Genomic DNA, 57,671 nt, shown 5'->3' on the forward strand with positions numbered 1-57,671 from the left:
GGGCGTCACTTCGCTAAATCCAGCATTGTGAAGCATTGTGCAGAGACCATCGGCATAGAGTGGATTGATTTCGAAATAAAGGTAACCTTGCGGTAGAAGTGCCGTTAAGGCATAGCGTGCAATGGCGCAATAGAATCGCAGCGGATCGCTATCTGGCACGAAAAGTGCTGTGTGTGGTTCGTAATCGAGTACGTTTTTCTCCATCGCTTCAGCCTCGTTTTGACAGATATATGGCGGATTGCTCACGATAATGTCATAGCGCTGATTATCATCTTCATGATTTTGTAGTGCATCGCGCAATATGAAATCAACATGTGCGTTCAGGTTTTGTGCATTTTCTGAAGCCAGCGAAAGGGCATCGGGGGATATATCCCATGCTGTAATCTGTGCTTTTGGCTGTGCTAATGCCATAGTGATGGCAATGCAACCACTGCCTGTTCCGATATCGAGCAAACTGCTGAATGGTGTGGAAAGCATCCATTGACAGAGTTCTCCGGTCTCAGGTCTGGGTATTAAAGCCCGTCGGTCGGTATGGAAAGTATGTCCGCAAAACTGCGTCTTGCCTAATACATACTGCACGGGCTCATGGTTTTTCAATCGTTCTGCCACTTGTTTGAGGTCGCTGTCATCGATGTCTGCATCGCGTCCGAGACAGATATCGGTGAGCGATAAACCATAGCGCACTTCATAAACCAAGCGTGCAATGGCTTTTGCCTCACCCTCGTCGTAGGTCAATGCCAGTTGTTTACAAAGCGTATTGTACGTCATTCCTACTGCAATAGAAGTGGGTTAGGGGTGTTGCAACAGCTGGATAGCCTTCATCACGATGTCGTTTTGCTCATTCATGATAGAGAAATACTCATCCATATTCCATAGGTCGCGTGCCACAAGTGCCTTCATTTGGAGACGAAGGGATGGGAGTGACTTTTGCAATTCGGCATCGTCTTTTGGTTTGACACCGTCTTTTGCAGCCTCTGCCAACATTTGGTCAATCACATCTTGCGGCACTTCATAGGTGTTTTTGAAAGTCTCAAACACAGGATACTGCTTTTGCAACTGCTTGCGATGTGTATCCACATAGCGCAGATTGGCATTGATGATATATGATTTGGCAGCAATCTCTCTGTAGAAGGGAGTATAGATTGTAGTGTCGAGTGGCACATAATGGTCGGGCATGATACCTCCTCCGCCATAAACCGTACGGTGTTGGCGCAGTGTATAGCATTTCAGTGAGTCGGCAAAATGTATGCTGTCTGCATGTTGCAGTTCGCCACTGGTCAGTCTGTTATATACATCCATGGCGTAATCTTCTGCTTTTCCTTTCACGTATGGTTTTTGGATACAGCGTCCAGATGGTGTGAAATAGTGGGCTATAGTCAGTCGAATCATTGATCCATCGGGCAGGTCAACAGGTCGTTGTACCAGACCTTTACCGTATGATCGACGTCCAACCACGATGCCGCGATCTTGGTCTTGTATGGCACCCGTCACGATTTCAGCGGCTGAAGCCGAGTAACTGTCAATCAACACAGCGAGCTGACCTTCCTCAAAGAGTCCTTTTCCGCGTGCTTTATAATCTTTGCGTGAGGCTTGTCGCCCTTCCATATATACAATAAGGTCGCCAGCGTGAAGCATCTCGTTGGCAATTTCCACTGCAGCGTGCATATATCCGCCACCGTTTCCTTGCAGGTCAAGTATGAGCGAGGTCATGCCTTGTGCCTTTAAAGCTTTGAGGCGTTCGCGAAATTCTTCGTGGGTTTGTGCCCCGAAGCTACCGATTCGGATATATCCTATCGTTGGTCTGATCATATATGAGGCATCGATAGTCTTCACAGGAATCTTGTCGCGGATGATATCGAAATGAAGCATGCCCTTGATACCGCGGCGTACAACGCCCAAGCGCACTAATGTTCCCTTTCGTCCGCGCAGTCTGCGCATGATTTCTTCGCGCGACATTTTTACGCCAGCAATCGCAGTATCATTGACGGTGACTATTCTGTCGCCCGCCATGATGCCTTTCTTTTCAGACGGACCGCCTACCACGGGTTGTATCACGAGTAGTGTATCTTCCGACATATTAAACTGCACACCGATGCCCTCGAAGTTGCCTTGCAGTGGTTCGTTGCTTGCTTCCACCTCTTTTGCGGTAAGGTAACTGCTGTGCGGATCGAGTTTTTCGAGCATACCTCGTATGCCGTCTTCCACCAATCGCTGTTCATCTACGGTGTCCACATACAGGTTGTTGATAGCCATCTCTGCTATTTGCAGTTTGCGCAAGGCTTCTCCTCGCATATTGATGCGCAACTGTGCTATGGCAGCCAACGGCAACAATAGCATGAGGTATAGTATATTTCTTTTTGAAATCATGTTTTCTTTGTTATTCGTAAACGTCTTCTGGTCGGTCTTCCTCTATCACGAGGTTGTCGATGATAAAGTTCTGTCGCTCCATAGTGTTCTTGCCCATGTAGTATTCCAATAGCTTTTGCACCTGGTCGTTCTTATGCAGCGTCACCTGTTCGAGTCTGATATCAGGTCCGATAAAGCCAGCAAACTCTTCTGGGCTTATTTCTCCGAGACCTTTGAATCGTGTGATTTCCGGGTCCGGTCCTAATTGTTGTATGGCATTGATGCGTTCCTCTTCGCTATAGCAATAGCGTGTGATGAAGTCAGTCTTCTTTCCTTCCGTCTTAGCGTCAGCTTCTGCCACCACCTTTTTGTTTTTTATTTTGGTTCTACGGTTGCGCACTCTGAACAAAGGAGTCTGTAGTACATATACGTGTCCCTTTTTGACAAGTTCTGGAAAGAACTGCAAGAAGAATGTAATAATCAGCAGTCGGATGTGCATTCCATCGACATCCGCATCGGTAGCCACTATCACTTTATTGTAGCGCAACGTGTCAAGGCTCTCTTCGATATCGAGTGCAGCCTGCAAAAGGTTGAACTCTTCGTTTTCATAGACCACCTTTTTGGTCAGTCCAAACGAGTTCAGAGGTTTACCGCGCAGTGAGAAAACCGCCTGTGTATTCACATCTCTGCTCTTTGTGATACTTCCGCTTGCCGAGTCGCCCTCAGTGATAAAGATGCAACTCTCCTCTTTTCTGTCGTTTTTAGCATCGCTGAAATGGATGCGACAATCGCGCAGTTTGCGGTTGTGCAAGTTAGCTTTCTTTGCCCGTTCACGTGCAATCTTGGTCACACCCGCCATTGCTTTGCGCTCGCGTTCGCTCTCTTTCACCTTCTGCTCTATGACTTCAGCCACGTCGGTGTGGATGTGCAGGTAGTTGTCCACCTCCTGTTTGACGAAGTCGCCCACATATTTATTAATAGAGACTCCATCGTTAGGAGACATAGTGAGTGATCCCAACTTGATTTTGGTCTGGCTTTCGAACATCGGTTCCTCTACGTTGATGGCAATAGCAGCAACGAGTCCGGTTCGAATATCCCCATATTCGTATTTCCCGAAAAATTCCTTAATTGTCTTGGCGATATGCTCTTTGAATGCACTTTGATGTGTACCGCCCTGAGTTGTATGTTGTCCGTTGACAAACGAATAATATTCTTCACCATACTGGTTGGCATGTGTGAATGCAATTTCTATATCTTCTCCCTTGAGGTGTATGATGGGATATAGGGGATCGTTGGTCATTCGGTCCTTCAACAAGTCCTCCAAACCATGTCGGCTGAGTATTCTTCTGCCGTTGTACATGATGGCGAGACCAGTATTGAGATAGGTATAGTTGCGGAGCATGTTTTCCACAAAGTCGTTGTGGAACTGGTAGTTGACAAACAAGGTATTGTCTGGCTCGAAGAAGATGTATGTTCCATTCTCGTCGTCGGTCTTTTCTGTCACGTCACTTTGCAGTTGTCCGCGCTCAAAAACCGCTCTTCTTACCTGTCCATCTCTATATGATGCCACTTCAAACCTACTGCTTAACGCATTGACTGCTTTGATACCGACGCCATTGAGTCCTACAGATTTTTTGAAAGCCTTAGAGTCATATTTACCGCCCGTATTCAGCATACTGACCGCTTCGATAAGTTTTCCTTGTGGAATGCCACGTCCATAGTCGCGCACCGACACCCGCAGTTGGTCGTCGATGTTGATTTCTATGCGGTCTCCGGCATTCATTTTAAACTCGTCGATAGAGTTGTCTATGACCTCTTTCAGCAATACATAGATGCCGTCTTCAGCCAGCGAACCGTCGCCCAGGCGTCCGATATACATGCCCGGTCTTGTTCGCACGTGTTCCATATCCGACAGATGTCGGATATTGTCATCTTCATATCTGATGGTTTGCTCGTTGGTGTTGATGTCTTCGCTCATATTGTCAGGTTAGATATTCTTTTTATAACAGCGGCGCCGCTTATGTTGTACGTGTTCAAGATACTGCCATTGGCTCTGCACTTTATCGTTGGTTTCCATCTCGACATTAGTCTCTCCCCATTCAAAGCCATATTTCTGATACCATGGGATGAGGTCGTAGAATAGCAAAGCGTTAGCGCCTTTGTTTTGATATTCAGGCAGAATGCCTACCAGCATAAGATCTACAATCTTTGTTTTGTGGAATTTCAGAGCCTTGAGTAAGTGCCACCAGCCGAATGGGAACATTCTTCCGTTGTGGCATTTCTGCAGTGCTTTAGTCAGCGACGGTATAGATATGCCCACTCCAATCAGTTTGTGGTCTGGCGTATTCCAGTCTTCTATGAGAGTGACGAGATTGAGGTCGAGTACAGGGAAATACATTTTGAGGTATTCGTCAATCTGCGCTTCGGTCATTTGCGAGTATCCGTAGAGGTTTCCGAATGTTTGGTTGACCACGTCGAACACTTTTCTTCCCACCTGTTCTTTGCCAAAAACCTCGCTACGTTTTATCTTTCTTACGTGAAGGTTGTATCGCTTCATCACCATTTGTGCGATTTTAGCGTATTTGTCGGGCATCGTTCCCTTTTTTGGCACAATAAGTTTGAACTCCACGTAGTCGTTGTCTTTCTCCCAACCGCCCATCTGTTCCATGTGTTTTGGATAGTAGGGATAGTTGTAAATAGTCGCCATCGTACCCAATTGGTCGAATCCTTCAATGAGCATACCCTCTGGATCCATGTCCGTATAGCCGAGTGGTCCTACCATTTCGGTCATACCTTTGGTGCGCCCCCATTGTTCAACTGCCTCAAGTAATGCTTTCGAAACCTCGATATCGTCAATGAAGTCGATCCATCCGAACCTCACGCTTTTTCTCTGCCAGCGTTCGTTGGCTCGGTTATTGATGATGGCAGCCACGCGTCCAACAATCTTTCCGTCTTTAAAGGCGAGGAAATATTCAGCTTCGCAAAATTCGAAAGCCGCGTTTTCCTTCTTGTTGTGCGTATGTTTCTCGTCGCTGTATAGGTTGGGCGCATCATATTTATTGCCTCTATACAGGTCATAATGGAATTGTATGAAGTCTTCCAGAAGTTTCTGGCTATCTACTCTCTTTATTTCTATTGATGACATCTCTTCTTCTTTTTATCTATAAATAACGTCCAGAATTGATGCAAAGGTAGTGAAAAACTGACAAAAAGCCAAACATTTAACCTATTTTACGGCATACGAACAATACGTGGTTGCCATCTGGAAGTGTGGTGCCGAAGATGTATGTATCTCCACCGTCTTTCAGCTTGAGTTTCTTGCGCAGTACTTCTGCCGATAGTGGAAAGTTGCGCACTGCCACATTGGCGCGGTCTATACCAGCAAGTGCTTGTCTCAGTTCGCGCTTGTTTAAGGAGCATTGTTGCTTGACGATGAAACTTCTACCAGGGAATGATTTCACTGCTGTGTTGCTTAGGAAGAGGTGTGAATTGGCAGCCACCTGTTGCATGGCGAAGGCACGTCCCACTTCAGTGAAGCATCCGCCTTTCATGATACTGGCATTGGGTTCATAGAGATAGGTGTTGTCCAAAGCGCTGTTGTCAGTTGCTGTGGGTTGGCAGGTTGGTGTTTCTGTTGTGTCGGAAGGGCAGAACCGTTGTTCATCGTTGATACAAATGAGTGTTGGATTTGCCGAAGCGCGATGGTCGATGACAAGCAATAGCTCCTTACATTCATTTTTCACGCTGACGATATGTACCTCGCTGGCACCTCCCAGGTCATCAACCGCCTTTCGCCAGTCGAGCATAGGCGATAGTTTCATGACTATATGTTCAGCCTTTTCGCGCAACACAGGCATCATGAGCGTGACATCTGGTGTGCAATCAGCCAGTCCGTAGGTGCGTGCGCCATGTTCGTCGCGCCTTGCCGGGTCTATGAATATGACCGTAGCACGCGCCATCTTGTTGACAAAGTCTTCTGCATCATCGTTGGCAACGGCGGCTTCCAACTGCAGTATGGGGAAGTTGTGGTGTGCCAGTTGACAGAGCATTTCATTGCGTTCCACGTAGGTTCGCCTGTCGAATGCCCTTGCCATGAACGAGAAATCGATACCCATGCCGCCTGTAAGATCCACATAGGAAGTGTCTTTGCCGCCCCATCTCTCCACGACGTTTGCTTTGTATTGAGCCGTTTGTTGGCTCGATGCCTGTTCCATGTTGAGGTGTGGTGGGTATAGAATGTTGTCGCATGCCGCCCAGTCGGACAGTTTTCGGCGTGCAGTCTGCCATCCGGCAATCTGTTGCAAAGCCAGTTTCAGATCGATGTCTGACGCAGGTTTCGTCAGCGCCAACTGGCGGATGTCATCGTTGCGATGTTGCTTGATGAAGGTAAGGGTGCTGTCGTTCATTGTTGGGAATGGGGGATGGAGGACTGAAGGAGATGCTTCGGTAACGGTTGCGGCCTTTCTTCGCTGGTGGTTGCGGCTCTTTTGGGGTGGCTGTGGGCTGTAAAAACGAGGAGGAGTCAGCGTTGTGCGGACCCCTCCCAGTGTTATTTTTTCACGCTGATGTTATTTCACATATTCCGCGAAATCGGTCAGTCGCATATCGCCCTTGCGTGCCAATGAGTCGTGCATAGCGAATGCAGCGGGCAGATTGTGGCGTGTGTGACCGCCTTTGGCAATCTTCATGTAGTCCCACAACAGTTGCTTGTAGTCTGGATGTACGCACTGCTCGATAATGAGTTTCGCTCTTTCTTCCGGACATTTACCGCGCAAGTCAGCCACACCTTGCTCTGTTACGATGATATTGACATCGTGTTCTGAGTGGTCCTGATGGCTTACGAAAGGCACGATGCTACTGATGAGGCCGCCTTTGGCTGTTGACGGACAGGTGAAGATAGAGAGGTAAGCGTTGCGCTCGAAGTCTCCCGAACCACCAATACCGTTCATCATCTTCACGCCACTGATATGTGTAGAGTTTGCATTGCCGTAGAGGTCACACTCAATAGCGGTGTTGATAGCGATAACACCCAGTCGGCGAATGATCTCAGGACTGTTTGAAATCTCGCTCTGGCGCAGTGTGAGGTGGTCTTTGAAGTAGTCCATGTTGTCATAAACCTGCATGAGGCAGTCGTTTGACACGGTCAGTGAGCATGCTGATGCATCTTTCACGCGACCTGTGAGCATCATGTCAATGACAGAGTTCTGTATCACTTCGGTGTAGATATTGAAGTCGGGCACCTGCTTGTCTTGTCCCAGCGCACCGAGGATAGCGTTAGCTGTAGATCCTACGCCACTCTGCAAGGGGAGGAATTCCTTAGGAATACGTCCCTTGGCGAGTTCTGAAACGAGGAATTCGGCAGTAAGGAAACCGATTTTTTCTGTTACGGGGTCAGAGTCTTTGAACGCTCTTGCCTCGTCGGGGATGTTACATTCTACAACGCCCACGAGCTTGTCTTTGGGTATAACTACATAGGGCACACCGATGCGATCGCCAACCTTTTCGATGGGGATAGCCTTGCGGTAAGGAGGATCGAGAGGTTCATAGACGTCGTGGATGAACTTTGCGTTGGGGTTGTGGAAGCTGTTCAGTTCGAGAATCACATGCTTGGCGAGGCGTGCAGCCGTTGGCGAGATGCCACCAGCAGCGGTCAGATAGACGTGATACTCGTTGCCACATTCCTCGATGTCGCATACTTCGAGTATAGCCCAGTCAATCTCACCATAGAAACCATAGCGCAGTTCCTGTGCCATGTGGCTCAGGTGCAGGTCGTTGTATGGGATTTCTCCCATGTTGACGCGCTTGCGGAAATCTGGATTGGTGGTATATGGAGCACGGTATTTAATGGCCTGTGCATTGGCCAGTACGCCATCTGTGGACTGTCCGGTCGAAGCACCGGTGAAGATACCAACTTTGAACTCGCGTCCAGCAGCGTGTTCTGCCTCTGCTTTCTTTGCCAGTTCTCTTGTGACAGCTTTGGCAACACCAGCAGGCGTGAAGCCACTCATGGCGATGTTGTCGTTGTTGTTGATCAGCGCTGCAGCTTCTGCAGCGGTCATGCGTGTATAAGCCATTTGTTTTATGTTTGGGTAGTTTATATTCCGTTAGTGGGTGCGAAATTACGAAATATTTGTTGAAAAGTCAAATTTTGAAGTCAAAAACTTTGTTTTTCGGTGTGTTATTAGTAATTTTGCAAAAGTAAAACTTAAAATAGAATGGAATCCAAACTCGTAATATACAATACGCTAACTCGTCAAAAAGAGCGTTTTGAACCATTGAATGCACCTCATGTAGGCATGTATGTGTGTGGTCCTACCGTCTATGGCGACCCCCATTTGGGCCATGCTCGCCCTGCCATTACCTTCGACTTGGTGTTTCGTTATCTTCGCCATTTAGGTTATAAGGTTCGCTATGTGCGCAACATTACCGATGTGGGCCACTTGGAGCACGATGCCGATGAAGGCGACGACAAGATAGAAAAGAAGGCTCGTTTGGAGCAATTGGAGCCGATGGAGATAGCCCAGTACTATACCAACCGCTACCATCAGGCTATGGAAGCCCTCAACGTGTTGCCTCCGAGCATCGAACCGCATGCCACTGGTCACATCATCGAACAGCAGCAATTGGTGCAGCAGATATTGGACAATGGTTTTGCCTACAAGTCGAACGGTTCTATCTACTTTGACATCGAGGCTTACAACAAGCAATATAAATATGGTGAACTCAGTGGACGATCGCTCGAAAACACGAAGGATGAGAGCCGCGAGTTGGCAGGTGTGGGTGAAAAGCGCCACCAAGCCGACTTTGCTTTGTGGAAGAAAGCATCGGCAGAGCACATCATGCGCTGGCCTTCGCCATGGAGTGACGGTTTCCCCGGATGGCACTGTGAGTGTACAGCCATGGGCCGTAAGTATCTTGGCGATACTTTCGACATCCACGGTGGTGGTATGGATTTGATTTTCCCACACCATGAATGTGAGATCGCGCAAGCCATTGCATCCCAGGGACACCCTATGGTTAAATACTGGATGCATAATAATATGTTGACCATCAACGGTCAGAAGATGGGCAAATCGCTGGGCAATTTCATTACGCTCAACGAGTTTTTCAGCGGCAATCACCCATTGTTGGAACAGGCCTACAGCGCCATGACCATCCGTTTCTTCATACTTTCTGCCCACTATCGCGGCACTGTTGATTTCTCCAACGAGGCATTGAAGGCATCGGAGAAGGGCTTACAGAAACTGTTGCAAGGCATTGCCGACCTGAAGCGCATCAATGTCAGCGCACATTGTGATAGTGAGACCGAACATATTGTGAAGTCGTTGCGCCAGAAATGCTACGATGCTATGAACGACGATTTGGCTACTCCGCAGGTCATCAGCCATCTGTTTGAGGCTTGCTCGGTAGTCAACAAGCTCGTTGACCATAAAGCTACCATCTGTGCCGACTGTCTGAAAGAGCTTAGCGACACCATGCGCCTGTTCACATTCGACATTCTTGGTCTGCGTGAAGAGGCGAGTGAAACAAGCCAGGAGCGCGAGCAAGCCTTCGGAAAGGTGGTCGATATGGTGCTTGAATTGCGTGCCAAGGCCAAGTCAGATAAGGACTGGGCCACATCAGATAAGATTCGTGATGAGTTGGCAGCAGCAGGTTTTGAGGTAAAAGACACTAAGGATGGTGTCACCTGGAAACTTAATAAATGAGAACAATTTGATGTATTTTTACATTGTTTAGTATAAAAGCCTTTTTTTATAAATCATCGTTTAAACAGGCCGATGTGATATCGCCCTGTTTTTTTATGATCATGTTTTTGGGGCAATGCACGAAGCATCAATCACGTGTGTATAGGTCCTCAGCACCATGTATAGCGTTGGAAGCCAGAAAAACCATGTTTTTCCGCCCACTCTTAAGAGTTGTGTAACATGATGGTATATAGTGTATTATAGTGCTATGCGAGTTGCGTTACTCAGCAATTTCAATGAATTTACTCAGCAATTTCAATGAATTTGGTCAGCAATTTCAATGAATTTACTTCGCAAATTCAATGAGTTTGCACATCAACGAATATTTCGTTCGTCTCTTATAAAAATCAGTTAGCAGAGCAAATCAATTTGAATTACTCTGCAAATCAATTTGAATTGCTCTGCAAATCAATTTGAATTACTCTGCAAATCAATTTGATTTGCAGAACCAAGTGACCTACATCAACAAGTAAAGTGCTATCGGTAGGCTATTTACCGAGATATGCTTCGCGCGTTAGGTATAGTGCAACGGTGCAGCAGCGCAGATACTCCTGCGACATATACACCATTCCGCCATAGGGATTGTCGGTTCCCCATGAGTTTTTCATCTTAAAGAACAGCCGCCCGTTGGGGTGGCGCGCCAGTCCTATTATCGTCATGCAATGGTCGTCATCGGGTCGTGACGAGGTGGTGTGGTCGGCTATGCCGCTACGAAAAGAAAATCCACTGTTGCTGATATCACCCTCCCAACAAACGGGATGGCGATGGTGCAGGGCACGCAAGACTATGGCAACCAACGAGTCTTGAGGCACGTTGAGAAAGGTTTCCCGCTCCCAGTTGTCGGGATAGTCTGCCACTATCCTCTTGCCATAAGGTTGGGTAGGGTCGGAAGTTACCGCCATGTATTCCTCTGGTCCACACACACTGTGGGCAAACTCCTGTGGCGTATAGCGTGCACCGAGCATGAACACCCACTGTGGCAACGGCAGTTGGTCGTGGGTAGAGTCGGGATAGGTGTCGAACGGCACAATACCTTTATTAGCCATCAAGCGGAGCAAGGAGTGCCCCATACCACGCTGTCGCTGTTTTCCCACCAGCCTCTTGATATAATAAGGTGATAGGTTTACCGAGTCACCTCGGCAGATATGTTCCGTCTCGATGGTGGCGAGCATGGCATAAGCCCAGCAGAGCGATTCGTTGCCTTGGTTTTTGACAGGAGTGAACGGCAGACTCACCACCTCTTGAAAAGCCACAGGCGGTTGGTTCCTGCATCCTCCCGTCAGCAGGATGATACCGATGAGTAATATAGCAGTAGCGTGTTTCATGCGTGCAAAAGTACATAAAGATGGGCGGAATGACAAAAGAAACGTCCACTTTCTTTTGTCATTCCCCCGATAAGCAGTAATTTTGCAGATGAAAAGAGAGTAAGACATGAATATAATACGCTTTCTGAAAGACTGGACGCTGCCTGTGGCAATAGCTCTTGGTGCAACAGTTTATCTGCTGTTCTACTATGTGCCGCAGCTCGACGGACTGGGCAATAGGCTAGGCCCCGTTATCGATGTGATATTTCCGGTGACGGTGTTTCTCACGCTGTTAGCCACCTTTTGCAAGGTCGATTTCCATCAGATGCGCCCCCATCGTTGGCATATTGGTGTGCTCGCAGCACAGGTATTGCTGGTAGTTGCTAATCTCGGCATCATCTTTCTGGTAGGTGACGACCTTGACCAACAGCTCATCTGGCAAGGAGTGCTTACTTGTACCATCGCCCCGTCGGCATCGGCAGCGCCCGTTGTGACGGGCAAGCTCGGTGGAAACATCAATACGATGACCACCTTTACCGTCATCTCAGCCCTTGCATCGGCATTGATGATACCCTTGGTGTTTCCTCCGCTGACCAGTACGGTGCATCTTACATTCTTCGAAACCTTCCTCATCATTCTGCAAAAAGTATCGATGGTGCTCCTGTTGCCGTTGGTCTTGGGCTGGCTGATGCAGCACTATGTGAAGGCGGTCTGCCGTCGCATTGCCTCCATGCCCAATCTGAGTTTCTATCTATGGGGCGTCTCGCTCACTATTGTAGCCGGTGTAACGGTGAAGAATATCCTGCACAGCAATGCACCATTGTGGTTGCTCACGGCTATTGCTGCATTGAGTTTCGTGGTCTGCTTCGTGCAGTTCGGCATTGGTCGCGCCATTGGCAGACACCTTGGCGAGGAAATCTGCAGCGGTCAAGCCCTGTTTCAGAAGAACACCTCGTTAGCCATTTGGGTGGCTTACCTCTATCTGCATCCTGTAGCATCGGTAGGCGCAGGCTGTTATGTGCTGTGGCAGAACATCATCAACTCAGCCGAACTGTGGCACTACCGCCACACCCATCCCACTCCATGACTTACTGAATAACATCGCAACATGACAATGACAAAGACCGATATCACGACCATCATTTTCGATGCCGACGATACCCTATGGGACTGTCAGACTTGGTTTGACCGTGCCGAAGAGCAACTTGCCGATATGCTCAAACCTTGGGTGAGCGACAGACAACGCGTGGCAGACAGCCTCTTTGCCATCGAGCGCGCTAATATGCCGCTTTTCGGCTATGGCACTAAGGCATTCACCCTGTCGCTGTTGGAGAATGCTATCAAACTGACCGATGGTCGTATCGGTGCCGATGTGCTACTCCAAATCATCGAAATGGGTAAGCGTCTGCTGCGTTTCCCTGCTACTCCGTTGCCTGAAGTGGAATCTACGCTGCGCCAACTCCACGAAGCGGGACGCTACCGGTTGGTGGTATTTACCAAAGGTGAACTGATGGGACAGGAGGATAAACTGTCGCGATCAGGACTGTTGCCCTATTTCTCGCATGTGGAAATCGTGTCCGACAAGACCGAAACCGCCTATCGCACACTCTGCGACACCCTTGGTGTGGATCCCCATGAAACACTCATGGTGGGCAACTCCTTCCGTAGCGACATTGCTCCGGCACTTGCTGTTGGCGCCTGGGCAGTACATATTCCCTTCCATGCAGTATGGGCATTGGAGAAATCGCAAGAGTTTCCACACGAAAGATTAACGAAGATAGAACATTTCAGTCAGCTGATGGACTGTCTTTAAATCATGGCGCTTGATGCATTGCCACTTATCGGATGATGGCAATGCGGCAAACGGTGCCCCGATGACCGTCGCTTGTAGCGGTCAAAACATGATAGACGCCAGAGGCCACGCGGCGCCCTTTGCTGTCGCAACCATCCCAGATATAGGTGCCACCCGTGCTGCGCCCACGTGCCACCAGCATGCCTGCCGTGTTTACAATGCGCACATCCGCATCGTAACTCAGTCCTTCAATGGTGATAGGTCCCGTATAGTCGGGGGCTACAGGGTTGGGATAGGCGCGCACCACACCTTTCTCCATCTTTTCAGCGGCATCGGTAGCATCGGAAACCACAGCGCATAGCCCCTCTTCCGTGCCGATATACACCCGCCCAGTCTGTCCGTCGATGGCGATACTCTCTATGCGGTCAGACAGCAAACCGCTGTCGGCTGAGGTGTAATGAGCCACTTCGGTGGTGTTGTCGCTACTGATTACATAGACACCGTTGCTTTCTGTGCCTATCCATTTGCGGTTGCCGCCATCAATAGCCATGGCAGTCACACTGATTCCCTCCAACAGATAGTCGCCATAACCGCTGCCATCATTGCGCGGAACGACAATCTGCGTATATCCGTAGTCGGGCGATTGTTGCTGTTGTGGAGTGAGCATCAGCGGTCCCTGATTGGTGCCTGCCCATATATTGCCATCTTTATCTTCTGCCACACAGTTGAAGCTATAGATGTCGCGCAAGGGTGTTTCGTCTTGATTGCGCAAGGCATCGAAACGGTCCACCTCGTCTGTTTCAGGGTCGATGCGCACCAGGCAAGGGTGATGGTGATGACTGTTGACAAGCCAAACCTTACCCGTATGGTCGGTCGTAGGGTTGCGCAAGATGGTTAGGGGCGTGCCGTTATAGAAGAGTGAGGGATGGTCGAGTGACTCCATCGTGCCTTCACTGTTCATGCGGATAAGTGGGTGCTGGGTCTCGCTGTTGGTCATCCAAAGGCGATGCTGACGGTCGTAGAAGAGTCCATCAACACGCACATAGTTGTTGTTGCCCGGAATGGCACTTGCCAACAGACTATTGCCTGCGGTGTATTGAGCCACCGATTGCCCGTTGCGAAACTCAAAGAGGCCGTTGCCACAGGTCGCTATATAAAGATGTGTGGCATCGGCAGGGTCGATAGCCATGCTCACCGCATCCTTTTTCATTGGAGCATCGATTTGCTGCCAATGTCCCTCGCGGTCCATTTGCTGCCATTGTGCGGTGCGATCCATCTGTCCTCCGTCGTACCAACCGCCACCTACTCCATACAAACATCCGTTGACGAACCACAGACTGTTGAACTCGTTGTAGTGTGGTCCACCGGCATTTATCTGGCTGACGATGGATATATAGGCATCGTAGTCACCCCGGTAAGCATCGTAAATGGATTCAGGGAAATGGCTTGTCGAGTGCCAGTTGGCAGGATTGATGAGGTTGTCGGACATCCGCCCAACCATCACGCCGCTCGCTGCGGTATTGGCATAGAGGTTGCCGTCAACCGCCATCACATTCCAAACATCGCTGCCTAAGGTGTAAGTTTCTACCACATGGGCATTCGCCACATCTATCTTCACAATGCTGGAACCCACACAGAGGTAGGCGATGCTACCGTCGGTAACAATGCGGTGAACCTTCTTGCTGCCTGCCATCGTTGCCATATAGAGGTCGGGCATATTGGTCACTTCACCCTCAGGATTGATGAGGTCGATATTGGCATTGGTATAAATGGCGATGAGGCGATGGGCTTCGCTACACCATTTGATATGGGATAGCTGACCGCCATTCAGGCCGTTGGACCGGTCGAAAGTAGTAACCGACTGGTCGTTGAGGTTGTAGTGATAGAGATTGCCACTCGCTTTGACGAAGAGTCCTTGCTCTGCTTTCTCTATTTGTTGCGGTTCGCCATAGGCTAAATAATACTGCCAGGTGCCGGGCTGTGCATGGACTGTCGTCATGGCAAACCAGCATAGCAGGGTACATACACAACGACAGACAGCACCAAAGCTAATGTCGTGGGACATGAGCCATGATGCTGTCTGACGTGGGGATAGTATCATTTTTCTTATAGTTTATTTTCCAAGAGTTGCACGCAGATAGTCGGCCAACTTCTGAGTGGCACGTGCACGGTGGCTGATGGTGTTTTTGACATCCACTCCGAGTTCTGCAAAGGTGTGGTCGTAACCTTCGGGTTGGAACACGGGGTCGTAGCCGAAGCCTTCACTGCCGTGCTTCTCGTGGGTGATGGTGCCGTTGACAATGCCTTCAAACTCGGTCACTTTCTTCACAGCAGTGCAACCGCAGGGGCACACATCGCGTCGCTCTATCAGCGCAATGACGGTGCGGAAGCGTGCTTGGCGATTGTCTTTTCCTGCCAGTTCGGCAAGCAGCTTCTGCATATTGGCCTCCGAGTCGTGGCCTTCGCCACCAGCATAGCGTGCGCTATAAACACCCGGTGCACCGTTGAGAGCCTCTACTTCAAGACCGGTATCGTCGGCAAAACAGCTCACATGATAGTGATCATACACATACTGAGCCTTCTGCAGGGCATTCTCTTCAAGGGTCTTGCCCGTTTCGGGAATATCCTCGTGGCAGCCGATGTCGGCTAACGACACCACCTCGAAACGGTTTCCAAGGATGCTGCGAATCTCTTCCAACTTATGTTGGTTATTGGTTGCAAATACAATTTTCATCGTTATAGTTTGTCGGCGGCATCATTCCTTAGGGATTTCTTCCACCGCCTTTTTAACTTTTTTAATCTTTACTTTCATCTCGTCAAAGCCTTCGCCATAGACACCGATAACGGCACTTTGGCTTACAAAGGCGTTGGGGTCGATCATCTTGATGAGGCGGAAGATGTTGACGCTCTCATTCTTTTTGGCCAAAATACACAATACGCGGAGTTCCTTACCAGTGTACCAGCCATGGCCATCGAGGATGGTTACACCATGGTTCATCTGTGTGCCGATGGCATTGGCAATCTCCTGCCACTTGCGAGAGAATATCATAAACTGCACAGACTCCCTTCGTGCATTCATCACATAGTCGAGCACAAAGTTCTCCATCGTCATCACACAGAAACCAAACACTACCTTGTGGGCGCGCTCGATATAGGTGCCAAACTGTGGGAAGAACATACACGAACCGATGATACAGAAGTCGGCGGCTATCAGTACAGTACCCAACGATACGTTGTGATACTTATTGATAGATGCTGCAATAATATCGGTACCACCCGTAGAACCGTTGTTGGAGAATACGGTGGCAAGGGCAATGCCGCCAAACATACATCCTATAACCATCGACATGAAGTCCTGCCCTTCGCCCAGCAACTTGATGGGCAGGCCGTTGGGCTGTTTGGGCAAAATGTCTTGGGCAAACTTCAGCATGAAATAGAGCGTAACGATGGCATAGATGGTCTTCATTAGAAACTTGAAGCCCAATACCTTCAATGCGACAAGCAGCAGAATGCCGTTGATAATGATGTAGGTGTTTTCCAGACGGAAACCGGTAGCATAGTAGATAATGGCCGACAAACCCGTCACTCCGCCACCTACAATCTCATAAGGCATGAGGAATACGGTGAACGAAATGGTATATAGCAGCAAGCCAACGGTGATGAAGAAATAGTCCTTCATCTCGTTCCACAGCATTTTGTGATTGATAGTCATATGCCGTATTTGATATTTATTTGCAAACGATGTTTACCATGCGTTTGGGCACTATGATGACTTTGACCACTTGCTTGCCGTCGATATACTTCGGTGAGCGAGAATCTGCCATCACGGCTTCTTCGATGGTTTTATTGTCAGCATTGGCAGCAAACTCCATGTCGAAACGTGTTTTGCCGTTGAAGGCAACACCAAGTTTTACGGTATCTTCTACCAAGAACTCTTCATTCCATGTGGGCCATGGGGCATCGCAAACGCTGCCGGTCTCGCCCAAAGCCTCCCAAAGTTCTTCGCTGATATGGGGTGCGAAGGGGGCCAATAGTGTAACGAGGGTGCGGAGAAGTTCGCGGTTGTGACACTTCAACTGTGCCATCTCGCCAACGCAAATCATAAAGGCAGAGATAGACGTGTTGTAAGAGAATTCCTCGATGTCTTGTGACACCTTCTTAATCAGTTTGTGGACACTCTTCAACTGGGCTTTTGTGGGCTCAGCATCGTCAACGAGCAGTTTGCCATCGGCGTTGTCGCGGCTGTTGCCATAGAACAAAGCCCAGAACTTCTTCAAGAAGCGGTGGCAACCGTCTATTCCGTTGGTGTCCCAAGGCTTAGACTGTTCTACCGGACCAAGGAACATTTCGTATAGACGTAAGGTGTCGGCACCGTAGCGCTCAACAATCATATCGGGGTTGACCACGTTGAACATCGACTTAGACATCTTTTCAATTGCCCAACCACAGATGTATTTTCCGTCTTCAAGGATAAATTCTGCATGCTCATACTCTGGTCGCCAAGCGCGGAAAGCATCTTGGTCGAGCACGTCGTTGCTGACGATATTCACGTCAACGTGTATGGGAGTTACATCCTTGTAACTGCCTTTGAGGTTCAGACTGACAAACTTGCCCTTGTCTGCGCCCTCGTCGTTGATGCGATATACAAAGTTGCTGCGACCCTGTATCATGCCTTGGTTTACCAGTTTCTTGAATGGTTCGTCCTCGCAACTGTAGCCTGAATCAAACAAGAACTTGTTCCAGAAGCGTGAATAGATGAGGTGACCGGTGGCATGCTCTGTACCGCCAACATAGAGATCTACGTTGCGCCAGTATTCATCAGCCTCTTTACTTACGAGGGCTTTCTCGTTCTTAGGATCCATATAGCGCAGATAGTAGGCAGAAGAACCTGCGAATCCGGGCATGGTGTTGAGTTCGAGAGGGAATACGCTCTTATGGTCTATCAGACTCTTATCTACTACTTGGTTGGTCTTGGTATCCCACGCCCACAACTTGGCACGGCCCAATGGGGGCTCGCCAGACTCTGTTGGCTTGTATTCGTCTATTTCAGGCAATTCCAAAGGCAGACATTCCTTCGGAATCATATAGGGCATATCGTCCTTGTAATATACGGGGAATGGCTCGCCCCAATAGCGCTGACGACTGAAGATGGCATCGCGCAGACGGTAATTCACCTTGACGCGGCCCAGTCCGTTGGCTTCCACATATTTCTTGGTGGCGGCAATGGCCTCCTTTACGGTCAATCCGTTGAGGCTGAACTTTGCTGAAGCAGAGTTGCAGACAATGCCTTCTTTGGCATCATAGCTCTCTTCAGAAACATCGGCGCCTTCTATCAGTGGGATGATGGGAAGGTTGAAATGCTTGGCAAAAGCATAGTCGCGCGAGTCGTGGGCAGGTACTGCCATGATGGCACCTGTGCCGTATCCGGCCAATACATACTCTGAAATCCAGATGGGAATCTTTTCGTCTGTGAACGGATTGATAGCGTATGAACCAGAGAAAACACCTGTCACTTTTTTGTCGGAAATACGGTCACGCTCAGTACGCTTCTTCACATAGGCGATATAGTCGCTTACTTCGGCTTTCTGAGCATCGGTGGTGAGTTCGGCAACGAGATCTGATTCAGGAGCAAGAACCATGAAGGTTACACCAAACATGGTATCGGCACGAGTGGTGAAGATGGTGAAGTGCTTGTCGGAATCGGCCACATTGAACTCTACTTCGGTACCTTCGGAGCGTCCAATCCAGTTGCGCTGAGTCTCTTTCAAAGAGTCGGTCCAGTCGATTGTGTCGAGACCGTCGAGCAAACGCTGGGCGTATGCAGATACGCGCAGACACCACTGGCGCATCTTCTTCTGCACTACAGGGTAGCCACCGCGTACGCTGACGCCATCCACTACCTCATCGTTGGCAAGTACCGTGCCGAGTTGAGGACACCAGTTGACCATGGTGTCGGCAAGATAGGCTATGCGGTAGTTCATCAACACTTCTTGCTTTTTCTTCTCAGAGTACGATGCCCAGTCGGAAGCAGTGAAGTCCAATTCCTCTGTTCCCAGTGCACCACAATCCTTAGAACCCATCAGTTCGAAGTGTTCTATCAGTTTGATGGTAGGCTGTGCTTTGTGTGAAGAAGTGCTGTAGTATGATTTGAACATGCGTTGGAACGCCCATTGTGTCCATTTATAGTAGATAGGATCGCAAGTGCGTACCTCGCGTTCCCAGTCGAAGGAGAATCCAATCTTGTCCAACTGCTGTCTGTAGCGCGCAATATTCTCTGTAGTAGTCTTCTCTGGATGCTGTCCGGTTTGTATGGCATACTGCTCTGCGGGGAGTCCATAGGCATCGTATCCCATCGGATTCAACACGTTGTAGCCCTGCTGGCGCTTATAGCGAGCGTAGATGTCGCTGGCAATATAGCCCAATGGGTGACCCACATGGAGTCCGGCTCCAGAGGGGTAGGGGAACATGTTGAGCACGTAGAATTTCTTTTTTGTAGGGTCTTCTGTCACGCGGTAGGTTTTCATCTCTACCCAGCGCTTCTGCCACTTCTGTTCGATGTCTCTAAAATTGTATTCCATATTTTCGTATTTTTTGTTTTCTCCTTATTTATATAATATTACTGCAAAGGTAGTGCAAACCGAGCGAAATACAAAGAAAAACCCCGTTTTTCTTTTATTTAAGAGGTGTAGCACTATCTTTATGATGACCTTGTAAAGCGACTCACGTAAGAGAAGAAATAAGAAAAAATGAAATTTCTTTTGCTTTTCGCTCACTTAATCGTACCTTTGATGCTTCTCATCTTAGGTACTCCCGTTCGGAAAAGCATAATAAAAATGGTTTTTTCTTTTGCTTTTCGCTCACTTAATCGTACCTTTGTGATTGCATCACCAAGGTACTCCCGTTCGGAAAAACATAATAAAAACGAGTTTTTCTTTTGCTTTTCGCTCACTTAATCGTACCTTTGCAACATCGTGAAGAAGGAATTGAATTACCTTTTCCGATAATCTATAGAATAGAAACAAATTTAAAACGAAACGACAGATGAACAAGATGCTGCTGATGATGGCTGCTTGCTTCTGTACCATCGGAATGATGGCACAAGGCAACCCACAGGTGAAAACAACTGATGGAACGCTCGAAGGAATGGAGCGTTCTGGTGTGAAAGTGTTTCTCGGAGTACCATTTGCTGCACCGCCAGTGGGCGATCTGCGATGGAAAGCACCACAGCCCGTTGTAGCATGGGAGGGTGTGCGTAGTGCTAAAGACTTTGGGCCTAACCCCATGCAAGAGAATATATTTGGCGACATGAACTTCGGTACGAAGGACAACAGCGAAGACTGTCTATATCTGAATATATGGACTCCTGCTCACACCATGAAGGAGAAACTACCTGTGCTCATCTATTTCAACGGTGGAGGACTCATGGCTGGAAGCGGTAGCGAACCCAGATATGCCGGAGAGAGCATGGCGCGAAAGGGCATAATCGCTATTACTGCCAATTATCGTGAAGGCATCTTCGGTTTCTTCTCTCATCCGCAACTGTCGAAAGAAACAGCCTATAAAGGTTCGGGAAACTATGGATTCATGGATCAAGTGGCTGCCATTCAATGGGTGAAAACACATATTGCAGACTTTGGTGGCGATCCCGAACGCATCACGATAGCAGGCGAATCGGCTGGATCAATGTCGGTAAGTGCCTTGATGGCATCGCCACTGTGTCAAGGACTGATAGCACAAGCCATCGGATCAAGCGGCTCTGTCATGGGATTCAACGCTGTTGCTACACTCAAAGAGGCTGAGACAGCTGGCGTAGAAATAGCAAAAGCGCTGGGTTGTAAGACTATTAAACAGTTGCGTGCCATGCCGGCAGAAGAACTCATGAAGCGTGCCAACGTGAGAAACGTACCGAAATACTGCATTGATGGCTATTTCTTCACAGAACAACCCACACAGACTTATGCCGACGGAAAGCAGTTGCACATTCCTTTGCTCATTGGTGGAAACAATCAAGAGATGTCGCCTCAAGCGATTCTGGCTGGTCAGCCAGCCTCTGTAGAGGTTTTGAAAGAAGCTGCACGTCAGAAGTTTGGCGATGCCACCGACCAACTGTTCCGTCTATATGGCATCTATACTGCTAACGATGTGACAGGACAGCCGGGCACTGACTTGGCTTCTGATTTATTCCTCGACTATTCCACATGGAAGTGGGGACACATGCACCAGTTGACCAGTGGACAACCAGTTTATCGCTATCGCTACTGCCATCCGCGTCCAGCAATGGCTGTCAAGGGGAAAGTGGCAGGACTGGCTGGTGGAATACTAGATGCAAAAGATGGTGAACCCGCAGTGTCACAAGACAAAGGAGCGGTACATTCTGCCGATATTGAGTATGCCATGGGTACGTTGCCCACAAACAGAGTCTATGACTGGCAGCCCGATGACTATATGATCTCTGATGTGTTCAGCAACTATTACGCTAATTTTGTGAAGACAGGAAACCCCAACGGACTCGGTTTGGTGAATTGGCCGGCAGTCAACGGCAAAACTGTTCCACCCGTATTGCAGATTGACGTGCATACTTTTGTTAAGACCGATGAGGCGATGCAACAGCGTTATTTGCTGATGGACAAGTTGTTTTGGAAATAAACCATCATGCTGCAATACCTTAAAACTGATACGCTTCGATGTCTGATGGTGTCGCTAATGGCCGTTATGACATTATCACTCTATGCGCAACAGACCGACCCTGCCAACGAGAGTAAAGCCGACGACAATCCGTTTGGCCCTACGTTCATGCCGATGGTCAAGGTTGGAAAGGTGCTGGAAGGCGGCGACAGCATCCAGTATATGGAGATGAACAATGTCTATGTTTATCCCCCCATCTCCTTCAGTAGCAAGAAACAGCAGATGGCGTTTAATAGATTGGTGCGCAATGTGAAGCGCGTACTGCCTATTGCCAAGGAGGCGCGCACCATTATGATGGAGACTGCGGAGTTTCTGGAAACATTGCCTGACAAGAAATCGAAGGAGGAACATATGAAACGCGTAGAGAAAAGCATATGGAAAGAGTATCAGCCGAAGATGAAAAAACTGACGTATTCACAGGGAAAACTCCTCATCAAACTCATCTATCGCGAGAGTCATTCATCTTCCTACAATATGATTCAAGCCTTTCTAGGACCTGTGCGTGCTGGATTCTATCAGGCTTTTGCATGGGCGTTCGGCGCCAGTTTGAAGAAAGAATACGATCCGGAAGGTGTGGATAGACTCACCGAACGAGTCGTGCTGATGGTGGAAGCTGGTCAACTCTGATGTGTTCCGTAAGTGTTTGACAGGTGTTTGATAACCTAAACTTATCATCATCGAACACCACTATAAAGTTATATCCGATAATGAATTACGTTATAGTGGTGTTCGGTGTTCGATAAAAAATGAAAAACTAAAATATATGTGTTGCCGCGTGATGCCTTCTTGGGCGTCGGCATTACTTGTTCTCAAGCAATCGCAATGGGGTTTGTTGGATGGAGCAATGGTTCATAGTCTGGCAATACAGTAAAGCCCATTGACCTACCTTGTGATTATTTGTCGTTGAAAACCACTTGTAGCAGGGTCTGGCCTACGGCTTTCAGCGTGTTCTTGTCGATATGTTGCATATCGTCACTGACGGTGTGCCACGTCGGTCCAAAGGAACTTTGTTGGCAATCGGGATAGTGGTTGATGATATCTACACAGGGGACATGGGCCACTTCATTCACTGGTATGTGGTCGTCGGTCACGTAGCCGCCTGCCTCCATAGGGAAGAAACTGCTATAGCCTGCGGCACTTGCAGCACTCCAGATGCGGTCAACGAGGCGTCCGGCATGTTGCAGTGAGAAGCCTTCGTGGTAGAAACGGGCACCCTGACCACCCACCATATCGAGCAAAATGGCATAGCGATACTTATTAGAACCGCTTGCGGCATAGTTCTTGGCCCAGTGTTGTGCGCCCAATGCCCATGAGTCGCCATCGTCTGCGGCTTCGCTCCACTGTGGTACGCCCCAGTCTTCGGCATCGAAGCAGACAAAGTCGATGCTTACAGGTAGTGAGTCGTTGTGTTGAAGCAGGCGTGCCAGTTCGAGCATGACAGCCACTCCCGATGCGCCATCGTTGGCTGCCATGACGGGTTTGTGCCAGTTGGCAGAGTCGGGATCATTATCTGCCCATGGGCGACTGTCCCAGTGTGCACATATCATGATGCGTGTTTCGTCGGTGCTGCGTTTGGGCATAGAGGCGATGATGTTGGTGCTTTTGAGTATTGTGCCGTCGAATCCCTTGAGGTCTGCACACTGAAGTTCAATGCTGCAACCGTATTTCTGAAACTGTGAAGCAATCCATTTGCCGCATTTCTCATGCGCCTCGCTATTCATTGTGCGAGGTCCATAGGTACATTGTGCTGCACAGAAAGCATAGGCAGAATCAGCATGAAATTCAATATTGACAGGTTTTTCCTCAGTTGCAGGTTGTTTGTTGGTAGTACCGCAAGCCATGATGGTGGCTATTGCAGCCCATAGCATGGCGATATTGATTATGTGGTGTTTCGTCATTTTTCTGTTTGTAGTCTGTAGTCTATATGATAATGATTTCTACGATTTGGCGCTTTGCACCTGTTTCATGATACGCAGGAAATTGCGTCCCCAAATCTTTTGGATGTCGCGTTCGGAATAGCGTTTGGCCATGAGATGTCGGGTGAAATTGATCATTTCCGATGAGCAGGAGAGTCCGCGAATGCCTCCATCGCCATCGAAATCAGAACCTAAACCGACATGGTCGATACCCATAATATTGATAGCGTGGTCGAGATGTGCCAGTGCATCAAGTACTGTAGCCTCGCCATCTTTGCAGAGGAAACCATTATAGAGTGTCACTTGCATCACACCACCCTTAGCAGCCAGCTGTCGCATCTGGTCGTCGGTGAGATTGCGAGGATGGTCGCAAAGGGCTCTACAGCTGGAGTGGCTACACACAATGGGCTGTTGGCTGATGTCGAGTGCATCGTAGAAACTGTGCTCACCAGCATGACTCATATCTACCATGATGCCCAGTTTGTTCATCTTCCTAATGACCTGTTGGCCGAAGTCGCTCACACCGCCATGGGTATTGCAACCGCGTGCTGAGTCGCATATGTCGTTGTCACCATTATGGCAGAGTGTCATATAGACGATGCCGCGCTCTGCAAAATGGCGCAGCTTGCGTAGATCGCCATTGATGGCCAAACCATTTTCAATGCCCAGCATGATGCTCTTCAGCCCTTTCTTCTTATTGGCATAGAGGTCGGCAGGTGTCCGTGCAATGCTGAGGTAGGACTTATTGTGGGCCACCATGGTTTCTATCTTGTCGAAGATGAGGTCTGCATATTCCGTAGGATTCTTCACATCGAAATCAACAATTGATGGGAAGTCCTCGCCGGGTTTGGGTTGTGGCAGATAAGCCACCATGATAGTGGCATCTTGATGACCTTCGGTCATCTTGTGGAGATCTACCAATATCTTCTTGTCGCGACTGCCGAAATCTACGCCTTGAGGGAAGAACATCGGTGTGTCGCAATGCGTATCGAGGGTGATGATGCGCTCATGGAGCTTGCAGGCTTGGTAGAAATGTTCTGACTCCTTCACTAACCATTGGAAAAGTGGCGCTCCATCGACCAAACACTCTGGATGCCATTGCACGCCAATGATACTCTTGTATTCACGGCTTTCTATGGCTTCGATGATACCGTCGGCAGATTCTGCTGTGGTGCGGAAACGTGGTCCGCAGTGATCTACTGCTTGGTGATGAAATGAGTTGACGTAGAGTATGCCGTCGTTGTCCTTGAGCGTATCGGCATAGAGACTACCGAGAATAGAGTCGGGCTCTATCTTTACGGAGTGGGTGGGCTCTGAACGGTCTGCGTCCTGACTGTGTTTTACCTGTGCTCTGTGGCTGATATCCTGTTCCACATGGCCATCAAGAGCCATAGCCAATGCTTGAATGCCGCGACAAATGGCTAACATAGGAATCTGCCGATCGTAGGCTAACCGTATAGTGAGCAGTTCGGCAAGGTCGCGCTCGGCATTGATGCCTCCAAGCTTGACAACAGGTTGCTCGCCTGCAAACAGCGGATTGAAGTCGGAGCCACCGCTGATGAGGAGCCCATCAATATGTTCAAGCGTATTGATGATAGTATCGGTCTGTGCAGAGGGAGGCATGATGATAGGCACACCGCCTGCTTTTTCCACCGATTTATAATAGGTTTGAGCGAGCTTGCAGTTTCCTTCGCCATAGTTTCCCGTGATGGCAATGACAGGTTTGTGCGTTGCTGCAGGAAACGACGCATGGCATTTGGCCAGCTGTGCTTGCCAGTCAAAACGGTTCATACGCAGTGTTGATAGATGATTATTCGTTGGGTCCGATAGGAATCTCACGCTTGATGCTTTGTTCGAGCGATATCAGAGTCTCTGTAGCCACTACACCGGGGATGTCTTGCAGTTGGCCGTTGAGCAACTGCATGAGTTGTTCGTTGTCGCGGGCGTAGAGCTTTACGAGCATGGTGTATGGACCTGTAGTGAAGTGACATTCCACGATTTCTGGAATATGCTGTATTCTTTCCACTACGTCCTTATACATCGAACCACGTTCCAAGGTGATTCCTACGTAGGTACAGGTGGTGTATCCCAGACTTTTGGGGTTAACGTCGAAACCGCTACCCATGATGACGTGACCCTCTATGAGGTGCTGGACGCGCTGGTGGATAGCTGCACGTGATACGTTACACTCTGCCGCAACATCCTTGAAGGGTATTCGGGCATTTTTAGATAGAATATTCAGAATCTTTTTGTCGAGATTATCAATCTTGTCGTTTGCTGCCATATTTATATGGTTTTAGATATTTTACTATTTGTAAGCAAAAGTAGTTATTATTGTTGAAACAGGCAACACTTTGCTTGATAATTTATGTTTTTTTAGACAAAATATCGGTATCATGGCCAGATTCATCGACCTTGATACCGATATACACTATTGTGTTGGGGTGTTTTCCCTGATGATTATTTCACTTCGAGAAGCTCGATTTTGAAGACGAGAGCAGAGAAAGGCTTGATGTCTTCACCCTGCTGGCGCTCACCGTAAGCCTGATCCTGAGGAATGTAAACCTCCCATACAGAACCTGCAGGCATGTGGGTCAGAGCGGTTGTCCAACCTTTGATAACCTGGTTGCAACGGAAGTCTGCGGGCATGTTGCGCTTGTATGAGCTGTCGAATACCTTACCATCGATGGTGCGACCCTCGTAGTTGACCTTTACCATTGAGGTGTCAGCAGGAATCTTACCGGTTCCTACCTTGATAACCTTATACTGTACACCACCGGGAAGAGTTTTCACACCTTCCTTCTTGGCATTGGCTGCAAGGAATTTCTCACCAGCTGCCTTGTTAGGACCGTAGGCTTTTTCCATGGTCTTGGCCTTGATGCTCTGCATCATCTTCTGAGCAACCATCTGTGCTGAGTCGATGCTCATGAGGCCACCCTTACCAGTTGTTCCGCTGATGAAACCTGCCATGAAGTTCTTCAGAGAGATGGTCTTGGTAGAATCCTCACCGAAAAGCTCGTGGTTGATGCCCTTCATCATCTGGTTTGAAATCTGCTGGCCAATCTGAATACCTGCGTAGTAAGCGGCTTTCTTCTTGTCGTCGCCGGCATTGGCTCCTTCGTTCAAACCTTTGATAAACTCGTCCAGATAGGCGGTATCCACGTCAAGACGTGTTACGAGATAATCTTTCAGACCCTGAGTCTGTGCCATACCGATGGCGTAGCTCAGTGTGTCTACGTCGCTCTTCAGGTTGGCCTTGGGAGCGGCATTGCCGCAAGAAAGCATGGCTATTGCGGCTACAGCGAATGCTGCAATGGTAAATTTCTTCATTGTATTACTAATGTTTGTATCATTTCTGTTTGGTTTAGAGCACCTTGATGAGCTCTACATCGAAAATAAGTGCTGCAAATGGGGGAATAGCACCTGCTGCTCCACTCTCACCATATCCCAGCATATAAGGTATGAAGAAGCGGTATTTAGCTCCTTCCTGCATCAGCTGCAGACCTTCGGTCCATCCGGCAATCACCTGCTGCAAACCGAATTCTGCGGGTTCACCACGCTGTACTGATGAGTCGAAAACTGTGCCATCGATGAGAAATCCCTCATAGTGGCAGCGTACTGTGTCTTTGGCAGATGGTTTTTTACCGTTACCTTCCTTGATAACTTGATATTGCAGACCGCTGGGCAGTGTAACCACACCGTCTTTCTTTGCGTTTTCTGCCAGATATTTCTCACCTGCTTCTTTGGCAATCTTGCCTTGTGCGGCGCGCTGTTCGTTGAGTTTCTTCTCTTGTGCCATGAAGTAATCTTGCACAATTTGCTGCGCTTCGTGGTTTGGTACCTTCAGTTCGTTGCCTGCAAGCACGTCTTTGATGGCTGCTGCAAAGTCGTCAACGTTCATGTCTGTGGCACCCATCTGCTTCAGCTGCATGCCGATACCGATGCCCATAGCGTAACTTACTTTATCCATTTTTTGTCTTTATAATATTATTAATGTATCTGTTTTAAAATCGGCGCAAAGGTACACATATTTTCTGATACCGCATTATTTTTTTATGAAAAATTATAGTGTTTCATGGTTTTTCTCATATCAAGAAAAGCCATTGACGGATAGTGCTACATGGAAATAGCTGGCAGAACTAACCGTAAACGGGATTTAATGCTTGTTCAGAATCAGTTCTACGCGATTGACAATCTGCTCTGGTGCGATGTTGCGCATGCAGGCATAGTCACCTCGTAAGCATGGTTTCTGGCCGTAGATGCTACATGGACGGCACTCCAACGGTATCTGGATGGCATTCTCTGGGCTCTGATTCCAACCCATAAAACCAGTAAAAGGATGAGTGGCGCCCCATACGCTTACTACGGGTGTGGCTACCAGCGATGCCAAGTGCATATTGGCAGAATCCATGGATACCATTACTTGGAGGTGGCTCATTAAGATGAGTTCGTCGCGCAGATTATTCAAATGTTGGCTTACATACACACACTGGGGGTGGGCAGCACACCATTTCGGGAATGTTTCGTCTTCGCGCTGGCCTTTGCCAAATAAATAGATGCGAGTATCAGGATGTTTGGCAAGCAATTGCTCTACTACCTGTTCCATTAATCGAACTGGATAGATTTTGCCTTCGTGTGCGGCAAAAGGTGCAATACCGATACACGGTTGACCGACAGTGGGACGGGGAAGACTCTCTGGCAAAAGATTCATGTCACCACCATCTTCTGAAAAAATGGAGCGGAACTGTACGTTGACGGGATAGCCCAAGCGGGCAAATACATCAGCATAGTTCTGGAATGAAGTAGGCAACTGAATCAGTTGCTTATTGCTTGAAGAGGTGATGCGACGGCGATCTTTGCGATGTTTGTCAATGTGTGCCACTTTATAGTGGTCCAGATTGAAGCGCATGCGCAGATAACTTGACCTCAGTACGCTGTGAAGGTCGGCAATGGCTGTAAACTGTTTGGCCAACAAACGGCGGTAGAGACTGTTTAATCCAGTGATACCGTGGTATTCGCGTTTGAGGTCAGCCTCCATAAAATTGATGTTGGGTAGCAGATCATCGAACAAAGGACGTGCAAAGTTACGGCTCAATACCGTAATGCGCACATCAGGATACTGCTGTGCCAATGCATAGACGACGGGCACTGTCATGGCCACATCGCCTAATGCAGAGAATCGGATGACGAGAAGATGTTCCTTTTTCACCAATTGAATTATTTCTTGTAGAGAATAGGGTTGGTAGAAGGATCGTTGTACATCTTCATCTGGCGATATACCTTCATGTACTTGCGACCCTGCTCAATGTCTTCGAGCAACTGGTCGATGGCTGTGCTGAGATCCACCTGCTGTTCAAGAAGAACCTGCAGTTTGGCTTGACACTTCTCTACATGGGCAACGTCAGCATCCTTGCGTTCGGTCTGTTCTTGCATGTGCCAGATCTTCAAAGCCAGAATGGAAAGACGGTCAATGGCCCATGCTGGACTCTCTGTGTTCAGTCGTGCGTCGGTCAAAGGCTTGATGTCACTATACAACTTACGGAAGTAAGAGTCGATTTCCTCTACCAAATCGGTGCGGTCTTGATTGCTGTGGTCGATGCGACGCTTCAGAGCCAGTGCCTCTGTTGGGTCGATGTGTGGATCGCGGATGATATCTTCCAGATGCCACTGTACGGTATCAATCCAGCATTTCAGATACAGGCTATACTCAATAGAGTCGCGCTCGTAAGGATTAGAAATGGGCGTGTCCACATGATCTTTCAAGTGATAGTCACGAATAGCTTGCTTGAAGATTTGGTTAGCTTTTTCTGTAAATGTCATAGTCTATATTTTTTTGTTTGGTGCAAAGGTACGAATAAGTGAGTGAAATACAAAAGAAAACCTCGTTTTCTTTTGCATTTCCGAACGTGAGTACCTTGGGCGCATAGCGCCAAAGGTGTAGAATAAGTGGGTGAAATACAAAAGAAAACAGTGTTTTTTTTCTCTTTTCCATCCCGATTCATTATCTTTGCATCCAATTATGAAAATAGTTGTTGACGATAAAATACCCTATATCCGCGAGAAACTCCAGATGCTGGCCGACCAAGTGGTGGCTATTCCCGGAGCAAAAATAACGTCTGCCGATGTGAAAGATGCTGATGCACTTATAGTGAGAACTCGTACGCGATGTGATGAAAAACTGTTGGCTGGTTCGAAAGTGACTTTTGTTGCCACTGCAACCATAGGATTTGATCATATTGATACCGATTATATGGAGCGTGCAGGCATAACATGGACCAGTTGTCCAGGATGCAATGCTGCCTCGGTCGCACAGTATCTCGAATCGTCACTTCTTTTGCTTCAACAACAGAAAGGACTTCAACTCAATAGTGCCACTATCGGTATCGTGGGATGTGGACATGTGGGACAGAAAGTGAAGAACGTAGCTGAACGCATGGGTATGCGTGTCTTGGTATGCGATCCGCCAGTGGGCTCCTCAGACTATGTGTCGTTAGACGTGATAGAGCGGGAGGCAGATGTCATCACTTTCCATGTGCCACTCACCCGCGAAGGATGTTATGCTACATGGCATATGGCAGATGAAGCGTTCTTCCAAAGGCTCTCGCGCGTACCTTATATAATTAATACAAGTCGTGGGCCTGTGGTTGATAATAACGCTCTGTTGACAGCATTGTGTGAAAAGCGAGTGCGCGATGCGGTTATCGATGTATGGGAGGGTGAACCTGATATCAATCTCCAACTCCTGAAACAGGCTTTTATTGCCACTCCACATATTGCAGGCTACTCTGCAGATGGCAAGACTAATGCTGATAACATGGTAATTCAAGCTCTTTGTCATCATTTCCATTTGCCCAATCCCGGTCGTATAGATCCTCCGTCTCTACCTGACGGTTTTCATTTCACAGGTGATCCTTTACAGCTTTACAACCCCATCAAGGATAGTGAAAAACTTAAAAACGATCCTTCGCTGTTTGAATCTTTGCGCAATAATTACCCACTTAGACGTGAAAAAATCTGAAAAAATATGCAGAAAAGGGGCTGAAAAGTGCACAGATTATAGGTGTTTGTGCAAAGAAAAGCGCTTTTTTACCGAAATTATTTGCGTAACTCAATAAAAATTAGTTACTTTGCAACCGCTAAGTGCCCTATGGGGTAGTAAGCACATAAAAAGAGAATACATTATAAACTATTTTAAAAAGAACATTATGTCAGAAATTGAAAGCAAAGTAAAGGAAATCATCGTTGACAAGCTCGGTGTTGACGAGGCAGAAGTAAAGCCCGAAGCAAGTTTCACCAACGACCTCGGCGCTGATTCTTTGGATACCGTTGAGCTCATCATGGAATTTGAGAAAGAGTTTGGTATCTCTATCCCCGACGACAAGGCTGAGAAGATTGGCACTGTAGGTGATGCTATCGCATACATCGAGGAGAACAAAAAATAAATCACATCTGTGATGGACTTTTGGGTGTTGGGTGTTGGCGTACCTTTTGGTGGCCAATGTTCAACACCCATTCAGTAATAGGACATCACTAAGACAACCAAATCTAAAATATGGAATTGAAAAGAGTAGTAGTGACTGGACTCGGTGCCGTCACGCCACTGGGCAACACTTCTGAGGAGACCTGGCAGAACATGCTGGCGGGAAAGAGTGGCGCAGCCCCCATTACCAGCTTCGATACCACAAACTTCAAAACTAAGTTTGCGTGCGAAGTGAAGAACCTTAACATCAATGATTATCTTGATCGTAAAGAGGCTCGTAAGATGGATCGTTACACACAGTTGGCTCTTATTGCTGCTAAACAGGCTGTGGAAGACAGTGCAATGGACCTTGATACCGAAGACAAAAACCGCATTGGCGTTGTTTATGGAGTAGGTATCGGTGGTATTAAGACCTTCGAGGATGAAGTGAAATACTATGGTGTTCACGAGGCTGATGGTCCTAAATTCAATCCATTCTTCATTCCGAAGATGATTGCCGATATTGCTGCCGGACAGATTTCTATTATGTACGGTTTCCACGGACCAAACTATATCACTGCTTCGGCTTGTGCTTCTTCAAGCAATGCATTGGCTGATGCTTTCAACCTTATCCGTTTGGGCAAGGCCAACATTATTGTAAGTGGTGGTGCTGAGGCTGCTATCTGTGCAACAGGTGTTGGTGGTTTCAATGCGATGCACGCTCTGTCAACTCGCAACGATGAACCTGAAAAGGCAAGCCGTCCGTTCAGCGCAAGCCGCGATGGATTCATCATGGCTGAAGGTGCTGGTTGCTTGATTCTTGAAGAGCTCGAGCATGCTAAGGCACGTGGTGCTAAGATTTATGCAGAAATGGTTGGTGCAGGAATGAGCGCCGATGCTCACCACATCACCGCCTCTCATCCAGAGGGTCTCGGTGCATGCCTCGTGATGCGCAACGCATTGGAGGATGCTGGCTTGAATCCTGAAGATATCGATTATATCAACGTACACGGAACATCTACCCACGTAGGTGATATCTCTGAAGCCAAGGCTATCAAGGAAGTGTTTGGCGATGCTGCTTATAAGCTCAACATCAGCAGTACCAAGTCGATGACTGGTCACCTCCTTGGTGCAGCAGGTGCTGTAGAGGCTATGGCTACCGTATTGGCTGTCAAGAACGACATCGTTCCTCCCACTATCAACCATGAGGAAGGCGATAACGATGAAGAGATTGACTACAACCTCAACTTCACCTTCAACAAAGCACAGAAGCGCGAAGTGCGTGCCGGACTGAGCAATACCTTCGGTTTTGGTGGTCACAACGCTTGTGTAGTGTTCAAGAAGTATGCTGAATAATTATAATTTCATAGATAGAATAAGGCTCCCTTTCCGCAAGGAGAAGGAGCTTTATTCTTCTTTATACAAAATTCTCGGATTTTATCCTCGCAACATACAGCTCTATAAGCAGGCTCTTCTACACAAGAGTCTGCGTCGCCGAAATGAGAAAGGACGTCCTTTGAATAATGAGCGCCTCGAATTTTTGGGTGATGCCATACTTGATGCTGTGGTGGGCGATATCGTATTTCGTCATTTTGAAGGCAAGCGCGAGGGATTTCTTACTAATACTCGCTCTAAACTCGTACAGCGCGAAACACTCGGACGATTGGCCAAAGAGATGGGTATCACTCGGCTGATCACTACGTCTGACCGCTCTACAGTTCATAACAGTTACATGGGGGGAAACGCTTTCGAGGCCCTTGTCGGTGCGATTTATCTCGACCGCGGCTATGAAGCCTGCATGCGTTTCATGCAGAAGCGTATCCTCAACCAGATTATCAACATCGATAAAGTGGCCTATAAGGAGGTCAATTTCAAGTCGAAACTGTTGGAATGGAGTCAGAAAAACCGTGTGCGGCTGGAGTTTAAACAAGTGGAACAGACGAAAGATGAGAATAGCAGTCCTGTCTTTGTCTATCAGGTGATACTTGAAGGTGTAGAAGGTTGTGCGGGTAAAGGATACAGTAAAAAAGAGAGTCAGCAGAATGCCTGCAAGGATACGCTACAGCGTTTGCGTCGCGAGCCACAATTCATAGACAGCGTGTTTGCTGCAAAGACGGAACGTACAAAGATGGAGGAGGAACCGATACTCTCTGTACCTGATCCAGAAGCAGATCAGCGTGATTTTATAGTGGAGCAGCCTCAAACTACAGAAAGAGATTTTCCTCGTCCACAGAAATCACAGCAGAAGAATGTATCGGCTAATGATAACCAGTCGGCAGACCGTCATGATATGGATTTTTCACTTGATGATATTACTGCAACACCACGGGCAAAGAGCCGTGAGGAGATTATTGCCGAAGCAGAGGAAGCTGCCTTTGCCGAATAAGTGATACTGATATCTGACAAAGCCCTGCTTCAAATTATTTGAAGCAGGGCTTTGTCAATTTGTATAGAAGTGGTGTGTATGTCATCTGCTAGATGTTATTGGGCTCTTTAGCCCTTATCGTCAAACGACAAAATGGAATAGTCTGTAGGCTTTACCGATTGTTGCCACACCATGCGAATAACTGATATTATTGTTTTTTTCGATCATCGTCAATCAGTTGTAATAGGCGTTCTACGGCTTCAGCCTCAGGGATATTCTTTGCTACACACTCTTTTTGTCGGTAGAGTGATATCTTTCCACGTCCTGCACCCACATAGCCATAGTCTGCATCTGCCATTTCGCCAGGACCATTGACGATACATCCCATGATGCCAATCTTTAGTCCTACCAGATGACTGGTTGCTGCTTTAATGCGGGCAATGGTGTCTTGTAGATTGTAGAGTGTGCGTCCGCAACCCGGACAAGAGATGTATTCTGTCTTGGTAAACTTAATGCGTGCAGCCTGCAGAATTGCATCTGCCAGACCTACGAGACGTTCTGCTGAGAAGTGGGGATTGTTGATGACAAGTTGATGAGCTTTACGGTCGATGAGTAAGGCTCCTGTTGCCATGGCGACTTTGAGTTGCATGGTCTGCCAATCTTCATCATCCAAGGTGATGGTGATGGTATCATCGGCGATGGAAGCCTCGGCTTTCTCACGCAGAATAGCACATGCTTCGATGTTATCTACAAGTTGGCGTGCTACAGGAATTTCACATTCTGGTTCTTCGCTGAGTGATACACGGATGGTGTCGCCAATGCCCTCTGTCAGCAAGGCACCAATACCTACGGCACTCTTGATGCGTCCGTCTTCGCCTTCTCCAGCTTCGGTAACACCGAGATGCAGTGGATAGTGCATGTCTTCATGGTCCATGGTTTCCACCAAGAGGCGTACCGTAGTAACCATGACCACAGTATTGCTGGCTTTGATGGATATGACCACATCGTTGAAGTTCTCACGTTTGCAGATGCGCAGAAACTCCATGCAACTTTCTACGATACCTGCGGGAGTGTCGCCATAGCGCGACATGATGCGATCGCTGAGCGAACCATGGTTTACTCCTATGCGTACGGCAGTATGGTGCTCTTTACAGATATTGAGGAACGGCACTAGTTTGGCTTCTATTTTTTTTAGTTCATCGGCATATTCTGCATCGGTATATTCGAGATGTTTGAAGACTCTGCCAGGGTCAACATAGTTGCCGGGATTGATGCGAACTTTCTCGCAGTAGCATGCTGCCACATCGGCTACACGGGCTGTGAAATGTACATCAGCTACCAATGGAGCTGTATAGCCATCGGCTTTCAGCCGTTGAGATATGTTTTTCATATTCTCGGCTTCACGTGTTCCCTGTGTAGTGAAGCGCACCAACTCACCTCCTGCATCGATGATGCGTTTGGCTTGTGCCACGCAACCTTCGGTATCGTTGGTGTCTTTGGTGGCCATCGACTGGATGCGGATAGGGTTATCGCCTCCGATGCCGAGCTGTCCTACGTGGGCAATGGATGATACTCTTCGTTTGTAACTCATCTTCTTATGGATTGGTGAAGCAGTGCTTCAGTTGGTTTTATATTCGTATTTCACTTCGGCCAAATCGCGGTTGGCTTTCTCAATCTTGGCTTTCAGTCCAGTCTTATAGTCTGCTAGGCGCTTGGCAATGGCTTCATCGGAGAGTGCAAGCATTTCTACAGCTAAGATAGCTGCGTTCTGTGCACCGTTGACACCTACTGTTGCTACAGGGATTCCTGGGGGCATCTGTATGATGGAGAGCATGGCATCGAGTCCGTCGAGCATGCCTTTGATGGGCACTCCGATAACGGGGAGTGTGGTTGATGCTGCGATGACGCCCGGTAGTGCAGCCGCCATTCCGGCAGCTGCGATAATCACTTTCAGACCGCGCTCCTTAGCCCCTGCAGCAAATGCCTCTACTGCATCAGGGGTACGGTGTGCCGACAGCGCATTGACCTCAAAGGGAATTTGCATCTCGTCGAGTAGTTTACATGCTTTTTCCATAACGGGCAAATCGCTTGTGCTGCCCATGATGATGCTGACAATTGGTTTCATAATCGTATTTGTATGTCTTGTTGTTGTTAAACGATGTTGTTGTCTGTATGTTATAATCTATTGTGATTCGTTAGATGAAGAGAATGATGATGGCTGCTACGAAGAAGCCAATCCAGAATCCTCCTACTATCTGTCCGAGAGAGTGCTGTCGTAATATCATGCGACAGGTGCCCACGATTCCTCCGACAAGGAATACCAGGCAGAGCCACCATATGGGATTGAATGCCAGATATTCGGCAAAGGCAAATAGTGCACCGCCTACGGCTCCGATTGCTGCCGAGTGGGTAGATATCTTCCATACTACATTGATAAGCGCACATATCATCTGTACGCAGAGTGCTGCCAAAAGGATGGAACCGATGAAATGTGGCATGTGAAGCCGAAGGAAGAGATAGTAACAAGCGAAATAGCTGGCTATCGATAGAGCATAGGGCACCATGCGCCGTTCACGTTGGCCTAGTTCGATGAGTGTCCATCCTTGGTATTTGCGGTAGAGTCGAATGGATATGGTTGGCATCAGAATCGTGAAGAAATAGACCATTGCCAGTACCTGCAATTTGTAGGCAGTAGGGAAGATGCTCATGAAACTGAAGGTGAAAAGTACAAGCATGCCTACGATGGGCAAATAGAATGGTGTGAAGAATAGGCTTACCGCACGTGCAGCGATGATGAGGCGCTTTTCGTTTTTCATTTTTTCTCCTCCTTTCTCAGTCGTGCTATAGGCAGTCCAAGTTGTTCGCGGTATTTTGCCACGGTACGTCGTGCTATGGGGTAGCCCTTCTTTGCGAGCAGTTTGCAGAGTGCATCATCGCTCAGTGGTTGCTGTTTATCCTCGCTGTTTATGAGGTCGTGCAGAATCATCTTAAGTTGCCGAGTGGAGAGTTGGTCACCTTCAGCAGTGGTATAGCTTTCGGTGAAGAAGTGGCGAAGGGGGAAAGTGCCCCATCGTGTTTGTGCATATTTACCGTTGCAGGCTCTGGAGATGGTGGTGAGGTTGAGACCTGTCTTTTCCGCAATATCCTTGAGAATCATAGGTCGTAGCAGTGCCTCGTCGCCTTCTTCGAAATAGCGATGCTGCCATTGTATAATGGCATTCATAGTCATGGTGAGTGTGCGGCGTCTGCTCTTGATAGCTTCTATGAAACTATGAGCGGCATTCACTTTCTTTTTAGTATAGAGCAGCGCTTCCTTCATTTGGCGGCTCATATTTTCTTTGTTGGTCTGATATTGATTGAGTGTTTCGGAAAACGATGGTGATACATGCAGTTCTGGCAATTCTCCAGTATTGAGTTGGAAGGTCACGGTACCGTCGTCCTGTGTATCGATGATGAAATCGGGTGTGATTTGTTGGAGTGAACGCCCTACGGCTTCGCCCATTGATGCACCAGGTTTGGGGTTGAGTTTGCGCATCTCTGCCATGAGTGTATCGACTTGCATCTCTGTCAATTGCAAGCTTTGTCTGATTTGTTGCCAGTGCTTCTTGGTAAAATCTTCGAAGTGGTTGTTGACCACTTGTTCCATTAGCATGGTCAGCCGCGATGGTTCACGTCTTTTGATTTGTAAGAGCAGACATTCTTGCAATGAGCGTGCACCAATACCAGCGGGGTCAAAGTCTTGGAGCATCTCCAAGAGCTTTTGCAATTCGTGTTCATTGGTATCAATGTTGTGGTAGATAGCCAGTTCGTCGGCTATGCTATCGAGCGTTTTTCTCAGTAGTCCGTCTTCGTCGAGTGAGCCAATGATGTATTCCATGATATATCGTTGGCGCTCATCAAGTGGCAAGAGCCCCACTTGTTCCTTGAGCTGATCATAGAAAGAGAGAGTTTCGCCATAGACCATCTCTTCGCGTTCCTCGTCATAAGATGGTCCGCTGTGATATACGGGAAGGTCTTCATCATCGCGGCCAATGCGTTCTAAAGCGGCATCGAGCGCATCGTTCCGCTCTTCGCGCTCGTTGCGTTGTTCGTAGTCTTCGTTGGTATCAGTATCGGTGTCTGATGGTTCATCGTCGTGCCAATCGTTCTCTTCATCGGTGCCCGATGATTCCAGCGCAGGATTATCGTCCATTTCAGTGCGTATGCGTTCCATGAGTTGCGCCATAGGCATCTCTGTGAGTTGCGCTTGGAGCAACTGTTGCTGTGTGATGCTCTGGGTTTGCCGGAGCGATTGTGACAGTTGTTGTTCTTGTGTCTGTTCTTGTTTCATCGGTAATACGCCTTGAGTTGTTCGGCCAGCGTAGCCAGTTGTTCGGTATCGCTATTGCCGTATCTCTGCCATATATCCTGACAAGCAGGGAAGATGGGGCTAAAGAGCATCTCATTTCTATTGAGATAGGGGTCGCAGTGTTGATATACTTCCATGATGTCAGCAATCTTTGCTGCAGACATGTGCATTAGTCGGGCCAGGTCTTGTATTTCTGGAGTTTCTGGAACCATGGTGATGGGTGTCAGTCTGAAATATAGGTCGAGAATGATGATGAGTGTGAAAGGCATTAGTTGACTATCACCTTCAATGGGTCTGAAATCGTGTTCAAACGACTCTTGCAGTTCCACCCCTTCGTAGAATTCGCCACTATTGCCGAATCCTGCCATTCGTCTCAGCAACTTTACTGCTCGGTTCAGACGTTGTGGGTTGTTGGCATAGTGTTGCCATAGTTGTTGGATACGGGGCGTGTCGAGGCTTTCCAGTTGCTTCATCTTCTGATGGAGTGTTTGTGGCGGAACGTGTAGTTCGAGGCTGAGATCCACCATAGCCTTGCAGTACAGGGGTTTGAGCCCTGCCGGCTTCTTTTGGTATAGTTGTATGAGCAACACCCAGCAGTCGTCTTTCCAGTTCTGATTCTTTGCCATGGCCTTATAGCTTTTGCTTTTTGTGCAAAGTTAGCGAATAATGGTGAAAGTGCAAAATAATCGGTTCGCAATTTGGTTATTTCCGTGATATTATTCACCTTCGCGATATTAGTTAATTACAAATCGGTCATTCCTTTATCAAAGAACCGATTGGCGGATAAATAAAAAGGGGAACCCCGATAGGAGTTCCCCTTGATGTATGACTTGTATAGTCTGATTATTTCTTAGGTTCGAAATAGAATGCACCACCCATCTGTGGCTTGTTGTTGAACGATGTCTTGTAACCGATAACGGTAATTTCGTCACCGAGTTTCTTGCCAAGGTCGCTGAAGTGCTTTCTTGAGTCCGCAGGAGTATTCTCCCAACCAGTCTGCACACCGTAGATGTAGGCAGCACCAGTTTCATCAACCAAGTCGAAGTTACCATAGGTCTTCAGTTCGGTCTTGTTGCCGTTGCCTGCAGTGGTAATTGTACCCGTCAGCATGTAGTAAGTCTGCTTGTCGTCTTTCAGTTTTACGAAATCAGCAGCAGAAATCTTTGTTACAGCTTTGTGCTTCTCATACTTACCACCCTTCACCTGTGGATTGCCGTTGAATGAAGAATGTGTACCGGTCAAGGTGACGATGTCCCCAACCTTCAGACCGAGCTTCTCGAAGTCACCCTTGTTGCCAATGCCATAAACATACGCCTCGCCGGTGTAGTCTCTGATGTAGATGTTACCATATTCAGCCTTAGCCACCTTGGTGATGACACCGGTCAGGCGATATACAGTAGCATCTTCTTTAGAAGCAAGGAACTCGCTGATAGGACATTCGATGATGGCACCCAACTGAACAATCTGCTTGGTTACCGTAGAAGAGTTAGAACCACTGGCGCTGGTGAAGCTTACTTCTGCTACACGGTCACCACCCTTGTTGGCATTAGCCTTGAACACAACGGTAGAAGTTCCGTTCTTGGTGTTGATAGACTTGATAGAGAGCCAGCTTTCAGCCTCCTCAGGAATCTTCACGTCAACGCCTTCACCCTTGTTGGTCAGATATGCGATTACTTCGCCACCAGCCTTAGGCAGAGTGTCTATTGAGAGTGAATCAACCTTAACGATAGACTTCTTAATATTGACAACCGATACATCGATGAGTTCAACGGTAGAACCATAAGTAGTCTTTGGACCCTGTACAGTTACCTCGTCACCTTCTTCGATACCGAGACTTGCAAAGTTCTTAGTATTACCCTTCTTATCGAGTGTACCATAGATATATATTTCGCCAGTACCATCATTCAGATACCAGTTACCGTATGTGGTTTGGGTAATCTTTGTTACAGTACCCTTCACCTTATAAGTGTCACCGTCAGGACCAGCCAATACCTGTGCACAGGTAGAGAGAGGCAGTTCGCCCTGAACACCCTGCAATACCATAATGCGCTGAGTCTGTTTTGGGGTATTGAGCAACAGATAGGCAGGTTTGCGTACTTTCTCAGTAGCATCGGCTACGAAGATCATGTTGTACTGGTCATCAATCTCCTGACCTTTATCGTCTTTAGCCTTTTCTACGCTGATATTCAACCAACTGGGATAATCGCTATCGCCAAGTTTAACAATAGCGTCGCTTGAGTTCACCAAGGTGTAGTCGATATATTGACCCTTGATCACTACGGTGTCTCTACCGCCAGTAAGTGGCAGGGCAACCATGGATTTTGACACACTGATTTGGTCCAATGATGCCAACTCCTGGTCTTCGTTACAAGCCGTGAACAGTGTCAGGACTGCAAGAAGCGGAGCGATAATATATTTCAGTTTCATAAATCTGTTCTGTTAAATGATTAGAAAATGTACTTAACACCTACAGAAGCATACCAGCACTGACCGATGGCATGGTTGGGCACAAAGGTCTTGGTGTTGCCATTGATAGACTTCGGAGTAGAGAAGGTGGCAATGCCATCTGCGTCGTAACCCTCATACTTCAGGATGCGTGCCTCAGAACCGATTTCAGGATTGAGGTACTTCGATACGCCCCAGCTTGAATTGAAGAAGTTCAGTACGTTCTTCATGTCGAAGCTCACCTGCAGTGTGTGTGTGTGCTTGGCAATGTCAAGTTTGAAGTCGTGCTTGTAGCTGAAGTCGATGCGGTGTACCCAAGGTGAGTAGAGGCTGTATGCCTCGGCATATTCGCCCTGGTGGTTCTTGAGATAGCTGTTGTTGTGCACATAATCCATGAAGCGATTCTGGTCGTCTTCTGATACAAAGCGGAACTCCTTGTTAGCCACCTGCTGGTCTGTTGGGATATAAATGGCATCGTAGTTGTAGCTATCGCCGTTCATATCGTTCTGAGTCATGTAAGAGTAGTTGTATCCACCACGCCATGTTTCATAGATCAAGCTATAGTGGTTGTTGCTCTTATCGTGGATCGTAGCCGATGCGATGAAGCGGTCTGGAGTAACGTTCATACCGTTGTGGAGCTTGATATTGTTAGGACCATATACGGTAGAGATGTAGTTCAGTACTGATGAGGCATTTGAACCAGGCAGTGAAGTCACTTCCTTAGATACGGTGTGTGTATAGGCAGCCATCAAGCTCATGAAGTCCCAAGGCTGTGCATTAAGGGTGATGCTACCAGACCATCCGTAACCGCGGCTGGTATTCTCCAGTACGTAAGCCTGCTTCACATCGGGCAGACGACCTGCACCGGTAGGATAGATAGGACGGTTGTCAGCGCCATTGAGACGAGTGAAACCACGTACATCCCGTACACTCCAGTCAGACAGCGTAGCTGCGTTCAGTGTCTTGTTGAAGATACCCTCAACAGTTACAGAGAATGGGAATGACACGGGGATCTGATAGTCAACAGCCAATGAGGTTTTCCATACCTGAGGCATCTTGAAGTCTGGATCTACTGCAGAGATAGAAGAGGGCAGTGCACCTTCCTCAGGAGTGATAGTCTCTGGGAATCCCATGCCGATGAGCTTGTTGCGCAGCGCATCAATAGTAGGCTGTCCTTTTTCGTTAACCACGAGACCGCCTTTGAATGTGTCCATATCAATCAGTTCACCATTCAACTTGGTTTTCGCATTGAGCTGTGCCTGATACTGCACCATACCTGAGTTGGTAGGCATATTGGTGAAGAATACGAGAGGCAGACGTCCTGAGAAGAGACCCGTACCACCGCGTACCTTCAGGCTCTTGTCGCCGAATACGTCGTAGGTGAAGCCCACACGTGGTGAGATTGTTATGGTAGAACCAGGCCATTTACCTGTATCGATGTGGCGTCCGTTGTAGTCCAAATCGTAGATTTTCTGGTTGGTCATCAAGTCATCGTCGTTGAATGCAAGATTGTCGAAGCGGATGCCGTATGTGAGTTTGAGTTTTGGAGTAACGTTCCACTCATCCTGTGCATAGATGCCAAACTTGTTGAACTGTACGCGTGCAGCAGGGCTTGACTCACCATTGTAACCATAGGTCAAGCAGACGATCTCAGGAGCTTCGCCGTTGAGGAAGTCGCTCATGCTCTTATAGCGGTAGTAACCCGTACCATTACGCATATACTGGTTGTCTGCCATCTGGTGTTCGAAGCTCAGTCCGGCAGTAATCTTGTGTGAACGAAGATAGAAGGTAATGTCGTCCTTGATGTTCCATACTGTGTTGTGAACGGCGTTGTTGTAGGTGAAGAGCTCTTCACCCAAAGCCATGTAGTTGTCGGTACCGTCAGCTTCAACAGTTCCGTCAACGCTCATCTGACCACCATCGAGGATATCGATGTGTGGGAATACAGAAGAGTTGGTGAAGCGCACGTCGTCGAGTTTTGAGTATGTAGCCAGGAACTGGTTTGAGATATTGTCGGTGAAGCGGCTGTTCAAATCGAGAGAGAAGGTCTTTACGACATTGTCTATCGCATACATACTGTTTGCGAAAGACATAGAAGCCAGTGACATACGAGCATTGACAGCACGTGTACCACCGTCCATAGAAGAAGCGTTAGGAGCGTTCCAGCTACGGTTCTTGGTGTAGTTGTAGCGCAATGCTACGTGATGACGGTCTGTGATGTTCCAGTCCAAACGGAAGAGGAACTTCTTGTTTTCCTCATCTGCAGGGAATGAAGTCCATGAACCGGTGTTATAACCGTATTTCTGTTTTACGAATTCTGAAACAGTTTTCAGGTCAGACAGCTTAGTGCGTGAGATGTAGTTGTTAGGATCAGCGATACCATTCTCCGAACCTCTCCAGCGTGAAGCGATAGTAGGAGTCTTCACGATTTCACCGTTGGCGAAGAAGAAGAGCTTGTTTTTGATGATAGGACCACCGAGTGTGAATCCGTAAGTGGTTTTCTGGTCTTTCTCGCGTGCCCCGCTGATAGCCTCGCGCTCGATAGCGTCTCCGCGCATATTCTCGTTGCGGTGATATACGTAGGCAGTACCCTTGAATTTGTTGGTACCCGACTTGGTTACAGCGTTGATACCACCACCGATGAAGTTGGTCTGACGTACGTCATAGGGAGAAATAACTACTTGCAACTCATCGATAGCATCGAGTGAGATAGGATTGCCGCCTCCAGGGAGCTTATCGCTCAAACCGAAGTTGTTGTTGAAGTTGGCACCATCCACGGTGAAGTTAGCTGTACGTCCATCCTGACCGGCAAACGACATTCCGCTACCACCATAAGGAGAGAGACGCGTGATGTCTGTGATGCTGCGGTTGACCGTTGGCATATTGACAATCTGCGCGTTGTTGATGTTGGTAGAAGCGCCAGTCTTCTCGGCAGAGAACTTAGAAGCCTTACCACTAACCACGATTTCGGTCAATTCGTTAGCATTGACTGAAAGTTCAACAGGGAGGTTGTAGGTTTCAGCAAGCTGCAGGGTAACATCTTTTACCACTTGAGTTGTGTAGCCCACATAACTGATGGTCACCGTGTAAGGACCACCAGTACGCATACCTTGGATGGTAAAGCGTCCGTCGATGTTGGTCACTGTAGCATAACGAGTACCAGAGGGAACGTGTACGGCCTGTACCGTAGCACCAATCACCTCCTCCTTCGTGTCTTGCGTCGTTACCTTACCGCTAAGGGCGGAGGTAGTGATCTGAGCCATGATGGTGAGTGTTGAAGTCAACACCATAACCATCAGAAGAAGTAGTTTTTTGTTCATACTTGTTGTTTGTTATATAAATCCGTGGCAAATTTACTTAAAAAAATACAAATAAATGTTACATCAATGTTAAAATTGCATTTTTTATGCATTTTTTTGACGTGTACCCATGCGTGCTTCAACTACGTTGACCACATAGTCGCCTAATTTCTCACATTCGTTGATGATATCCATATAGATGGTGCCCACGGCATAGGTGTATGCATGGTTGTTCACGTCGTTGATGTTTTGCGATTTCAACTGATTGCGGTAATTATTGATTTCGTTCTCGATGTTGAACGAACGGTTGACATCGTACGATACTTTTCTGCCAGCCATTAGCGCATTCATCTGCGTCAGGGCTTGGTCTGTGAGTTCCATCATTTGGAAAATGTGCTCATACTGCTTTTGATTGAAGTGGTCTTGCTTGCCCTGATATTTGCGAGAGATGGTGCGTGCAATGTTGTAGCAAGCGTCGCCGATACTTTCAATCTCTGATATTTCGCGCAGCATCGCACGGATTTTAGCTTTGGTATCGTCAGAGAGATGAGCGTCCGACACTTCATCGAGGTATTGTGCAATTTCCAATTCCATGTTGTCGGATATTCCTTCATACTTCTCTATACGCGAGTACATCTTATTAAATGTCTTCTCGTCTTTCTCCACCAACAGTTCTTTGACCAAACCGAACATGCGCTGTATGCGGATGGCAAACTGCTGTATCTCCTTTTGAGCCTCCAATACCGAGAGCTCCGGAGTCTTCATGAAGCCAGCAGTAATGAAGTGCAGACGGAAGTCCTCCTCTTCATCCACTTTCTTAGGCTTGATCACCCAGCATACGAAGCGTTCGATTTGTGGGATAAACCAGATGAGGATAGCGGTATTGACAACATTGAAGCAGGTGTGGAAGGCAGCCAGCACAAAACTGAGTTTGGCGGAATTGGCAAGAAAAGCCTTGGCTGTGGTAGTGGCGCGGTCCATATCCACATCGTAGCCAACGAGTCCGCAGACCATATCGACGAAAGGACGGAATACGAAGAGTATCCATATCACACCGAATACGTTGAAGAACATGTGTGCAAGTGCTGCACGCCGCGCCTGTGTGTTGGCAGACATGGCAGCCAAGTTTGAGGTGACTGTGGTACCGATGTTCTCACCCATGACGAGTGCGATACCCTGGTAGATGGGCAATACTCCGCTCGAACAGAGAATCATGGTGATAGCCATGACAGCAGCCGACGACTGTACACAGAAGGTAAGCACACCTCCAAGGAGCAGGAAGATGAGTGTGGTGCTGAATGCGTTGGGATCGAACGATGCGAAGAAGTCGAGCACGGCTTGGTTTTCTCCGAGGTGCATGTCTATACCGGTCTGTCGGAGTGTGCCGAGACCGAGGAACATGAAGGCAATACCAAACACGAAGTCGCCTATGAAGCGCTTTTTTTTCGAATAGATGAGGATAATGGCGAAAAAGAAAGCCGGATAGACGAAGTCGGTGATATTAAAAGAAAACCCTGCCGACATAATCCACGCCGTCAGGGTTGTTCCAATGTTAGCACCCATAATAACTGAGATAGCCTGTGCCAAAGTCAGCAGACCAGCGTTTACAAACGAAACGGTCATCACAGTTGTAGCGGTGCTCGACTGTACACTTGCCGTGACAAGCATACCAGTGGTCATACCCATAAAACGATTGGTGGTCATGGCACCGAGGACATGTCGCAATTGCGGTCCTGCCATTTTTTGGAGCGCCTCACTCATTGATTTCATACCGAACATCAGCAGGGCAAGTGATCCCAAAAGCTTGAAAAGAATCCAAATTGACATACTTGGAAGTTTAAAAAGTTTAAATTCTTATTGTTTTCTAAATATATTCACTAACTTTGTCCACGACTAATGCAAACAATATGCCTATGGAACAAATGGTTCAAATCCGTTGCAAAAATAATAAAAAAATATTAAATGTAAGCATCGGAAGTACACTTTCTGATATTTTTTCTTTTTCGGGCCTTACCATGGAGTACGGTCCGATAAGTGCACGTGTTAACAATAAGATAGAGGGAATGCACTATCGCGTGTATAATTGTAAGGATGTGGAGTTTCTCAGTCTCCGCCATCCTTCTGCGCTAAGAGCATATACTCGCAGTTTGTTTTTTGTGCTTTGTAAGGCTGTCCACGACCTTTACGGCACGGGACATGTGGTTATCAATGTGCCTGTGAGCAATGGCTACCATTGCGATTTGCATATCGGGCATCAGGTGACCGACGCTGATGTGGCTGCCATTAGAAAGCGCATGCAGGAGATTGTGGCTGCTGCCATCCCCATTCATCGCCATCAAGCAACAACCGAAGATGCCATCCGCATGTTTCGTGAGATGGGAACCGTATCGAAGGTGAAGCTCCTTGAAGGGTTGGGATCGCTCTATACCACCTATTATGAGATAGATGGCTATGTGGATTATTACTATGGCTCGATGCTCACCAATACCGGGCAACTGACACTTTTCGGCGTCGAACCGTATTTCGGCGGAATCCTTCTGCGCGTGCCGTCACCACAAGATCCGTCACGCTTGGGCGAACTGGTGCGTCAGGACAAGATGTTCGACATCTTTATGGAGCACCACCATTGGCAGGACATCCTCGGCATCAGTACCATTGGCGACCTGAACAAAGCGGTGGAAGAGGGGAAGTCGAACGGACTCATCCAACTGAGCGAGGCGCTGCAAGAGAAGAAGATAGCGCAGATAGCCGATGAGATTGCCAAACGGAAAAATGTGAAGATGGTGCTCATAGCCGGTCCCTCATCGAGCGGTAAGACCACCACCTGCAAGCGCCTTTCGGTACAACTGGCGGTCAACGGTATCCATCCCATTGGCATTTCGCTCGACGATTACTTCGTGAACCGCGAACAGACACCGCGCGATGAGACTGGCGACTACGACTACGAACATCTGCATGCACTCAACATTCCTTTGCTCAACGAGCAGATGAATGCCCTGTTCAGAGGCGAAGAGGTGGAACTGCCACGCTATAATTTCCAGATGGGCAGAAGTGAAAAAAGCGGTCGTCGCCTACGACTTCAGGGCAACGAGGTACTTGTCTTGGAAGGAATCCATGCGCTCAATCCCGAACTGACAGCATCTATCCCCAACGATCAGATATTCCGTGTCTATGCTTCGGCATTGACCACCATCCTGCTCGACACGCACAATTATATACCGACTACCGACAACCGCCTGTTGCGCCGTATCGTTCGCGACTATAAATACCGTGGGGTATCGGCATGCGACACCATCCGTCGTTGGCCTTCGGTACGCCGGGGTGAGAACCGCTGGATATTCCCTTATCAGGAAAATGCCGATGCCATGTTCAATTCTGCCATGCTTTTCGAACTGGCAGTACTGAAGAATCAGGCGTTGCCCTTGTTGGAACAGGTGCCTGAAAACTGCGAAGAGTATGCCGAGGCATATAGATTGATGAAGTTTCTGCGCTACATCCACACCATCAAGGAAGACCAGATACCGCCCACATCGCTACTTCGCGAGTTTCTTGGCGGCAGTTCGTTTGAATACTGATGCATCATTCCCAGCGGGTAGGATAGCGTACCAGCTGACATACAGAAAATTTAGTTTTCAGAAATATTTCGACCACACGACCACCACTATGATGTAATCCTTTGAGAGATATGGCATTATGGTGGTGGTCGATGGCTTAATTGCTGCGTTTTCGACCACCCATCGGCCACCAATATGAGTAAGACACATCCCGAACGCATCCCGAACGCATCCCGAAGCCATATACTCTCTTTTTCTATACAATATTGGGCAAAAGGTCTTGTTGATGTTTGAAAGAAATGCCATTCAACAGTCGGTCATCCACAGCGAATCGTCCTACTTATATAATAATGTACGCGTGCGTAAGATAATAAGGAAAGGAATTATGGCCTTCCTCTTAGGGCCTTGTTGCCCTGTCAAGTATGACACAAAGGAAATGAGCATGGTCTTTCAATCCAAAGAAACTATTGAAAACAACGAAAAAAGGTGAAAAATAGACGAAAAAAACAGCAGATGTGTTTCGTTTTTGAATATCATTTACTACCTTTGCATAAGATAACCTAAACACCTGTCAGATTATGAAAAAGTTAATCCTTGCCCTACTAGTTGCTTGCAGCACACTCACAACGGTCGCACAAAACCTGCGACAAACCGTAGAAAACGGTGTACAGACCAGCATCCGACAGTCAGAAAACCATCTCTGGCGAGAGGCTTTTGCCACATGCAGAGCTCTCGATGCCATGCTTGGAGCCGGCAATCCCGATTTGCATTATCTTGTCAGCAACGAACGCTTCCGCCTCTACACCCGTCTGAACAAGTCGGCAGAACGTAAAGCTCAAATGGCGCTGATGGAAAACTATGCGCGTGCCAGCAAGAAAAAAGATGTCATTGAAGACATGCTCATGAAGAAAGCTGCCTTTGCACGTACTACTGGCAACGCACCTTTGGCTACTGTATGCTATAAGGAGATCTTCACCATGAATGCAAAAGGCAAGGATGATAACGGCAAGGAAAAGTGCTTCAAAGACCTTATTGCCAAAGCCAAACAAGACAATAACGACTTGATGGCGGGCATCATCAACAAGATGTATGACGAATGGACCGACTCTATTGCAGGCATCAGAGCTGTCAACGAACTGAAAACTGTCAAAGCACAATACGCTGAAGCACAGGACGAAATAAGCACCAAGGCTACTACCATTACTGCGCAATGGGCGTTTATCGTCATCCTTATAGTGATTGGTGTAGGACTGGCTGCCGGCCTTCTCTTCTTCCTCTTTGTCATGTTCAAAAACGTCAGAGAAATCAAGCGCTTGAAGACCAGCCTCGATTTGGCAAATAGCAATAACGAGCAGAAAAACAAGTTCCTCAATAATATCAGCGCACAAATCCGCCCGTCACTCGATGCCATGGAGCAAGGCGATACCAAGCGACAGGTCAAGGCTTTGCAAAACTATATCGCACACATAGAAAACTATATGATGCTTGAGCAGACTCGCGAGGAACACTACGAACTCACCAGTCACAATATGGGACAGTTCTGCGAGAAAGTCACCCAAGAGGTAAAGGCTATGGTCAAATCTACTACCGAAGTGACTTGTACTGCCCAACCCATCTCTTTCGCTACTAACGAGGACGCTTTGCGCACCATATTGCTCAATATCGTAGAAGAGGTGGTAAAGGCCGATGGTGTGGAGCGCATCAACCTTGAGTTTAAGAAACGCAACCCCCATACCGGCAATTTCTTGGTAACGGCTGTGGGTATGACCTTGCCCGAAGAGAAGCGCGAAACACTTTTCCAGGCATTCTCCGAGATTGCCGATCTGACTGAAGACGACGGACTTACCTTCCCCACTTGCAGTCTGATGGCGTATAAACTCAACGGTCATCTCCGTCTCGACGACGAGTTCCGTCATGGCATCCGCTTTGTTGTGGAACTGAAAGACAAATAAGCATCTGCATCGTAAGATATCAGTAAAGGTGGAGTCTCCGTGCGAGATTCCACCTTTAATTTACGCTAAGGCGCAATTCTACTATGTGCGGGATATTGCCCGATATTTTGCCAAGACGTTTCCAAACCTTTGGCAAAAGTATTACCCAACGTTTGGCAAAGGTGTTTTTCCAATGTTTGGCATAAGTATTACCTAACGTTTGACAAAAGTAATGTCTAACGTTTGAAAAAGGTCTTTTCAACGTTTGATAAAGATGTTATCCAATATTTGATAAAAGTGTTATCCAATATTTGATAAAAGTGTTATCCAATATTTGATAAAAGTGTTATCCAATATTTGATAAAGGTATTATCCAACGTTGGATAAAAAGATTATCAAGGTTTGGAAAAACGATGATAAACGATTGTATTTTATAAGGGAAATAGGATCACGCTTTACTTTGTCCTTTCAGGACGTTAGTTAATTGTTTATGTTTTGTATCCTCAGGGCGTTGCACGGGTGGTCGAAGTGTGGTCGAAAACGCCGTTGTAAGATTTTCGACCACCCATTTAACCGTATATCTTACAACGTGTTATGACATATCGGTGGTCGAGTGGTCGATTTTTACGACGTCGCGTGTGCGTGCGTACACGTGTATGTACGCACGCAAACCTTATATATTAGATTCATTCATCTCAGATGAACTGTCGTTTCTGCTGATAGCAGCAATCCGTTTACTGGATGAATCCTATTTCGATGACCTGATCAACAGCTGTAGGTACAGCATCGAGCGTGAGTATCACACCGCCTTGACACTTCTGCATCTTCACCGCCTTACGACTGACAAAATCTACAGCCTTCTTCATCTGTTTATTGCCAGTGGGCAGATAGAGCACCTTGTCTTGCAGGTTGAGGATATGCACAAACAGTCGGTTGTCCTTCTGTGTGGTCACTCCCCAGTCGTGAGGTGCAACAAATCCACCGCGTGTGCCATAGATAGTTTCGCCATATACCTTCATCCAGTCGCCCATCTCCTTCATACGTTCCACCGCAACAGCGGGCAGACAACCATCAGGTTGCGGACCGATATTCATGAGCAGATTGGCATTTTTGCCTGCTGCCTTCACCAGATATTGAATGAGTGTATGGGTCGATTTGTAGTTCTGGTCGGTAATCTTGTAGCCCCACATGCCGTTCATTGTCTCGCATGTTTCAAGTGGCAACTGCGAAATAGACTGTCCGGAGAGTCCGGCAGAGTTTTCGCCAGGCAGGTCGCGCTCAAACATTTGGAAGTCTTCGCCAGGGAATGGAGTCACGTGATGGTTGTTGCCGATGAGGCATGCAGGCTGCAAACTGTGGATGAGTGCATACTGTTCGGGCAGTTGCCAGTCAAATGATGGATTGATGTCTTGATCCCACCAACCGTCAAACCAGATGGCTCCTACCTTGCCATAGTTGGTGAGCAGTTCGGTGAGTTGGTTGTTCATAAACTTATAGTACGACTTCCAATTTTGTTTGTCCTTGGGTCGTCCTGTGCCGTGTCCGGTACGTCCCAGCGGAGCATCCTCACGTTGCCAGTCGATGTGTGAATAGTAGAAGTGGATGTCAATACCCTGTCGGTGACATTCGTCAGCAAGTTCTTTCACGATGTCACGCTTAAAGGGTGTAGCCTTCACGACATTATAGTCAGAGTATTTGGTGTCGAACATGGAGAAGCCTTCGTGATGGCGGGTGGTGAAGCAAATATATTTGGCACCTGATGCCTTGATCTGCTCTACCCACTCTTTGGCATTGAAGCGAGAGGGATAGAAGCCGCCTGCGAGTTTGGCATATTCCTTGTAGTTTAAGTCTGCGTTGTGCATGGTCCATTCTCCTGTGGCAAGCATGGCATAGAGTCCCCAGTGGAGGAAGATGCCGAATTTCTCGTCTTGAAAATGTTTGCGTGCCTCAAGGTTCTCCTTGGTAGGTACGTAGTCTGCCGACTGTTGCACTGTCTGTTGTGCCATTGTCGATGTCAATGCCAGCGTCAGCATGACGGTTGTGAATAGTTTTTTCATCATCAAGTTGTTTAGTTGTTATGCTCCACCGTTCTGTTTGGTCAACGGCATATTTCTATTGTGTGATAATTGCTTGAGTTTTCAAATCCCTATAGGCATGATTTATATCCCTCGCTCAGCCCAGTCGCCCCTGTCGAGATTGCGGAAACCGATGGCTTCAGCGATGTGTTGTTGCTGCACTTGCGCCGATCCTTCAAGGTCGGCAATGGTGCGTGCCACCTTGAGAATTCTGCTATATGCTCGTGCAGAGAGTTTCAATCGCTCCATGGCCATGCGCAACATGTCCATGGATGACGCATCAGGTTCGGCAAACTGATGCAGCATGCGCTCCGTCATTTGGGCATTGCAGTGGATGCCCTTGTAATCCATAAACCGTTCCTCCTGCATTTTGCGAGCGGCAATGACTCTGGCGCGAATCGTTTTGCACGATTCACCGGGAGCCATCTGCGAGAGTTGTGCGAAAGGCACGGCTTGTATCTCGCAATGGATGTCTATTCGGTCTAAGAAAAGAGGGGCCGCTGATTGTCCCACTTTTTGGCTCGCTCCATGCCATTTAGCACTACGCCTACGATGATTTATCAAGGACATAGGTGAATGGCCATTGTTTATGTTCACGATGCAAAGATAACACTTTTTGTTTAATTAGTCGAGCCTTTTTGATTAGAATTGCTCCATTGTGCATAGACTCTATACATTCCCACATGGGCCAGGTGAATTTCTGATAGACAGAATCTAAGGAATGTATTTCGACGAGGTTGAGTCCGATAACATGTTTTTTGAGGTCTGTATTGCGGTATTGCTTCTTTACGACAGCATAGGCGCGTCCCATATCCTCAAAAATGTAGGGCGTAACGTCGGCGAAAGGTTCCGATTCAAGACCATCCATAGTGATAATATAACACTCGGGAACCACATCATTATATGTGACCCCCACCAGTATGCCACTATCTTCGAACAGATAAATAGGTAATGCGGCTTTATTCTTAAAAAAACATAATTTTGTTGGTAAAAAGTTGCAAATGCGAAATATTTTCATTAAATTTGTGGCATCAAAATACGAGAAGAATGGAAAGTACGGAGATTATAAAGAACGCAGGCCTAAAAATCACTCCGCAACGTAAAGTGGTTTATGAGGTTATGATGGAATTGCGTCATGCTGCCATTGATGAAATAATCAAGTGTGTGCAATCCAAAGATAATCAGATAACCATCTCAACCATCTATCGCATTCTTGATTCGTTTTGCAAGGCTAATCTGTTGTCACTTGTGTTCCATCCCGAAGTGGGGAAAAACTATTATGACATTACCGTGACAGAGCATCACCACATATTCGAGGGAGAGAGCATCTTGGATTATATGGATGAAGAGCTTACGGAATTGATACGACAGTATTTGAAAGAAAAGAATTTTGCATCGGTTGACATTAGCCGAATACAGGTGCAGATAACGATAAATAATCCAAAGTTAAACACTAAAAATTAAAAAGTATGAGAAGTATCACGACTTTCGATTTGCAGTATGCACATCGGTTCTATGGCTTCCAAGGCGAAGCCCAGTATCTTCACGGTCACACTGGCACACTGACCATTGAGGTGGAAGATACGGTTGAAGAAGGTGTAAACATGGTGTACCCTTGTAATGAAATCCAAAAGGTGGCATGGAGCCTGTTGAAGAATTTTGACCATGCCTTGGTGCTCCGCGAAGATGACCCTTTGCTTCCTGCCATTCTTGATGTGTATGAAAAGCAAGGCATCAAGAACGGTCATCCGCAAAACAAAATGAAAGGAGAGGCCTTCAAGACCGAATTGGCAACGGCTTACCCCGATGCCCGTCTGGTTGTTACCAAAGAAACCATGACAGTGGAAGGTATGATTAAGATTGTATATGACTTGTTGAAAGACAAACTGAACATCGCTAAAATCACTTTCACAAGCGGTGTGAATGCCGCGTCTGCCGAGTTTACCACAAAGAATAACATCGACCGTTGTCCTCTTTGCGGTGTCGCCCTCAATGCGGATGGAGTATGCCCAAAATGTGGTTATCGGAAAAAATAATCCACGGAAAGCTGCATATAAAATAAAGTAATGATGAAAATATGGGGCTGTGTCGTAATTAAGGTTTACGGCGCAGCCTCTTATTTTACAAGTTAGAAAAATAATTTGAAATTCAGCTAATGGCTTCAACCTTTGTTTTCATAACCACATCGGCATACACCTGTGTTGAATTTATGCTAGTATGTCCGAGCAACTTGCCTACTGTGTACAAGTCACCTCCGGCAGCCAGTGTCAGCACGGCAAATGTGTGACGGCTCGTATGGAAACTGACATTTTTCGTAATCCCTGCATCCGCAGCCATTTTTTTAAGATACCTGTTACATACTCCCAATATAGTCAGTTCAAACACCTTTTGGCTCGGCTTGCATCCGTTTCGCTCAGGTAACCAATGCAAAGCCGATTGGTTTAGAGGGATTATTTTCAAATGGGTCATTAGGAGGCTCATGACAGAGGGACAATGGTCGGTTTATCACATATAATGCATTCACATGCGCGCATGTGTGAAGTTTTTTTAAGGCTCGACTAATTATAGAGAGACTATCATTCTCGTTTAATTTGTAAATTTTACTATTTTATAGTGATTATTCTTTATCCTTGCTAAGGGAAGCATCGTGGCATCACCAAGTTTTTTTTGTGGGGGTACGCACGTTCGTGAGGTCCTTAAGGTTCGGCTGACTACTGCTCCGCCCAATCGCCACGGTCGAGGTTGCGGTAGCCTATGGCTTCGGCGATGTACTGTGCCGAGACGCAGGGAGAGGCATCAAGGTCGGCGATGGTGCGGGCAACCTTTAGTATGCGTGAGTATGCGCGGGCTGATAGCGAGAGGCGCTCCATGGCGTTGCTGAGGAGGCGGAACCCAGCCTCGTCAGGATCGGCGTACTTGTGTATCATGCTCTCTGTCATCTGTGCGTTGCAGTGTATGTCCTTGAAGTCCTTGTACCGCTCCTCCTGTATTGCGCGTGCTGCTATGACACGGCGGCGTATCTCGCTGCTCGGCTCGCCCGGCTTCGTCGTGGATATGTCGCTGAACGGTACTGGCTGTATCTCACACTGGATGTCGATACTATCGAAGATTATGTAACCCCGTATCGTTCGATAATTCGACTCTGTGAGAAGTGGAATTATTACCATTGCAGCGATTAAACATATTGTTGATATAGTCATTGCTTCTTGCCTCCACGTTTAGCCTTTTTCTCAATACCTTTGATGCTTTCCAAATAGGCTTGTTCAACAGGTGAGAGAGTCTTCACCTGGAATTTCCGATATTCTGCCAATGCCTTTTCCATTGCTTCTTCATGACTGACAGAACCACCATCCATCAAGAGCTCTTCTCCAATAGACGTAATGTTGTTGTCAAGTTGACGAATGTAATCTTCCATATACATGGGGCGATGTTTCAAAGCTTGGATTTCCGCAAAGTCGAAGTATCCAGAAACGAGGTTGTTCAGAATCTTCAACTCATCAGCAGATAGGTAGTTCTTGGCTATCTTTACATCATTCAGACAAGGTAACTCGCCCTTAAATGTGGTTAAACCCATAAAGGGCTTGTCTGCATCAGCCCGTTCATAAATGACTTCCGCTGACGTATGCCTGTGAGCTGCATAATGGAGCTTGTTTTGCACAATCTTGAAGAACAGGCGTGAGATGTCTGAACGCGGGTCGTAGTCAACAGCCGTCGCATAGAGGTCGAGCACCTGCCGATACAGCACTTTCTCGGAAGAACGAATATCGCGGATACGGTCAAGCAGTTCTTTCCAGTAGCTGCCACCGCCGAGGTTCTTCAAACGTTCATCATCCAGTGCAAAACCTTTTACGATATATTCATGCAGCCGCTCTGTTGCCCATTGGCGGAAGCGGGTAGCAGTAATCGTTCGAACACGATACCCCAAAGAAATAATCATATCAAGGTTATAATACGGAATCTCACGTGCGACTTCTCTATTACCCTCTTGTCGAACCTGTCGGAATTTCCGACAAGTTTCATCTTCCTCTAACTCACCTTCTTCGTAAATGTGTTTGATATGTTCAACAACGTTGGTGCGGGAAGACCTGTAGAGATCTGCCATCTGCTGTTGAGTCAACCAAACAGTATTGTCCGCCAATCTAACATCAAGCCTAACCACGCCGTCTTCCGACTGGTAAATGATTATGTTTCCTTGTTCGTCCATACCTTATATAAATACATTAACTTAACTTTTCTCTGATTATCTTTTTCCATCGATTCAATTGCCTTCTATAGACACCGACAAGGAACAAGTCATCAGTTTTCGGAACAATTATTGATGACAAACTTGTACATCCATTAAATGCACAGAAACTAATATTAGGAAAAATTGTATCAAAATGAATCGTATTGAGTGAAGTGCAATTTCTGAAAGCAACATCATCTATTTTTATCTTTCTTGATGAAATCGAAATTGAAGTGATTTTTTCACATTCACTAAAAGCATAACTACCAATTTTTATTAAACTAGATGGAAATTGTAATCTACGAAGATTTGTACAACCATCGTATCTATTATTAGTTGATTATCAGTATTATACGCTCTAAACGGTAGAAAAGTGGCTATGTGGATTCTGTTTAGATACGAAAAGGTAATATTTAACGTATTTAACTTTTAGTTACACCAAAAACCAATGAAAAGGGATAGGATGAGGTGTTTCTACTGAAACCGCAGTATGAAAAGCAAAGGAGTCATACAGATTTTACTATGGTTCACGCATCTAAAAAATGGTATACATATAACTTTGCAACCGAGTTGCAAAGTTTATTTGCTATCTTTGCAGCCAAATTGAAAATATAATGAAGCAGAAGCTCTACATAACTATTTTGGCTTTGACAACAATTGTTTTGTTGGCATTGTCGTTTATACCGCACCATCATCACGAAAGTGCGGTATGTACCGTTGTGGAGCATTGCAATAGCGACAACGCTGACAATGACAAACATACGTCACATAAGGACGATGGAACAAAGTGCTTCGAACAAGGCAGTTGGGATGTTGTGTCAGTAAAGACTTTACATACAAGTAACATACATTATTTATATCATGCAATAGTATGGGCTTTATCTCGTATTATGGGATGGGTGTCAGAACCAACTAAGACGGTGTTTGACACTCGCATACCTATTATTATAAAGGCGGAACTATTGCGGATAAATGGACTTAGGGCACCTCCTTTTTATCGTTTCTAATAGCGTTGTTTCTTTTAAGGGGGGCAACGTACAGCGACTATACCTATTCATATGGAAGGTATAGTTACAAATCAATCATTTTTATTATGAACTTGCAAGTGCTTCAGTGTTTGGAGCACAGGCATTAGTTATTGCAAAATGTCAATTAAGGAAATTCTGGCGCTTGGCGCACTGGCTTTTCCTCTTTTGTCGTATGCACAAAGCAAAGACAGCTTGACATTCACACAAGATAGCACAGACATGACTTCTATGAAGAGGTCAAGTGTCGTGCCTTATATTATACCAATGTCACTTATGTCGTATGGAACGGCAGAGGCTATTGTTATGAATAAAGGCAGGATGCTGAACTATGCTATCGGACATGAGGTTATAACCCACAAGCCAATAGCCATAGGGATTGATGACTATACACAGTATGTGCCAGCTGTAAGCGTATTGGCATTAAATCTGTGCGGAGTAAAAAGTTGTCATAACCTAAAAGAACAAACGATGCTGTTGGGGTTGTCAAGTTTGCTGACGGCTATATCCGTAAATGGCTTGAAATACACAGTAAGAGAGATGCGTCCTAATGGCTCACGTCGCAATTCTTTTCCATCTGGGCATACAACAGTTGCCTTCATGGGGGCAGAACTCTTGTGGCAAGAATACAAGGACACTTCACCGTGGATAGGTATAGGTGGTTATGTCATAGCTGCAAGTACAGGAGCATTGCGTGTGTATAACAACAAGCATTGGATAGGAGACGTGGCATTTGGAGCAGGATTGGGTATTCTGTGTACGAAATTGGCATACAAGTTATATGAGCCGATTTCACGCAAGATGCACAACAAACAGTCCAAGCGAACAAACACTGTCTATCCATATTATAACGGACAACAAGGAGGACTAGCACTAACTATACAATTATAATTAGAACGATAAAGAAATGTTTCAAAAAATAATTCAATTATCAATCAAGAACAAGGTAACTATAGGTATGTTGACCTTGGTGCTCATTATATGGGGCACATGGTCGTTGTCGCAGTTGCCTTTTGACTCTACACCTGATATTACAAATAATCAAGTACAGGTGATAACCCAAGCTCCATCATTGGGAGCGCAAGAGGTAGAGCAGTTTATAACCACTCCAGTAGAAATGGCTTTGGCCAACATTCCACGTGTGGAAGAACGCAGAA

General features: G+C 47.2%; 45 protein-coding genes and 3 pseudogenes (2 of these 48 running past the window's edge). 15 read left to right on the forward strand and 33 right to left on the reverse strand.

The genetic code is table 11. From position 1 onward, the window contains the following. From prmC to CIK90_RS05940, 6 genes are all read right to left on the reverse strand, one after another. Nucleotides 1–768 carry the 5' portion of a peptide chain release factor N(5)-glutamine methyltransferase gene (gene prmC, locus CIK90_RS05915; RefSeq protein WP_094464574.1) on the reverse strand. 48 nt of this gene lie to the left of the window's left edge, so only the first 768 of its 816 coding nucleotides appear in the window; the start codon lies at nucleotides 766–768; its stop codon lies off the left edge, out of view. Between the two features lie 21 nt (nucleotides 769–789). Further along, nucleotides 790–2,367 (reverse strand): S41 family peptidase, encoded by a 1,578-nt coding sequence (locus tag CIK90_RS05920; protein WP_094390996.1) that lies wholly within the window; start codon nucleotides 2,365–2,367, stop codon nucleotides 790–792. 10 nt (nucleotides 2,368–2,377) lie between these two features. Then, nucleotides 2,378–4,324 carry a DNA topoisomerase IV subunit B gene (locus CIK90_RS05925; protein ID WP_094390995.1) on the reverse strand — a complete coding sequence of 649 codons (1,947 nt, stop codon included), beginning with the start codon at nucleotides 4,322–4,324 and terminating at the stop codon, nucleotides 2,378–2,380. A 9-nt stretch (nucleotides 4,325–4,333) separates the two neighbouring features. Beyond that, nucleotides 4,334–5,491: a GNAT family N-acetyltransferase gene (locus CIK90_RS05930; RefSeq protein WP_094434931.1), complete on the reverse strand. Its 1,158-nt coding sequence runs from the start codon at nucleotides 5,489–5,491 to the stop codon at nucleotides 4,334–4,336. Between the two features lie 76 nt (nucleotides 5,492–5,567). Then, nucleotides 5,568–6,752, reverse strand: a complete 1,185-nt coding sequence (locus CIK90_RS05935) for an SAM-dependent methyltransferase (RefSeq protein ID WP_094464575.1) — start codon at nucleotides 6,750–6,752, stop codon at nucleotides 5,568–5,570. Between the two features lie 162 nt (nucleotides 6,753–6,914). Then, nucleotides 6,915–8,420: a succinate CoA transferase gene (locus tag CIK90_RS05940; RefSeq protein ID WP_094390992.1), complete on the reverse strand. Its 1,506-nt coding sequence runs from the start codon at nucleotides 8,418–8,420 to the stop codon at nucleotides 6,915–6,917. 141 nt (nucleotides 8,421–8,561) lie between these two features. Here CIK90_RS05940 and cysS point away from each other — a divergent pair, with 141 nt between their 5' ends. Further along, nucleotides 8,562–10,052, forward strand: a complete 1,491-nt coding sequence (gene cysS, locus CIK90_RS05945) for a cysteine--tRNA ligase (protein ID WP_094390991.1) — start codon at nucleotides 8,562–8,564, stop codon at nucleotides 10,050–10,052. Between the two features lie 527 nt (nucleotides 10,053–10,579). On the opposite strand, the gene CIK90_RS05950 is transcribed toward cysS, so the two are convergent. After that, nucleotides 10,580–11,416 (reverse strand): C1 family peptidase, encoded by an 837-nt coding sequence (locus tag CIK90_RS05950; protein ID WP_254046293.1) that lies wholly within the window; start codon nucleotides 11,414–11,416, stop codon nucleotides 10,580–10,582. Between the two features lie 106 nt (nucleotides 11,417–11,522). Between CIK90_RS05950 and CIK90_RS05955 the strand changes: the two genes are divergently transcribed. After that, complete coding sequence (locus tag CIK90_RS05955) at nucleotides 11,523–12,482, forward strand: hypothetical protein (RefSeq protein WP_094464576.1); 960 nt, start codon at nucleotides 11,523–11,525, stop codon at nucleotides 12,480–12,482. A 21-nt stretch (nucleotides 12,483–12,503) separates the two neighbouring features. Next, nucleotides 12,504–13,208 carry an HAD family hydrolase gene (locus CIK90_RS05960; protein WP_371591511.1) on the forward strand — a complete coding sequence of 235 codons (705 nt, stop codon included), beginning with the start codon at nucleotides 12,504–12,506 and terminating at the stop codon, nucleotides 13,206–13,208. 25 nt (nucleotides 13,209–13,233) lie between these two features. On the opposite strand, the gene CIK90_RS05965 is transcribed toward CIK90_RS05960, so the two are convergent. Genes CIK90_RS05965 through leuS form a run of 4 tightly spaced genes read right to left on the reverse strand, consistent with a single transcriptional unit; the run spans nucleotide 13,234 to nucleotide 19,765 of the window. Further along, complete coding sequence (locus tag CIK90_RS05965) at nucleotides 13,234–15,288, reverse strand: two-component regulator propeller domain-containing protein (protein ID WP_094390989.1); 2,055 nt, start codon at nucleotides 15,286–15,288, stop codon at nucleotides 13,234–13,236. A 12-nt stretch (nucleotides 15,289–15,300) separates the two neighbouring features. Next, nucleotides 15,301–15,921 (reverse strand): non-canonical purine NTP diphosphatase, encoded by a 621-nt coding sequence (locus tag CIK90_RS05970; RefSeq protein WP_094390988.1) that lies wholly within the window; start codon nucleotides 15,919–15,921, stop codon nucleotides 15,301–15,303. 21 nt (nucleotides 15,922–15,942) lie between these two features. Further along, nucleotides 15,943–16,899: a YitT family protein gene (locus tag CIK90_RS05975; protein ID WP_094464577.1), complete on the reverse strand. Its 957-nt coding sequence runs from the start codon at nucleotides 16,897–16,899 to the stop codon at nucleotides 15,943–15,945. Nucleotides 16,900–16,915: 16 nt separating this feature from the next. Then, a complete protein-coding gene (gene leuS / locus CIK90_RS05980) occupies nucleotides 16,916–19,765 on the reverse strand; it encodes a leucine--tRNA ligase (RefSeq protein ID WP_094464578.1) in 2,850 nt (949 codons plus the stop codon). 463 nt (nucleotides 19,766–20,228) lie between these two features. Between leuS and CIK90_RS05985 the strand changes: the two genes are divergently transcribed. Together CIK90_RS05985 and CIK90_RS05990 are read left to right on the forward strand one after the other, a co-directional pair. After that, nucleotides 20,229–21,833, forward strand: coding sequence for a carboxylesterase/lipase family protein (locus CIK90_RS05985; protein WP_094464579.1), 1,605 nt, complete (start codon nucleotides 20,229–20,231; stop codon nucleotides 21,831–21,833). Nucleotides 21,834–21,899: 66 nt separating this feature from the next. Beyond that, nucleotides 21,900–22,499 carry a DUF4294 domain-containing protein gene (locus CIK90_RS05990; protein WP_254046294.1) on the forward strand — a complete coding sequence of 200 codons (600 nt, stop codon included), beginning with the start codon at nucleotides 21,900–21,902 and terminating at the stop codon, nucleotides 22,497–22,499. Between the two features lie 266 nt (nucleotides 22,500–22,765). On the opposite strand, the gene CIK90_RS05995 is transcribed toward CIK90_RS05990, so the two are convergent. The 7 genes from CIK90_RS05995 to CIK90_RS06025 all read right to left on the reverse strand — a co-directional run bounded on the left by CIK90_RS05995 (nucleotide 22,766) and on the right by CIK90_RS06025 (nucleotide 29,608). After that, nucleotides 22,766–23,770, reverse strand: a complete 1,005-nt coding sequence (locus CIK90_RS05995) for a M28 family peptidase (protein ID WP_094464581.1) — start codon at nucleotides 23,768–23,770, stop codon at nucleotides 22,766–22,768. 39 nt (nucleotides 23,771–23,809) lie between these two features. Further along, on the reverse strand, nucleotides 23,810–25,579 hold the full coding sequence (locus CIK90_RS06000; protein WP_094464582.1) for a membrane dipeptidase: 1,770 nt from the start codon (nucleotides 25,577–25,579) through the stop codon (nucleotides 23,810–23,812). Nucleotides 25,580–25,598: 19 nt separating this feature from the next. Then, nucleotides 25,599–26,072, reverse strand: coding sequence for an Lrp/AsnC family transcriptional regulator (locus CIK90_RS06005; RefSeq protein WP_094390981.1), 474 nt, complete (start codon nucleotides 26,070–26,072; stop codon nucleotides 25,599–25,601). A gap of 176 nt (nucleotides 26,073–26,248) precedes the next feature. Further along, nucleotides 26,249–27,118, reverse strand: coding sequence for an FKBP-type peptidyl-prolyl cis-trans isomerase (locus CIK90_RS06010; protein ID WP_094464583.1), 870 nt, complete (start codon nucleotides 27,116–27,118; stop codon nucleotides 26,249–26,251). A gap of 34 nt (nucleotides 27,119–27,152) precedes the next feature. Further along, nucleotides 27,153–27,758, reverse strand: a complete 606-nt coding sequence (locus CIK90_RS06015; RefSeq protein ID WP_094390979.1) for an FKBP-type peptidyl-prolyl cis-trans isomerase — start codon at nucleotides 27,756–27,758, stop codon at nucleotides 27,153–27,155. A gap of 186 nt (nucleotides 27,759–27,944) precedes the next feature. Continuing rightward, a complete protein-coding gene (locus CIK90_RS06020) occupies nucleotides 27,945–28,997 on the reverse strand; it encodes a glycosyltransferase family 9 protein (RefSeq protein WP_094440599.1) in 1,053 nt (350 codons plus the stop codon). An 8-nt stretch (nucleotides 28,998–29,005) separates the two neighbouring features. Next, a complete protein-coding gene (locus tag CIK90_RS06025; RefSeq protein WP_094390978.1) occupies nucleotides 29,006–29,608 on the reverse strand; it encodes a DUF4254 domain-containing protein in 603 nt (200 codons plus the stop codon). A gap of 199 nt (nucleotides 29,609–29,807) precedes the next feature. Here CIK90_RS06025 and CIK90_RS06035 point away from each other — a divergent pair, with 199 nt between their 5' ends. From CIK90_RS06035 to rnc, 4 genes are all read left to right on the forward strand, one after another. Next, nucleotides 29,808–30,806 carry an NAD(P)-dependent oxidoreductase gene (locus CIK90_RS06035; RefSeq protein ID WP_094464585.1) on the forward strand — a complete coding sequence of 333 codons (999 nt, stop codon included), beginning with the start codon at nucleotides 29,808–29,810 and terminating at the stop codon, nucleotides 30,804–30,806. Nucleotides 30,807–30,993: 187 nt separating this feature from the next. Further along, the gene (locus CIK90_RS06040; protein WP_094390976.1) at nucleotides 30,994–31,230 is read left to right on the forward strand and encodes an acyl carrier protein; all 237 of its coding nucleotides are present in this window, start codon (nucleotides 30,994–30,996) and stop codon (nucleotides 31,228–31,230) included. A 110-nt stretch (nucleotides 31,231–31,340) separates the two neighbouring features. After that, nucleotides 31,341–32,603, forward strand: a complete 1,263-nt coding sequence (fabF, locus tag CIK90_RS06045) for a beta-ketoacyl-ACP synthase II (protein ID WP_094390975.1) — start codon at nucleotides 31,341–31,343, stop codon at nucleotides 32,601–32,603. Further along, the gene (rnc, locus tag CIK90_RS06050) at nucleotides 32,593–33,633 is read left to right on the forward strand and encodes a ribonuclease III (RefSeq protein ID WP_094390974.1); all 1,041 of its coding nucleotides are present in this window, start codon (nucleotides 32,593–32,595) and stop codon (nucleotides 33,631–33,633) included. Before fabF ends, rnc begins: the two co-directional genes overlap by 11 nt. A 187-nt stretch (nucleotides 33,634–33,820) precedes the next feature. Here the strand turns inward: rnc and ispG are convergent, their stop codons facing one another. From ispG to CIK90_RS06090, 8 genes are all read right to left on the reverse strand, one after another. Further along, entirely contained in the window at nucleotides 33,821–35,203 is a 1,383-nt protein-coding gene (ispG, locus tag CIK90_RS06055; RefSeq protein WP_094434957.1) for a (E)-4-hydroxy-3-methylbut-2-enyl-diphosphate synthase, read from the reverse strand. Nucleotides 35,204–35,230: 27 nt separating this feature from the next. Further along, entirely contained in the window at nucleotides 35,231–35,737 is a 507-nt protein-coding gene (gene purE / locus CIK90_RS06060) for a 5-(carboxyamino)imidazole ribonucleotide mutase (protein ID WP_094434959.1), read from the reverse strand. 70 nt (nucleotides 35,738–35,807) lie between these two features. Next, nucleotides 35,808–36,428: a phosphatase PAP2 family protein gene (locus tag CIK90_RS06065; RefSeq protein WP_094390971.1), complete on the reverse strand. Its 621-nt coding sequence runs from the start codon at nucleotides 36,426–36,428 to the stop codon at nucleotides 35,808–35,810. After that, complete coding sequence (rpoN, locus tag CIK90_RS06070; RefSeq protein ID WP_094464586.1) at nucleotides 36,425–37,942, reverse strand: RNA polymerase factor sigma-54; 1,518 nt, start codon at nucleotides 37,940–37,942, stop codon at nucleotides 36,425–36,427. Before rpoN ends, CIK90_RS06065 begins: the two co-directional genes overlap by 4 nt. Further along, nucleotides 37,939–38,586 carry a hypothetical protein gene (locus tag CIK90_RS06075; RefSeq protein ID WP_094464587.1) on the reverse strand — a complete coding sequence of 216 codons (648 nt, stop codon included), beginning with the start codon at nucleotides 38,584–38,586 and terminating at the stop codon, nucleotides 37,939–37,941. The genes rpoN and CIK90_RS06075 overlap by 4 nt, the downstream gene beginning before the upstream one ends. 217 nt (nucleotides 38,587–38,803) lie before the next feature. After that, the gene (locus CIK90_RS06080; RefSeq protein ID WP_094464588.1) at nucleotides 38,804–40,387 is read right to left on the reverse strand and encodes a BACON domain-containing protein; all 1,584 of its coding nucleotides are present in this window, start codon (nucleotides 40,385–40,387) and stop codon (nucleotides 38,804–38,806) included. A 20-nt stretch (nucleotides 40,388–40,407) separates the two neighbouring features. Next, on the reverse strand, nucleotides 40,408–43,725 hold the full coding sequence (locus CIK90_RS06085; protein WP_094464589.1) for a TonB-dependent receptor: 3,318 nt from the start codon (nucleotides 43,723–43,725) through the stop codon (nucleotides 40,408–40,410). An 84-nt stretch (nucleotides 43,726–43,809) separates the two neighbouring features. Next, nucleotides 43,810–45,531, reverse strand: a complete 1,722-nt coding sequence (locus tag CIK90_RS06090) for a Na/Pi cotransporter family protein (RefSeq protein WP_094447574.1) — start codon at nucleotides 45,529–45,531, stop codon at nucleotides 43,810–43,812. 86 nt (nucleotides 45,532–45,617) lie between these two features. On the opposite strand from CIK90_RS06090, the gene CIK90_RS06095 reads away from it, so the two are divergent. Together CIK90_RS06095 and CIK90_RS06105 are read left to right on the forward strand one after the other, a co-directional pair. After that, complete coding sequence (locus CIK90_RS06095) at nucleotides 45,618–47,279, forward strand: nucleoside kinase (RefSeq protein ID WP_094440600.1); 1,662 nt, start codon at nucleotides 45,618–45,620, stop codon at nucleotides 47,277–47,279. Between the two features lie 557 nt (nucleotides 47,280–47,836). Then, nucleotides 47,837–49,210, forward strand: a complete 1,374-nt coding sequence (locus CIK90_RS06105; protein WP_094390965.1) for an ATP-binding protein — start codon at nucleotides 47,837–47,839, stop codon at nucleotides 49,208–49,210. A 713-nt stretch (nucleotides 49,211–49,923) separates the two neighbouring features. Here CIK90_RS06105 and CIK90_RS06110 read toward each other — a convergent pair. The 3 genes and pseudogenes from CIK90_RS06110 to CIK90_RS06120 form a co-directional block, all read right to left on the reverse strand. Further along, nucleotides 49,924–51,246, reverse strand: coding sequence for an alpha-L-fucosidase (locus CIK90_RS06110; protein WP_094464607.1), 1,323 nt, complete (start codon nucleotides 51,244–51,246; stop codon nucleotides 49,924–49,926). 102 nt (nucleotides 51,247–51,348) lie between these two features. Next, nucleotides 51,349–51,753, reverse strand: a pseudogene (locus tag CIK90_RS06115) (magnesium chelatase); the annotation flags it as partial. A gap of 58 nt (nucleotides 51,754–51,811) precedes the next feature. Then, nucleotides 51,812–52,132, reverse strand: coding sequence for a hypothetical protein (locus CIK90_RS06120; protein WP_144007231.1), 321 nt, complete (start codon nucleotides 52,130–52,132; stop codon nucleotides 51,812–51,814). A 179-nt stretch (nucleotides 52,133–52,311) separates the two neighbouring features. On the opposite strand from CIK90_RS06120, the gene CIK90_RS06125 reads away from it, so the two are divergent. Both CIK90_RS06125 and CIK90_RS06130 read left to right on the forward strand, forming a co-directional pair. Continuing rightward, nucleotides 52,312–52,728 (forward strand): Fur family transcriptional regulator, encoded by a 417-nt coding sequence (locus tag CIK90_RS06125; RefSeq protein ID WP_094434979.1) that lies wholly within the window; start codon nucleotides 52,312–52,314, stop codon nucleotides 52,726–52,728. A gap of 5 nt (nucleotides 52,729–52,733) precedes the next feature. Next, nucleotides 52,734–53,300 (forward strand): 6-carboxytetrahydropterin synthase, encoded by a 567-nt coding sequence (locus tag CIK90_RS06130; RefSeq protein WP_094380541.1) that lies wholly within the window; start codon nucleotides 52,734–52,736, stop codon nucleotides 53,298–53,300. Nucleotides 53,301–53,412: 112 nt separating this feature from the next. Here the strand turns inward: CIK90_RS06130 and CIK90_RS14530 are convergent, their stop codons facing one another. The 4 genes and pseudogenes from CIK90_RS14530 to CIK90_RS14635 form a co-directional block, all read right to left on the reverse strand. Then, entirely contained in the window at nucleotides 53,413–53,745 is a 333-nt protein-coding gene (locus CIK90_RS14530) for a site-specific integrase (RefSeq protein ID WP_094464592.1), read from the reverse strand. Between the two features lie 230 nt (nucleotides 53,746–53,975). Next, nucleotides 53,976–54,374 (reverse strand): annotated as a pseudogene (locus tag CIK90_RS06140) (magnesium chelatase); the annotation flags it as partial. An 86-nt stretch (nucleotides 54,375–54,460) separates the two neighbouring features. Then, nucleotides 54,461–55,468 carry a virulence RhuM family protein gene (locus tag CIK90_RS06145; RefSeq protein ID WP_094464594.1) on the reverse strand — a complete coding sequence of 336 codons (1,008 nt, stop codon included), beginning with the start codon at nucleotides 55,466–55,468 and terminating at the stop codon, nucleotides 54,461–54,463. A 16-nt stretch (nucleotides 55,469–55,484) separates the two neighbouring features. Next, nucleotides 55,485–55,805: pseudogene (locus CIK90_RS14635) on the reverse strand (leucine-rich repeat domain-containing protein); the annotation flags it as partial. Nucleotides 55,806–56,634: 829 nt separating this feature from the next. Here CIK90_RS14635 and CIK90_RS06160 point away from each other — a divergent pair. Next, nucleotides 56,635–57,405: a phosphatase PAP2 family protein gene (locus CIK90_RS06160; RefSeq protein WP_044074736.1), complete on the forward strand. Its 771-nt coding sequence runs from the start codon at nucleotides 56,635–56,637 to the stop codon at nucleotides 57,403–57,405. A gap of 16 nt (nucleotides 57,406–57,421) precedes the next feature. Further along, nucleotides 57,422–57,671, forward strand: the start of a protein-coding gene (locus tag CIK90_RS06165; protein ID WP_094464596.1) for an efflux RND transporter permease subunit. 2,876 nt of this gene lie beyond the right edge of the window; 250 of the gene's 3,126 nt are visible here — the first part of the coding sequence; the start codon lies at nucleotides 57,422–57,424; its stop codon lies off the right edge, out of view.

It is taken from the genome of Prevotella sp. P5-126, from assembly GCF_002251185.1.
Lineage (GTDB): Bacteria > Bacteroidota > Bacteroidia > Bacteroidales > Bacteroidaceae > Prevotella.

Excerpts from the sequence above, each read along its gene's own strand:
- CIK90_RS05925 (WP_094390995.1), bottom strand. The coding sequence starts at position 4,324 with ATGAGCGAAGACATCAACACCAACGAGCAAACCATCAGATATGAAGAT.
- CIK90_RS06065 (WP_094390971.1), bottom strand. The coding sequence starts at position 36,428 with ATGAAAAACGAAAAGCGCCTCATCATCGCTGCACGTGCGGTAAGCCTA.
- CIK90_RS06160 (WP_044074736.1), top strand. The coding sequence starts at position 56,635 with ATGTCAATTAAGGAAATTCTGGCGCTTGGCGCACTGGCTTTTCCTCTT.
- fabF (WP_094390975.1), top strand. The coding sequence starts at position 31,341 with ATGGAATTGAAAAGAGTAGTAGTGACTGGACTCGGTGCCGTCACGCCA.
- CIK90_RS06130 (WP_094380541.1), top strand. The coding sequence starts at position 52,734 with ATGAGAAGTATCACGACTTTCGATTTGCAGTATGCACATCGGTTCTAT.
- CIK90_RS06085 (WP_094464589.1), bottom strand. The coding sequence starts at position 43,725 with ATGAACAAAAAACTACTTCTTCTGATGGTTATGGTGTTGACTTCAACA.
- CIK90_RS06010 (WP_094464583.1), bottom strand. The coding sequence starts at position 27,118 with ATGAAGAAATTTACCATTGCAGCATTCGCTGTAGCCGCAATAGCCATG.
- CIK90_RS06005 (WP_094390981.1), bottom strand. The coding sequence starts at position 26,072 with ATGGCAGCAAACGACAAGATTGATAATCTCGACAAAAAGATTCTGAAT.
- CIK90_RS05970 (WP_094390988.1), bottom strand. The coding sequence starts at position 15,921 with ATGAAAATTGTATTTGCAACCAATAACCAACATAAGTTGGAAGAGATT.
- CIK90_RS06000 (WP_094464582.1), bottom strand. The coding sequence starts at position 25,579 with ATGAACCGTTTTGACTGGCAAGCACAGCTGGCCAAATGCCATGCGTCG.
- rpoN (WP_094464586.1), bottom strand. The coding sequence starts at position 37,942 with ATGAAACAAGAACAGACACAAGAACAACAACTGTCACAATCGCTCCGG.
- CIK90_RS05995 (WP_094464581.1), bottom strand. The coding sequence starts at position 23,770 with ATGACGAAACACCACATAATCAATATCGCCATGCTATGGGCTGCAATA.
- CIK90_RS06120 (WP_144007231.1), bottom strand. The coding sequence starts at position 52,132 with ATGGATGGTCTTGAATCGGAACCTTTCGCCGACGTTACGCCCTACATT.
- CIK90_RS06090 (WP_094447574.1), bottom strand. The coding sequence starts at position 45,531 with ATGTCAATTTGGATTCTTTTCAAGCTTTTGGGATCACTTGCCCTGCTG.
- purE (WP_094434959.1), bottom strand. The coding sequence starts at position 35,737 with ATGAAACCAATTGTCAGCATCATCATGGGCAGCACAAGCGATTTGCCC.
- ispG (WP_094434957.1), bottom strand. The coding sequence starts at position 35,203 with ATGAGTTACAAACGAAGAGTATCATCCATTGCCCACGTAGGACAGCTC.
- leuS (WP_094464578.1), bottom strand. The coding sequence starts at position 19,765 with ATGGAATACAATTTTAGAGACATCGAACAGAAGTGGCAGAAGCGCTGG.
- CIK90_RS06145 (WP_094464594.1), bottom strand. The coding sequence starts at position 55,468 with ATGGACGAACAAGGAAACATAATCATTTACCAGTCGGAAGACGGCGTG.
- CIK90_RS06105 (WP_094390965.1), top strand. The coding sequence starts at position 47,837 with ATGAAAAAGTTAATCCTTGCCCTACTAGTTGCTTGCAGCACACTCACA.
- CIK90_RS06110 (WP_094464607.1), bottom strand. The coding sequence starts at position 51,246 with ATGAAAAAACTATTCACAACCGTCATGCTGACGCTGGCATTGACATCG.
- CIK90_RS05930 (WP_094434931.1), bottom strand. The coding sequence starts at position 5,491 with ATGTCATCAATAGAAATAAAGAGAGTAGATAGCCAGAAACTTCTGGAA.
- CIK90_RS05990 (WP_254046294.1), top strand. The coding sequence starts at position 21,900 with ATGACATTATCACTCTATGCGCAACAGACCGACCCTGCCAACGAGAGT.
- CIK90_RS05920 (WP_094390996.1), bottom strand. The coding sequence starts at position 2,367 with ATGATTTCAAAAAGAAATATACTATACCTCATGCTATTGTTGCCGTTG.
- CIK90_RS05940 (WP_094390992.1), bottom strand. The coding sequence starts at position 8,420 with ATGGCTTATACACGCATGACCGCTGCAGAAGCTGCAGCGCTGATCAAC.
- CIK90_RS06080 (WP_094464588.1), bottom strand. The coding sequence starts at position 40,387 with ATGAAACTGAAATATATTATCGCTCCGCTTCTTGCAGTCCTGACACTG.
- CIK90_RS06035 (WP_094464585.1), top strand. The coding sequence starts at position 29,808 with ATGAAAATAGTTGTTGACGATAAAATACCCTATATCCGCGAGAAACTC.
- CIK90_RS05955 (WP_094464576.1), top strand. The coding sequence starts at position 11,523 with ATGAATATAATACGCTTTCTGAAAGACTGGACGCTGCCTGTGGCAATA.
- CIK90_RS05950 (WP_254046293.1), bottom strand. The coding sequence starts at position 11,416 with ATGAAACACGCTACTGCTATATTACTCATCGGTATCATCCTGCTGACG.
- CIK90_RS06075 (WP_094464587.1), bottom strand. The coding sequence starts at position 38,586 with ATGGCAAAGAATCAGAACTGGAAAGACGACTGCTGGGTGTTGCTCATA.
- CIK90_RS06015 (WP_094390979.1), bottom strand. The coding sequence starts at position 27,758 with ATGGATAAAGTAAGTTACGCTATGGGCATCGGTATCGGCATGCAGCTG.
- CIK90_RS05935 (WP_094464575.1), bottom strand. The coding sequence starts at position 6,752 with ATGAACGACAGCACCCTTACCTTCATCAAGCAACATCGCAACGATGAC.
- CIK90_RS06095 (WP_094440600.1), top strand. The coding sequence starts at position 45,618 with ATGGAACAAATGGTTCAAATCCGTTGCAAAAATAATAAAAAAATATTA.
- CIK90_RS14530 (WP_094464592.1), bottom strand. The coding sequence starts at position 53,745 with ATGAGCCTCCTAATGACCCATTTGAAAATAATCCCTCTAAACCAATCG.
- CIK90_RS05960 (WP_371591511.1), top strand. The coding sequence starts at position 12,504 with ATGACAATGACAAAGACCGATATCACGACCATCATTTTCGATGCCGAC.
- CIK90_RS05965 (WP_094390989.1), bottom strand. The coding sequence starts at position 15,288 with ATGATACTATCCCCACGTCAGACAGCATCATGGCTCATGTCCCACGAC.
- CIK90_RS05985 (WP_094464579.1), top strand. The coding sequence starts at position 20,229 with ATGAACAAGATGCTGCTGATGATGGCTGCTTGCTTCTGTACCATCGGA.
- CIK90_RS06040 (WP_094390976.1), top strand. The coding sequence starts at position 30,994 with ATGTCAGAAATTGAAAGCAAAGTAAAGGAAATCATCGTTGACAAGCTC.
- rnc (WP_094390974.1), top strand. The coding sequence starts at position 32,593 with ATGCTGAATAATTATAATTTCATAGATAGAATAAGGCTCCCTTTCCGC.
- CIK90_RS05975 (WP_094464577.1), bottom strand. The coding sequence starts at position 16,899 with ATGACTATCAATCACAAAATGCTGTGGAACGAGATGAAGGACTATTTC.
- CIK90_RS06125 (WP_094434979.1), top strand. The coding sequence starts at position 52,312 with ATGGAAAGTACGGAGATTATAAAGAACGCAGGCCTAAAAATCACTCCG.
- cysS (WP_094390991.1), top strand. The coding sequence starts at position 8,562 with ATGGAATCCAAACTCGTAATATACAATACGCTAACTCGTCAAAAAGAG.
- CIK90_RS06025 (WP_094390978.1), bottom strand. The coding sequence starts at position 29,608 with ATGACATTTACAGAAAAAGCTAACCAAATCTTCAAGCAAGCTATTCGT.